Below are 55562 nucleotides of genomic sequence, written 5' to 3'. Positions count from 1 at the left end.
CGAAAGAAAGAGTCCGCCATGAGCACCGTCAACTACAGCGACAAGATCCCGAACAACGTCAACCTCAGCGAAGACCGCACGCTGCAGCGCGCGCTCGAAGGCTGGCAGCCCAACTTCGTGAACTGGTGGGACGACGTCGGCCCCGATGGTTCGACCGGCTACGACGTCTACCTGCGCACCGCGGTCAGCGTCGACCCGCAGGGCTGGGCCCAGTTCGGCCACGTGAAGATGCGCGACTACCGCTGGGGCATCTTCCTGAATCCGGGCGATGCCAACCGCGAGATCCACTTCGGCGACCACAAGGGCGAGAAGGCCTGGCAGGACGTGCCGGGCGAACACCGCGCCAACCTGCGCCGCATCATCGTGACGCAGGGCGACACCGAGCCCGCCTCGGTCGAGCAGCAGCGCCACCTGGGCCTGACCGCGCCCAGCATGTACGACCTGCGCAACCTCTACCAGATCAACGTGGAGGAAGGCCGCCACCTGTGGGCGATGGTGTACCTGCTGCACAAGCATTTCGGCCGCGACGGCCGCGAGGAAGCCGAGGCCCTGCTGCAGCGCACCTCGGGCGACGTGGACAACCCGCGCATCCTGGGCGCCTTCAATGAGAAGACGCCCGACTGGCTGGCCTTCTTCATGTTCACCTACTTCACCGACCGCGACGGCAAGTTCCAGCTGTCGGCGCTGGCCGAGAGCGCCTTCGATCCGCTGGCCCGCACGACCAAGTTCATGCTGACCGAGGAAGCGCACCACATGTTCGTGGGCGAGAGCGGCGTGTCGCGCGTGCTGGCGCGCACCGCGGCCGTGATGAACGAGCTCAAGACCGACGACCCGCAGAAGGTGCGCGCTGCGGGCTGCATCGACCTGGGCACGATCCAGCGCTACCTGAACTTCCACTACAGCGTGACCATCGACCTGTTCGGTGCCGACCAGTCGAGCAACGCCGCGATCTTCTACAGCTCGGGCCTCAAGGGCCGGTACGAAGAGGGCAAGCGCACCGACGACCACATTCTCAAGGGCCAGACCTACAAGGTGCTCGAGGTCAAGGAAGGCCAGCTGGTCGAGAAGGACGTGCCGATGCTCAACGCGCTCAACGAAGTGCTGCGCGACGACTTCATCAAGGACTCGGTGGCCGGCGTCGGCCGCTGGAACAAGGTGCTGGAGAAGGCGGGTATCCCGACCCGCCTCACCGTGCCGCACAAGGCCTTCAACCGCCAGATCGGCGCGCTGGCCGGCATCAAGATGTCGCCCGACGGCCGGGTGGTGGGCGACGTGGAGTGGGCCGCGCGCAAGAGCGAATGGCTGCCCACGCCCGAGGACTTCGCCTTCGTCGCCTCGCTGATGGGCCGCGTGATCGAACCCGGCAAGTTCGCCGGCTGGATCGCGCCGCCGGTGATGGGCATCAACCGCCAGCCGGTCGATTTCGAATACGTGCGCTTCGGTTGATCGCATGGGGTATGACCCCCTCTCCCCTGTGGGGAGAGGGCAGGGGTGAGGGTAAGCGGCGTCCCCATGACAAGCTGTCGCCCCCTCACCCTGACCCTCTCCCCATGGGGCGAGGGAAAGGAGAAAAACATGGAAATGGTCGTTGAAGCGGGCGTGATCAGGCAGCACCTGATCGACCCCGAGATCTGCATCCGCTGCAATACCTGCGAAGCCACCTGCCCGGTGAACGCGATCACGCACGACGACAACAACTACGTCGTGCGCGCCGATGTCTGCAATGGCTGCATGGCTTGCATCTCGCCGTGCCCCACGGGCTCGATCGACAACTGGCGCACCCTGCCCGTGGTGCGGGCCTACTCGATCGAGGAGCAGTTCGGGTGGGAAGAACTGCCGCCCGAGCTGAGCGCCGACGAACTCGCGGCGGCCGGGGTGGACGCAGGCGAGGCCTTGGCCGAGCCGGTGGTGGCCGAGGCGCCGGCCGCGTCGACCGGCGAGACGATCTTCAACTCCGCGAGCTACGGCGCTACCACGCCGCCTTGGTCGGCCGCGCATGCGTACACCAACCTGTATGCGCCAAAAAGGCCGGTCACTGCGATCGTGACTGGCAATTTCAACTGCACTGAGGCCGGCTACGAGAGCGAGACGCACCACATCGTGCTCGACTTCGGCGCGCTGCCTTTCCCGGTGCTCGAAGGCCAGTCGATCGGCATCGTGCCGCCGGGAACCGATGCGCTGGGCAAGGCGCACCATCCGCGCCAGTACTCGGTCGCCAGCCCGCGCAATGGCGAGCGGCCCGGCTACAACAACCTCTCGCTGACGGTAAAGCGCGTGGTCGAGGACCACCAAGGCAACGCCGTGCGTGGCATCGCCTCCAACTATGTGTGCGACCTCAAGGTGGGCGACACGGTGACGGTGGTCGGGCCTTTCGGCTCCACCTTCCTGATGCCCAACCATCCGAAGTCGCACATCGTGATGATCTGCACCGGCACCGGCAGTGCACCCATGCGCGCCATGACCGAATGGCGCCGCCGTCTGCGCAAGAGCGGCAGGTTCGAGAGCGGCAAGCTGATGCTTTTCTTCGGCGCCCGCACGCAGCAGGAGCTGCCTTACTTCGGGCCACTGCAGAGCCTGCCCAAGGACTTCATCGACATCAACCTTGCTTTCTCGCGCCTGCCCGAGCAGCCGCGCTGCTACGTGCAGGACCTGTTGCGCCAGCGCGCCGCCGACCTGGTGCCGCTGCTGCGCGACGGCCACACGCATTTCTATGTCTGCGGCCTCAAGAGCATGGAAGAGGGCGTGGTGATGGCCTTGCGCGACGTGGCCGAAGAAGCCGGCCTGCCCTGGGAGCCGCTGGCGGCCGCGCTGAAGAAAGAGGGGCGGCTGCACCTCGAGACCTATTGAGCGCCGATGACAAAAGAAGAAAGGATCTTCCCGTGACGGACTTTCGAACGATGAACGTGGACACCGACGACTTCCGCGTGCTGCTGGGCGACGACGGCGTGGCCGAGATCGTGCTCGGCGCGCCCGGCGTCATGCCGACCACCGGCGTGCGGGGCCATGCGGCACTCGGCACGGTCTGGCCGCGCCTGGCGGTCGAGCCCGGCGTGCGCAGCGTGCTGGTGCGCAGCGAGGGCAAGGGCTTCTGCGCCGGCGGCCACGTCGAGCTGGTCGCGCAGATGCTGGGCAGCGAAGCCGAACGCATGCGCGTGATGCGCGAGGCCCGGCAGATCGTGCAGGGCATGGTCGACTGCGACCTGCCCATCGTCTCGGCCATTCACGGCGCGGCGGTGGGGGCGGGTGCCGCGCTGGCGCTGCTGGCCGATGTCTCGGTGGCGGCGCGCAGCGCCAAGATCATCGACGGCCACACCAAGATCGGCGTCGCGGCCGGCGACCATGCGGCCATCGTCTGGCCCTTGCTGTGCGGCATGGCCAAGGCCAAGTACCACCTGCTGACCTGCGCGCCGCTGAGCGGCGAGGAGGCAGAGCGCATCGGGCTGGTCAGCCTTTCGGTGCCCGACGACGAACTGCAGGCGCGTGCGCGCCAGATCGCGCTGGAGCTCGCGGCCGGCAGCCCGTCGGCGCTGGCTTTCACCAAGCGCACGCTCAACCACTGGCTGCGCGCGGCCTGGCCGGCCTTCGAGCATTCGCTGGCACTCGAGATGATCGGCTTTGCCGGCAGCGATGCGCGCGAGGGCCTGGCGGCATTGAACGAGCGGCGTGCACCGCGCTTCGGCATTGCGCCGTGAAGTTCGCCGACTTCCATGTGGGGCAGGTCATCGAGGCCGGTCCCTACGCATTGAGCGAAGCCGAGCTGCTCCAGTTCGCGCGCGCCTACGACCCGCAGTGGTTCCACACCGACGCGGCGGCCGCGAACGGTGGGCCCTTCGGCGGACTGATCGCCAGCGGCTGGCACACCTGCGCCATCGCCATGCGGCTCGTCGCGGACGCCGCGCTGGCCGGATCCGAGTCCTTCGCCTCGCCCGGCCTGCAGTACGTCAAGTGGCCGCAGCCCGTGCGTCCCGGCGATGTGCTGCGCCTGCGGGCGGAGGTGATAGGCGTGCGCGTCTCCGAGCGGCGACCATCGCTGGGCATCCTCGACTGGCAATGGAAGCTGTTCAATCAGCGCGAACTCTGCGTGCTCGACCTGCAGGCGACCAGCCTGTTCCAGTTGCGCGAGAATCGATGAGATGCGATGGTCGTTCGGCCACGCGCTGACCGATGGCGACAGACCTATAACGGAGACAGGCCATGCGAATTTGGCAGAAGGACGTGACGCTGGCGCTGCTCAACGGCAGCCATGGACAGACCGCGGTCGAGCGGCTGGGCATCGAGTTCCTGGAGGTGGGCGACGACTTCATTCGCGCGCGGGCGCCCGTGGACGCGCGCACGATGTCCCAAGCGGGCACGTTGGATTCCGGCGTGGCGGTGGTGCTGGCCGAGACGCTGGGCTCCTGCGGCGCGCACTACGCGACACCGGACGACCGGCGCGCGGTCGGCTTGAGCATCAGCGCCCACCACTTCAAGCGCCCGTCGACGGGCTGGATCACCGGCGTGACACGCCCGCTGCAGAACGAGGACGGCGCCCAGGCCTGGACCATCGAGATCCGGGACGACGACGGCGAACTGGTCTGCACCTCGCAGATCGTGATGGCCGTGCTCGGCCCCCGTTAGGCGCGCTCTAGTTCGACTGCAGCAAGGCGATCTCGCGGCGCAGCGCCTCGTTCTCGCGCGTGAGTTCGGCCACGCGGGCGCGCAGCGTCGTGAGTTCGTCGTCGGCAGCGCTGTGGCGCTCGGCCGCTTCGCCCGCGTCCGCCGAGGCCGCGTCCTCGCGCGGCTTGCGCTTGTTGGCTTCGCGAACGCGCTTGGCGGCCTGCTTGAGCTCGTCCTTGCCGCCGATGGCGGCGGCGGTCTGCTCTTCGGCCGGCAGGCTGGCCACGGCGGCGGCGGCATTGAGCGTGATGGTGCCGGACTTGAGCGCGGCCACGACTTCGGGCGCGGCCTGTTTCTGGATCTTCTCGATCATCACCACTTGGCTGTTGCTCAGACGCGCGGCCTTGGCGATGGCCTCGCGGCTGTCCAGCGGCGCGGGCGGCGGGGTGTCGTCGACGTCGAAGGGCGGGCCTTCATCGACCTCGTTCCCGGTCGGCGCGCTCGGTGCGGCCGCGCGGGCGCGGCGTTCGGCCACGATCTCGCGCTTGCGCAGCGCGAGCACGCCGCGCTGGAAGTCCGAGACGCTGCGGCGGCCCAGGTGCTGGTCGATCATCCAGAGATGCACGTCCTCGATCGTGCGGAAGCGCGGGTTCTGCACCGTCTGGAAGGGCAGGTCGTGCTTCTGGCAGATGCCGTAGCGGTTGTGGCCGTCGACCAGCACGTTGCCCCACAGCACCAGCGCGTCGCGGCAGCCTTCGGCCAGCATGCTGCGTTCGAGCGATTCGTGTTCCTCCGGCGTCAGCGGGTCGATATAGGCTTTGAGTTCTTCGTTGACGACGATGTCCATGGGCGCGGGATCCGGGAAATGAGCAGAAGGGGCGGCATTGTAGAGAGCCTCGCCGCGCCCCGTCGTTTTCGGGAGACGCCTCAGCTCGACAACGGCATCGGTGTGAGCCGGCTGGCCTCGAGTCCCAGCGCGTCCATCACGCGCATCGCCGCGTAGGCGTCGTTGGCGGCATAGCAGACCTGGCCTTCGCTCAGATGCCGGGCGGCCCAGTTCGAGGTGGTTTGCTTGCGCGACTTGACGAAGCGCTGGCCGAACACCAGCGCCACCGCGGTCTTCACGCCCACCGAGTTGCGGTAGCCGCGACGCTTGAACACGGTGTCGAGGTCGACCACGGCCTGCGGATCGATGCCCAGCGTGTGGCGGATCTGGGTGCGGTCGCCGGCCAGGCCGAAGCCGACCTTGGTGAGCGCGCTCGAGGCCAGCAGGCTGGCCGCGGCCGCGCGGCAGACCGGGTCGTGCAGCTGGAACACCCAGGCCCGGTCGAGCGAGGCGAACTGCACCGTGTGCGGGCCGGTCGAGACCTCGTTCTTCAGAAAGGTCGGCTTGGATTCGGTGTCGAAGCCCACCACCCGCAGCGCGCCCAGCGCGGCCAGTGCCTGCTCGGCCTGCAGCGCGGTCGCGACCACGTCGATGTCACGCATCTCCAGGCCGGCGAAGGGTTCGAGCAGGGCGATCTCGTCGCGTGTGGGCAGGGGCGGCGGAGCGGTGTTCATGGTGCTTTCTTTGTTTTCTTCGCAGGGTGCTTGCGTGGCTTGGCAGGTTTGGGAGCGCCGGAGCGCAGCGCCGCTTCCCAGGCCCGTCGGCCCCACAGGGTGGCGAGCTCGGCGTCGTCGAACAGGTCGGCCGGGGCCTCGCGGTAAGACAGCCGGGTCGGCTGCCCTTGGCGCATGTAGCTGAAGTGTGGCAGCTGCAGCGCATCGAAATGCGCGGCGCTTTCGGCGTCGGCCTTGAGGTAGAGCACGTCGCCCGCGACCAGCCCGATCATTCGCCCGTCGTGGAACACGCCGTGGCCGCCGAACATGCGGCGCGTCTGGATGCGCCCCAGGCCCTGGAAGACCTCGTGCAGGCTGTCGATGAAGGCGGCGGAAGCCATCGGACGCTGCTCAACGTGCGAGTTGCGCGGCGTGATGCCGCAGGTGGTCGGCCATGAAGCTCTGGATGAAGTAGTAGCCGTGGTCGTAGCCCGCGTGGCGGCGCAGCGTGAGCGGCTGGCCGATGTGCGCGCAGGCGGCTTCGAACAGCTGCGGGTGCAGTTGCTCGGCCAGGAATTTGTCGGACAGGCCCTGATCGATCAGGATGCCCGCGGGGTAGGGCGCGACCGGCTGGTTGTCCATCAGCACGGTGGCATCGTGTTCGAGCCAGGCCGAGCGGTCGGCGCCGAGGTAGCCGCCGAAGGCCTTCTCGCCCCAGGGGCAGCGCGTGGGTGCGCAGATCGGAGCGAAGGCCGAGAGCGACTTGAACAGGCCCGGGTGCCGCAGCGCCAAGGTGAGCGCACCGTGCCCGCCCATCGAATGGCCGGACAGGCCCACGCGCTGCAGGTCGATGCCGCACTGCGCGCCCAGCAAGGGCAACAGCTCGCCGATCAGGTAGCTCTCCATGCGCCAGTGCGTGGCCCAAGGAGCCTGCGTCGCGTCGAGGTAGAAGCCGGCGCCGACACCGAAGTCCCAGGCCTCGGCCTCGCCCGGCACGTTGGCGCCGCGCGGGCTGGTGTCGGGCGCGACCAGGGCGATGCCGAGCTCGGCCGCGAGCCGCTGCGCGCCGGCCTTGGCCATGAAGGTCTCCTCGTTGCAGGTGAGGCCCGCGAGGTAGACCAGTGCCGGCACCGGACCGTCTGCGGCCTGCGGCGGCAGGAAGATCGAGAAGCGCATCGGCAGGCCGATCTCGCGCGAGGCATGTTCGTGGAAGCGCTGCGTGCCGCCAAAGCAGGCGTGCTCGGACAGGGTCTTCAGGGTGTCGGTCATCGCGGGCCGATCAGTAGTGGACCACCGAGCGGATCGACTTGCCCTCGTGCATCAGGTCGAAGGCCTCGTTGATGCCCGACAGCGGCATGGTGTGGGTGACGAAGGGCGCGAGCTGGATGTCGCCCTTCATCGCATCCTCGACCATGCCCGGCAATTGCGAGCGGCCCTTGACGCCGCCGAAGGCCGTGCCCAGCCAGCGCCGGCCGGTCACCAGCTGGAACGGCCGGGTGGAGATCTCCTGGCCCGCGCCGGCCACGCCGATGATCACCGACTGGCCCCAGCCGCGGTGCGCGCACTCGAGCGCGGCGCGCATCACGTTGACGTTGCCGATGCATTCGAAGGAATGGTCGACGCCCCAGGTCGTCATGTCGACGATCACCTGCTGAACCGGCTTCTCGTGGTCCTTGGGGTTCACGCAATCGGTGGCGCCGAAGGTGCGGGCCAGATCGAATTTCGAAGGATTGGTGTCGATGGCGATGATGCGCCCGGCCTTGGCCAGCTTGGCGCCCTGGATCACCGCCAGGCCGATGCCGCCGAGGCCGAACACCGCGACCGAGTCGCCTTCCTGCACCTTGGCGGTGTTCTTCACCGCGCCCAGGCCGGTGGTCACGCCGCAGCCCAGCAGGCAGACCTGCTCGGGGTTGGCGTCGGGGTTGATCTTGGCCAGCGAGACCTCGGCCACCACCGTGTATTCGCTGAAGGTGGAGCAGCCCATGTAGTGGTAGATCGGCTGGCCGTTGTAGCTGAAGCGCGTGGTGCCGTCGGGCATCACACCCTTGCCCTGCGTGGCGCGCACGGCCACGCAGAGGTTGGTCTTGCCGCTCTTGCAGAACAGGCACTCGCCGCATTCGGCGGTGTAGAGCGGGATCACGTGATCGCCGGGCTTGACGCTGGTCACGCCTTCGCCGACCTCGACCACGATGCCTGCGCCTTCATGGCCCAGCACCGCGGGGAACAGGCCTTCGGGGTCGTCGCCGCTGAGCGTGAAGGCGTCGGTGTGGCAGATGCCGGTGTGGGTGATCTTCACCAGCACCTCGCCCTTCTGCGGCGGAGCGACGTCAATCTCGACGATCTGGAGGGGCTGTCCGGCAGCGAAGGCGACGGCGGCACGGGATTTCATGGCAAGGACTCCTGAAGATGAAGGGATGTGGGGGGACGAGAGGGCGCTCAGCGGAGGTAGGTGCGCACCAGCGTGGTCATGTCGTGCACCCGCTGCGCATGGCGCGGGTCGGCGTCGGAGGGCGGACCGAACTCCTCGCGGATGTGCGATTCGAGCACCTCGGACATCAGCCCGTTGACGGCGCCCCGGATCGCCGCGAGCTGCTGCAGCACGCTGCCGCATTCGGCGCCGGCTTCCAGCGCCCGTTCGAGCGCGTCGGCCTGGCCGCGGATGCGACGCACGCGCAGCACGGCCTTTTTCTTCTCGTCGGGTGAATGGGGCATGGCCAGAGTTTATACCCCCCGGGAGTATCGTTCGTGACGATGCGCACCGCGTGTGGCCTAAGATGCCGGGCCGCAGCAGCCAGACCTTCCAGATGAAGACCATCCTCGTTCTCAACGGCCCCAACCTCAACCTGCTCGGCACGCGCGAACCCGCGCAGTACGGCCACGACACCCTGCCCGACGTCGAGCGCCTGTGCGCCGAGGCCGGCACCAGGCTCGGCGTGGCGATCGAATGCCGCCAGACCAACCACGAGGGCACGCTGGTCGATTGGCTGCACGAAGCCGGACGCGAAGTCGCCGCGGGGCGCATGCTCGGCGTGGTGCTCAACGCCGGTGCCTACACCCACACCTCGGTCGCGCTGCACGACGCCATCAAGGGCGCGAGCGTGCCGGTGATCGAGCTGCACATCTCCAACGTGCATGCGCGCGAGGCCTTCCGCCACCATTCCTTCATCTCGCCGGCGGCGCGCGGCATCATCGTCGGGCTGGGCGTCAAGGGCTATGCGCTGGCGATCGAGGCGCTGACCCAGTGATGAGCCTGCCCGAAGGGCTGTTCGCCGACGACGAGGGTGCGGTGCGCTGCCGCTGGTGCGAGGCCACGCCCGCCTACCGGCACTACCACGACCACGAATGGGGCTTCCCGGTCACCGACGACCGGCGGCTGTTCGAGAAGCTGTGCCTCGAGGGCTTCCAGGCCGGCCTGAGCTGGCTCACGATCCTCAACAAGCGCGAGAACTTCCGCAAGGCCTTCGCCAACTTCGAGGCCGAGCAATTGGTGCGCTTCGGCGAGGCCGACGTGGCGCGCCTGCTGACCGACGCTGGCATTGTGCGGCACCGCGGCAAGATCGAGTCGACACTGAACAACGCACGCCACGTGCTCGAACTGCGCGAGGAATTCGGCTCGCTGGCCGCCTATGCCTGGGGCTACGAACCGGCGCCGTCGACGCGGCCGAAGAAGATGACGTTGGCGGTATTGCGCACCTTCACCACCTCGGCCGAATCGATCGCGATGTCGAAGGACCTGAAGAAGCGCGGCTGGAGCTTCGTCGGGCCCACCACCGTCTACGCCTTCATGCAGGCGATGGGCCTGGTCAACGACCACATCGAAGGCTGCGGCGCGCGCGACAAGGCGCTGCAGGCACGGCGTGCGTTGAAGCCGCCGTGTCAGGCCTGACGCCGGCTGCGGTCCGCTGGCAGCAAGGGCGCAACGAAGGCCTGGGCCGCGGCGAGGTTCTTCGCCGCCAATTCCTTGAAGGCCGCAGAAACCGGCGCCTCCCGCCCGCCACGTCGCACGGCCAGCCAGAAACGACTGGCCGCATCGGCCGCAAGGGTCCATACCTCGGGCTTGGCGCCAATGGTGCCGAGCTTGGGCGTGATCGGCGTGAGGTCCGGGTCCACGCCGCCACCGATGGACGCATAGCGCATCGGCAGGATGTCGTAGGCCGGCGCGATGCCCTCGTATTCACCATCCTCGCGCAGGAGGAAGGAGATGTTCTCGAAGTGCCGGTCGCCATTGCCGATCAGCTCGCTGAAGGCGGCCATGACATCGATGCGTTGCGCGCCCTCGGCCGACAGGTAGCGGGCCTGCACGCAACGTGCGGCGAACTCCGACCAGGTGTCGCGCGCGCCGAAGAACTCGTCGTCGATGGAACTGCACGACAGCATGCCGATGCGTCCATGGCGCCCCGTCCGGTCGAAGCGCTGGACCTCCAGGAAAACGTAGCCGCCTGACGCCGACAACCGGGTAGGGGCCGCCGGCACGCCGACGTCCGCCAGCGAGCGAAGCGCGAGATGCTCGAGCGGAAGCAGTTCGGCCATGCGGCTTCCTCGCTTGGCGAACTTCACGATCACATGGCCCGCGTCTTCGGTGAGGCTGAGGAACTTCGGTTGCTCACCACCGGCGCTCGAGCCGTAGGCCGCATCCTTGAGTTGATTCGCCATGGCCACGTAGTGCGCCAGCTTGCCCGCAGACGGTGTCGGCGGGAGTTGGCGAAAGTCCATCTCCCTTTGCAGGCAAGCGTCGCCATAGACCAGGTTGCCCGCCAGATTCAGGCCACGGGTGAAGAGGTAGGCGATGCGGTGGTCGTCGCTCCAGTCCTTCAGGCTTTCGGGGAACTGCATCTCCGCAGCCGCCTCGCGTGCGACCTGGCGTCCGAGGAAGCCGGAGGGGGACGAAAAGGCCATGTAGGGCGGGAGCCCGCCGTACAAGGTCGTCTGGGTCGAACGCCGCTCCAGCGTCGCGCCGCCGCTGAGAAATTTGATCTTCGCAAAGGGCTCCATGGCCCCTGTGTCCGAAATCCGGTAAATGCTCTGCCGTGGGTTGAGGCCTCCCGGAAGCTTGCGTAAGAGGCCGTACTTGGGCGTCCGGTCGCCGGAAATCCGGAACGAGGTCAAGGAATCCGGGAACGCGCGAATAGTTCGCGACAAGGTTGGCTGGCTGATGGCCATGGCCGTCGCCAGTTCCTGCGCCGAGCGGGGTTCATGGCGCAGCAGCCGTTCCAGCGCCTGGAGACGCTGTGCGTTGTCTGTTGTGCCCGTGTCCGAAGTCATGGTTGGATCGAATCTACCGAATAGACCGTGAATAGTTCAATGAACTATACAGTGCATACTCGGCTGGAGATTTTCCAGGGCTGACTGCACGGTGAGGCCGCGACTGCATGCCGCGATGACGAACCTGATCAGTGGCTTGCCCGGTGAATCACCGGCTGCGCGCCGCCGCCGCCGTCTCGCGCAGCGTGACGCGTCCTTGCGCGTCCACGCTTTCCAGCCGCACGTCGAAGCCCCAGAGCCGCGCCACGTGCTTGAGCACCTCGGGCGTACCCTCGTGCAGCGGCAGGCCGTTGCGCTGCACATGGCGCAGCGTGAGCGAGCGGTCGCCGCGCAGGTCGACGTTCCAGACCTGGATGTCGGGTTCGCGGCTGCCGATGTCGTACTGCCGCGAGAGCGATTCGCGCAGCGCCTGGTAGCCGCTGTCGTCGTGGATCGCGGAGATCTCGAGTTCCGATTCGGCGGCATGGTCGCGCACCGCGAACAGCCGGAAGTCGCGCATGGTCTTGGGGCTCAGGAACTGGCCGACGAAGCTCTCGTCCTTGTAGTTGCGCATCGCATGGTCGAGCGTCGTGACCCAGTCGGTGCCGGCGTAGTCGGGGAACCAGCGCCGGTCTTCCTCGGTCGGCTTCTCGCAGATGCGGCGCAGCTCGGTGAACATCGCGAAGCCCAGCGCATAGGGGTTGAGGCCGCTGTAGGCGCGATGGCCCACGGGCGGCTGGTAGACCACGCTGGTGTGGGAGCGCAGCCACTCGATCATGAAACCGTCGGCGAGCCGGCCCTTGTCGTACATCGTGTTGAGCAGCGTGTAGTGCCAGAAGGTGGCCCAGCCCTCGTTCATCACCTGCGTCTGGCGCTGCGGATAGAAGTACTGCGCGACCTTTCGCACGATGCGCACCACCTCGCGCTGCCAGGGTTCGAGCAGCGCGGCGTTCTTCTCGATGAAGTACAGCAGGTTCTCCTGCGGCTCGGCCGGGAAGCGGCGCGCGGCGTCGACGTCGGTCGCGGCCTCGGCGCGGCGCGGCAGGGTGCGCCAGAGGTCGTTGACCTGCTGCTGCAGGTGGTGCTCGCGTTCGGCACGCTGGCTGATCTCCTGCGCGAGCGAGCGCTTCTGCGGCCGGCGGTAGCGGTCGACGCCGTAGTTCATCAGCGCGTGGCAGGAGTCGAGCAGTTCTTCCACCGCGTCGATGCCATGGCGCTCCTCGCACTCGGTGATGTAGTTCCGCGCATAGACCAGGTAGTCGATGATCGACGACGCATCGGTCCACATCCGGAACAGGTAGTTGCCCTTGAAGAAGCTGTTGTGGCCGTAGGCCGCATGCGCGATCACCAGCGCCTGCATCGCCATCGTGTTCTCTTCCATGAGGTACGCGATGCACGGATCGGAGTTGATCACGATCTCGTAGGCCAGCCCCATGTGGCCGCGGCGGTAGTTCTTCTCGGTCGCGATGAATTGCTTGCCGTAGGACCAGTGGCGGTAGATCACCGGCATGCCGACGCTGGCGTAGGCGTCCATCATCTGCTCGGCGGTGATGATCTCCAGCTGAATCGGGTAGGTGTCGAGCTTGAAGGATTCGGCGGTGCGCCGGATTTCCTGGTGGTAGGTTTCGATCAGCTCGAAGGTCCAGTCCGACGGGCTGGGCAATACGGCCTTGGCGCCCGGCGGGTGCAGAAGGTCGGTCATGCGGACACTCCTTCCTTCTTGAACAGGTCCCGGAACACGGGGTAGATGTCCTGCGCGCTCGCGACCTTGCGCATCGCGAAGTTGGGGCGGATGCCCACCAGCTGCGAATACTCCTGCCAGAGGTTCTGCTCGGCATCGGCCACCTGCACGTAGGCGTAGTAGCGCGACATCGGCAGGATCGATTCGTCGAGGAGCTGGCGGCAGCGCCCGCTGTCCTGGTGCCAGTTGTCGCCGTCGCTGGCCTGCGCGCCGTAGATGTTCCACTCGGCGCTGGAGTAGCGCGACTTGATGATCTCGTCCATCAGCACCAGCACGCTCGACACCACGGTGCCGCCGGTCTCGGTGGCGTGGAAGAACTCTTCCTCGCTCACTTCCTGCGCCTGCGTGTGGTGGCGCAGGAAGACCAGGTCGATCTTCTCGTAGTGCCGCGTGAGGAACAGGTAGAGCAGCATGAAGAAGCGCTTGGACATGTCTTTGCGCGCCTCGTCCATCGAGCCCGACACGTCCATCAGGCAGAACATCACGGCCTTGGCGCTGGGCACCGGCACGCGCACGCGGTTGCGGTAGCGCAGGTCGATGGGGTCGATGTAGGGCACGTGCCTGGCGGTGCGGCGCAGCTCGGCGATCGCTTCCTCGAGCGCACGGATGCGCTCGAGCGCCGACGGCAGTTCCGAGCCCGGCTCGAGCTTGAGCCGCAGCAGCTCGGCCTCCATGCGGTGCAGCTCGATCCGGCTCTCGCCGCCGAGCGCGATGCGCCGCGCCAGCGCGCCGCGCATCGAGCGCACCACGTGCAGGCTGCTCGGGTTGCCGTCGCTCTTGAAGCCGGCGCGGTGGCTCTTCCACTCGGGCACCTCGGTGAGCTGCGTGCGCACCAGGTGGGGCAGGGCGAGGTCCTCGAAGAAGACCTGCATGAACTCTTCCCGCGTCAGGCTGAAGACGAAATCGTCCTCGCCTTCGCCGCCGTCACCGGCCTCGCCGTTGCCCTGGCCGCCGCCCCCGCCGCCGGGCGGCCGGGCGATGCGGTCGCCCTTGAGGTATTCCTGGTTGCCCGGGTGCACGTGCTCGCGGTTGCCGCCGGCCCCGTGCCCGAACACCGGCTCGGACACGTCGCGCTTGGGCAGCGTGATGTCCTCGCCGCGCTCGAGGTCGCGGATGTTGCGGCCACTGATCGCGCGCCGCACCGCGTCGCGGATCTGGCCCCGGTAGCGCCGGAGAAAGCGCTCGCGATTGCCGATCGACTTGTTCTTGCCGGACAACCGCCGATCGATGATCTGTTGCAGCATGGCCAAGGTGTCAAACCTCCGCGCCGGAGCGCAGCGTGGGACGAGGAACTCAGGAACTCTTGCGGACGCGCAGGTACCACTCGCACAGCAGGCGAACCTGCTTGGACGTGTAGCCCTTCTCGACCATGCGAGCGACGAAGTCCTGGTGCTTCTTCTGTTCGTCGGCGCTGCTCTTGGCGTTGAAGCTGATGACCGGCAGCAGCTCCTCGGTGTTGGAGAACATCTTCTTCTCGATCACCGTGCGCAGCTTCTCGTAGCTGGTCCAGGCCGGGTTGCGACCCGCATTGCCGGCCCGCGCGCGCAGCACGAAGTTGACGATCTCGTTGCGGAAGTCCTTGGGGTTCGAGATGCCCGCGGGCTTCTCGATCTTCTCCAGTTCGCCGTTGAGCGAGACCCGGTCGAACACCTCGCCGGTGTCGACATCGCGGTACTCCTGGTCCTGGATCCAGTAGTCGGCGTAGGTCACGTAGCGGTCGAAAATGTTCTGGCCGTACTCGCTGTAGCTCTCGAGGTAGGCGGTCTGGATCTCCTTGCCGATGAACTCCGCATAGCGCGCCGCCAGATGCTCCTTGATGTACGCCAGGTACTTCTGTTCGGTCTCCGGCGGGAACTGCTCGCGCTCGATCTGCTGCTCGAGCACGTACATCAGGTGCACCGGGTTGGCCGCGACCTCGCTGCTGTCGAAGTTGAAGACCTTGGAGATGATCTTGAACGCGAAGCGCGTGGAGACGCCGCTCATGCCCTCGTCGACGCCCGCGTAGTCGCGGTACTCCTGCAGCGACTTGGCCTTTGGGTCGGTGTCCTTGAGGCTGTCGCCGTCGTAGACCAGCGACTTGCTGAAGATGCTCGAGTTCTCCGGCTCCTTGAGCCGCGTGAGCACCGAGAACTGCGCCATCATGCGCAAGGTGCCGGGCGCGCAGGGCGCGGCGGCCAGCGAGGAGGTGCGCACCAGCTTCTCGTAGATCTTGATCTCTTCCGAGACGCGCAGGCAGTAGGGCACCTTGACGATGTAGATGCGGTCGAGGAAGGCCTCGTTGTTCTTGTTGTTGCGGAAGGCCTTCCACTCGCTCTCGTTGCTGTGGGCCAGCACGATGCCGTCGAAGGGGATGGCGCCGAAGCCTTCGGTGCCCTTGAAGTTGCTTTCCTGCGTGGCGGTCAGCAGCGGATGCAGCACCTTGATCGGCGCCTTGAACATCTCGACGAACTCCAGCAGGCCCTGGTTCGCGAGGCACAGGCCGCCCGAGTACGAATACGCGTCGGGGTCGTCCTGCGCATAGGTCTCGAGCTTGCGGATGTCGATCTTGCCGACCAGCGAGGAGATGTCCTGGTTGTTCTCGTCGCCGGGTTCGGTCTTGGCCACGGCGATCTGGCGCAGGACCGACGGGTAGCGCTTGACCACCTGGAACTTGCGGATGTCGCCGCCGTATTCTTCGAGCCGCTTGACGGCCCAGGGCGAGAGAATGCGCTGCAGATAGCGGCGCGGAATGCCGAATTCCTTTTCGAGGATTTCACCGTCTTCGGCCAGATCGAACAGGCCCAGTGGCGATTCGTTCACCGGCGATCCCTTGATCGCATAGAAGGGCACCTGCTCCATCAATTGCTTGAGCCGCTCGGCGATGGAACTCTTGCCGCCACCGACCGGGCCCAGCAGGTAGAGGATCTGTTTCTTTTCTTCGAGGCCCTGCGCGGCGTGCCGGAAGTAGGACACCACCTGTTCGATGGCGTCCTCCATGCCGTAGAACTCCTTGAACGCCGGGTAGAGCTTGATCACCTTGTTGGCGAAGATGCGCGAGAGCCTGGGGTCGTTGCGTGTGTCGACGAGTTCGGGCGCGCCGATGGCTTGGAGCATGCGCTCGGCGGCGGTGGCGTAGGCCACCGGTTCGCGCTTGCAGAGGTCGAGGTACTCCTGCAGCGAGAGGACCTCTTCTCGCGTGCGGTCGTAGCGGGCGGCAAAGTTGCTGATCACATCCATGGACACACCTCCATCGAGTCAAAGAGGCCGAAGCCCCGGATCTGCAGCAGCCCACGCATCGCAACACTCGCCTTCAGGTGCTTGGCGCTGGGCTGCATGCCCTGCAAAAAACTCCCTATTCCAACTGCTGATTCAGCATAAAGCAAAGAACGCTTCTGCGAGTGCCTATTCGTTCTGAACAACAGCGCATCTTTTAAGTTCCTACTGATGCATGAACGATTCAACACGCCCACGCGTGGACATACGCGTCAACCTTTGTTTTGGATCTATCGAAAGCGCACCAAAAAAAAGCGGCCCGCAGGCCGCTTTGTCGTCAGCAGATCCGCCGAGCGCGATCAGCTGAAGAATTCCTTGGCCTTGTCGAACCAGCCCTTGTCGGTCGGGCTGTGCTTGTTGCCGCCCTTCTTGAGCGACTCGTCGAGCTCCTTGACCAGCTTGCGCTGGTGCTCGGTGAGCTTGACCGGCGTCTCGACGCGCACGTGGCAGTACAGGTCGCCCGGGTAGCTGCCGCGCACGCCCTTGATGCCCTTGCCGCGCAGCCGGAACTGCTTGCCGCTCTGCGTGCCTTCGGGGATGTCGATCGCCGCCGCGCCCTTGAGCGTCGGCACGTTGATCTCGCCGCCCAATGCGGCCGTCGTCATGGCCACGGGCACCACGCAGTGCAGGTCGTCGCCGTCGCGTTCGAACAGTTCGTGCTTCTTGAGCCGGATCTCGATGTAGAGATCGCCCGGCGGGCCGCCGTTGGTGCCGGGCTCGCCGTTGCCGGTGCTGCGGATGCGCATGCCGTCGTCGATGCCGGCCGGGATCTTCACTTCCAGCGTCTTGTTGTTCTTGATCTTGCCCTGGCCGTGGCAGGTCGTGCACGGCTCGGGGATGATCTTGCCCGTGCCGTGGCACTGCGGGCAGGTCTGCTGTACGCTGAAGAAGCCTTGGCGCATCTGCACCGCGCCCGCGCCGTGGCAGGTGGTGCAGGTGATGGGCTTGGTGCCGGGCTTCGCGCCCGTGCCGCTGCAGGTCGCGCAATCATCCCAGCTGGGGATGCGGATCTGCGCGTCCTTGCCGTCGGCCGCTTCTTCCAGCGTGATCTCCATCGCATAGCTCAGGTCGCCACCGCGGAAGACCTGCCGGCCGCTCGCCTGGCGACCGCCGCGCGCGCCGCCGAACACGTCGCCGAAGATGTCGCCGAAGGCCTCCGCGAAACCGCCGAAGCCTTCCGCACCCGGGCCGCCGCGCATGTTCGGGTCGACACCCGCATGGCCGTACTGGTCGTAGGCGGCCCGCTTCTGCGGGTCCGACAGCATTTCGTACGCTTCCTTGGCGTCCTTGAACTTGGCTTCCGCATCCTTGGATGAATCGCCCTGGTTGCGGTCGGGATGGTGCTTCATCGCCTGCTTGCGATAAGCCTTCTTGATCTCTTCCTCGCTGGCGTTCTTGGGAACGCCGAGGGTTTCGTAGTAGTCGCGTTTGGTGGCCATGGTGCGGATCGTCGGGGGCGGTAGCTGAAAACGGAAAAGGCTGGATCACCTGTTCGGGGGTAATCCAGCCTCGGGAAGCGCTGCGGGATCAGCCCTTCTTGACTTCCTTGACCTCGGCGTCGACCACGTTGTCGTCCGCCGGGGCGCTGGCTGCCGCTTCAGGGCCGCCTGCTGCGCCGCCGGCCGCACCGGCTGCTGCCTGCGCGTCGGCGTACATCTTCTCGCCGAGCTTCTGGCTCGCGCTCATCAGCGTGTTGGTCTTGTCCTCGATGGCCGACTTGTCGTCGGTCTTCAGGGCTTCCTCGACGTCCTTGATGGCCGCCTCGATCTTTTCCTTCTCGCCGGCGTCCAGCGTCTCGCCGTGCTCGCCCAGCGACTTCTTCACGCTGTGCACCATGGCTTCGCCCTGGTTGCGGGCCTGCGCCAGCTCGACCTTCTTCTTGTCGTCGGCCGCGTTGAGTTCGGCGTCCTTCACCATGTTCTGGATCTCGTCCTCCGACAGGCCCGAGTTCGCCTTGATGGTGATCTTGTTTTCCTTGCCGGTGCCCTTGTCCTTGGCGCCGACGTGCAGGATGCCGTTGGCGTCGATGTCGAAGCTCACTTCGATCTGCGGCGTGCCGCGCGATGCCGGCGGGATGCCTTCGAGGTTGAACTCGCCCAGCGCCTTGTTGCCCGAGGCGATCTCGCGTTCGCCCTGGAACACCTTGATGGTCACGGCCGGCTGGTTGTCCTCGGCGGTCGAGAAGGTCTGCGCGAACTTGGTCGGGATGGTCGTGTTCTTCACGATCATCTTGGTCATCACGCCGCCCATGGTCTCGATGCCCAGCGACAGCGGGGTCACGTCGAGCAGCAGCACGTCCTTGCGGTCGCCCGAGAGCACCTGGCCCTGGATCGCGGCGCCGACGGCCACGGCCTCGTCGGGGTTCACGTCCTTGCGCGGTTCCTTGCCGAAGAACTCCTTGACCTTCTCCTGCACCTTGGGCATGCGGGTCATGCCACCGACCAGGATCACGTCGTTGATGTCCGACACGCTCACGCCCGCATCCTTGATGGCGGTGCGGCAGGGCGCGATGGTGCGCTCGACCAGCTCTTCGACCAGGCTTTCGAGCTTGGCGCGGCTGAGCTTGATGTTCAGGTGCTTCGGACCCGAGGCATCGGCCGTCACGTAGGGCAGGTTGATGTCGGTGGCGGCGCCGTTCGACAGTTCGATCTTGGCCTTCTCGGCGGCTTCCTTCAGGCGCTGCAGGGCGAGCACGTCCTTGCCCAGGTCGACGCCCTGTTCCTTCTTGAACTCGGAAATGATGTAGTCGATGATGCGCTGGTCGAAGTCTTCGCCGCCCAGGAAGGTGTCGCCGTTGGTCGACAGCACTTCGAACTGCTTCTCGCCGTCGACGTCCGCGATCTCGATGATCGACACGTCGAAGGTGCCGCCGCCCAGGTCGTACACGGCGATCTTGCGATCGGCCTTGTCGTGCTTGTCCAGGCCGAAGGCCAGGGCCGCCGCGGTGGGTTCGTTGATGATGCGCTTGACGTCCAGGCCCGCGATGCGGCCGGCGTCCTTGGTGGCCTGGCGCTGGCTGTCGTTGAAGTACGCGGGCACCGTGATCACGGCCTCGGTCACCGGCTCGCCCAGGTAGTCCTCGGCGGTCTTCTTCATCTTGCGCAGGATCTCGGCGCTGACCTGCTGGGGTGCGAGCTTCTTGCCGCGCACTTCGACCCAGGCGTCGCCGTTGTCGGCCTTGGAGATGGTGTAGGGCATCAGGTCGATGTCCTTCTGCACTTCCTTCTCTTCGAACTTGCGGCCGATCAGGCGCTTGACGGCGTAGATCGTGTTGCGCGGGTTCGTCACCGCCTGGCGCTTGGCCGCGGCGCCGACCAGGACCTCACCGTCTTCCTGGTAGGCGACGATCGATGGCGTGGTGCGTGCACCTTCCGAGTTCTCGATCACGCGGGTCGTGTTGCCCTCCATGATCGAAACGCACGAGTTGGTGGTGCCAAGGTCGATACCGATGATTCTGCCCATGATGTGAATGCTCCTGAATGCTGAAATTGAGTTGTTGTGAACGTGTGGATAACCCGGCGCGATTCAAGGGATGAAGCGGGGATTTCCTGTGGGTTTCCTGGGGGCGGTCAGCCTGCCGAGCTGACGGTGACCAGCGCGGGGCGCAGCACGCGCTCGGCGATGGTGTAGCCCTTCTGCAGCACGCCCACGATGGTGTTGGGTTCCTGGCCGGGTGTCGGCACGACGGAGATGGCCTGGTGCTGGTGCGGATCGAACTTGCTGCCTGCGGCCGGCGCGATCTCGATGACCTTGTGGCGCTCGAGCGCGCTCTTGAGCTGGCGCAGCGTGGCTTCGGCGCCTTCGCGGATCTGCTCGGGCGTCACGTCCTGGATCGCCAGGCCGGCTTCGAGGCTGTCGCTGACCGGCAGCAGGCTCTCGGCGAAGGCCTCGACCGCGAACTTGCGGGCCTTGGTGATTTCTTCATCGGCGCGGCGGCGTGCGTTCTGCACATCGGCCTGCGCGCGCAGGTACTGGTCGGCCAGCTCCGCATTCTTCGCCTGCAGCGTCGCCAGCTCGGCCTGGGCCGCGACCAGCGCGTCCTGCGCATCGGCCTCGTTGGCGAATTGCGCCGCTTCGAGTTCTTCGGGGCTGGGTTCGCCTTGCAGCGTCTGCGGGTTCATTTCGGAGTTTTGTGGATTCGACATGCTCAAAAACCGTTGGAACGGTCGTGAAAGAAACGATTCCGAGCCAATTGGGGCCGCCGGAAGGGTTTTTCAAGACAAAAAAATGCGGCTTCATCAAGCCGCTGGCAGGAAACACTGAATTCCCCTGCTCACCCCAGTCCGCAGGCGAGGCGCACGCAGTGCGCGAGCCCGCAGAACCCCAGGGCCACCGCGGAACCGGCTACGCCGGGCCGCCGGTGGCGCCCCCGGAGGGGGAAGGGCGAAGCGACACGAAGTGCGCGAGCCCCTCGGGGGAGAACCGATCAGTGCGCGTCGAGCAACTCGACGTCGAACTTCAGCGTCGCGTTCGGCGGGATCACGCCGCCGGCGCCACGGGCACCGTAGCCCAGGGCGGCGGGGATGATCAGCGTGCGCTGGCCGCCGATCTTCATGCCGGCGACGCCTTCGTCCCAGCCCTTGATGACCTGGCCAGCGCCCAGCGAGAACGCGAACGGATCGCCACGGTCGCGGCTCGAGTCGAACTTGGCGCCCTGCACGCCGTCGTTGTACAGCCAGCCGGTGTAGTGCACGTGCACGTGCTGGCCGGCCTTGGCTTCGTTGCCGTCGCCGACGACGGTGTCTTCGTATTGCAGGCCGGAGGGAGTGGTGGGCATGGGCGTTCCTTGATGAGGATGAAAACAGGGTGGAAGAAAGGCGGGGAGTTTAACGATCGGACGTGCCCTTGCCCGCAGGACGTGATGCCGTCGCCACGCGACGACGCTCAGAGAGAGGGAAAGGGCGGGGCGGGCGGCGTCTGCGGCGTCGGTGGCGTCGACACGACCGCCGAGGCGGCCTTCTTCGCCTGGCCGGCCTGCCATTTGGCGGCAAAGGCCTGCAGGTCCGACAGCCGCCGGAGCAGGTCCTGGCCGCTGAGCGTCAGGCTGTAGCCGTCGCCGCCGTGGATCACCACGCCGGCCTCGCGCAATTCCTTGATGCGGGTGTTGAGCGTGTTGGGCGTGATGCCGCCCACGCTGTCCTGCAGCAGCCGGAAGGTCTGCGGATGGCCGTCCCGCAACGCCCAGAGCACGCGCAAGGCATAGCGGGCCTCCAGCAGCGCGAGCAACTGGTTGACGGCTGCGTTTTCCTTGGAGCTCATCGGTGTCGTGGAGGGAAGTGCGGCAAGGCGCGAAGGGGCCGGCGACTATAGCGCAGAAGCGGTCTTGCTACTGCTTTGGTAGCTGAGCGCCGCCGCGTGGCGCGGGTTGGCGCGGGGCAGGCTCATGGCCGGTACTGCTGCGCCATGACCTCGCCCAGCCGCACCGACCCACCCGGCGCCCAGCCCGGGTTGAAGGCCAGGTCGCGCGAGGGGAACAGCATCACGACCGTCGAGCCGAGCAGGAAGCGGCCCATTTCCTCGCCCTGACCGAGCACGATCTGCTGATCGTCGTAGCGCCATTCGCGCACCTCGCCACCGCGCGGCGGGTTGATCACGCCGTGCCAGACGGTCGCCATGCTGCCGACGATGGTCGCGCCCACCAGCACCAGCACGAAGGGGCCGTGCGGACCGTCGAACACGCACACCGTGCGCTCGTTGCGTGCGAACAGCCCCGGCACGCCGCGCGCGGTGGTCGGGTTGACCGAGAACAGATCGCCCGGCACGTAGATCATGCGGCGCAGCCGGCCCTCGCAAGGCATGTGGATGCGGTGGTAGTCGCGCGGGCTCAGATAGAGCGTGGCGAAACTGCCGTGCGCGAACTGCGCGGCCAGCGCCGCGTCGCCGCCGACCAGCGCGGTGGCGGTGCAGTGGTGGCCCTTGGCCTGGAACAGCTGGCCGTCGGCGACCGGGCCGAACTGGCTGATCGCGCCGTCCACCGGCGACACCAGGTCGGCCGGGGCGATGGGCCGCGCGCCCGGTTTGAGGGCGCGTGTGAAGAAGTCGTTGAAGCTCGCGTAGCTGGCGATGTCGCTGTCGAGCGCCTCGGCCATGTTCACGCCGTACTTGGCGACGAAGCGCCGAATGATCCAGGTCGTGACGGCACCGCGCTCCTTGCCGGCGACCCAGCCGGCGAAGGAAGTCAGGGCCTGCTTGGGCAGGACGTATTGGGGGAGGACGGAGAGGCGATCGGACACGTGGGGCAGGCAGAAGCAGAAGCGGCAGGACCGGGCATTCTAGGAAGCTTGCGGGTCGGCGCGCCTATCGATTGCCCGGGGCCCGTGTCGCGACGGACGTTCTCAGGGCGCCAGCCGTTCGCGCAGCCAGCCCTGGCCGGTTGCGTCGGCGCGGTAGCGCAGCCGGTCGTGCAGCCGGCTCTTGCGGCCCTGCCAGAACTCCCAGCGCTCGGGCACCAGCCGGTAGCCGCCCCAGTGCGGCGGGCGCGGCGGCGAAAGCAGGTGCCTGGCGGCGGCCAGGGCCGCGTTCTTCACCAGCACGTCACGGCCGCTGATGACCTCGCTCTGCGGGCTGGCCCAGGCGCCGAGGCGCGAATCGAGCGGGCGGCTGGCGTAGTAGGCGTCGCTCTCGGCGGCGTCGACCTTTTCCACGCGGCCCTCGATGCGCACCACGCGTTCGAGTTCGACCCAATGGAACTGCAGCGCGGCATAGGGGTTGCCGCCGAGCTCCTGGCCCTTGCGGCTCTGGTAATTGGTGAACCAGACGATGCCGCGTGCGTCGTAGCCCTTGATCAGCACGATGCGGGTCGACGGCCGCAGGTCGCTGCCGACCGTGGCCAGCGTCATGGCGTTGGGCTCGGGCACCTGGGCCTCGATGGCTTCGCCGAGCCAGCGTTCGAATTGCTGCAGCGGGTCGGCCGCGCTGCGGACTTCGTCGAGTTCGGCGCGCTCGTAGCTCTTGCGCAGCGCGGCGAGGGAATCGTTGGGGGAGGTCATGCCGAGATTGTCGACGCGCGGGATACTTCACGCATGAACGCCATCGCCTTGCCCACCGTGATCGTGCTGGCCTCCGGCCGCGGCGACCGCTTTCGTGCCTCGGGCGGCACGGTGCACAAGCTGGCCGCGCTGCTCGGCGGGCGCCCGCTGCTGGAGCACACGCTGGCCGCGGTGCGCGCGAGCGGGCTGCCCTGGCATCTGGAAGACGCCGGGCATCCGGGGATGGGCGATTCGATCGCGGCGGCCGTGCGCGCGACGGTCGACGCCGACGGCTGGCTGATCCTGCCGGCCGACCTGCCGCTGGTGCAGCCCGCCACGCTGCGGCGCGTGGCGGCCGCACTGGCCGAGGGCGCATTGGCCGTGCAACCCAGCCATGCCGGTCGGCGCGGACACCCCGTGGCCTTCGGTGCCGCGTCGCGCGACGCGCTGCTGCAACGGACGGGGGAAGTGGGCGCGGCGCCGGTGCTGCAGGCGCTGCGCGCGCGCGGCGAGGTGCGCGAACTGGCGCTCGACGACATCGGCATCGTCACCGACGTCGACACGCTGGCCGACCTCGCGGCGGCCGAAGCGCTCTGGCGGGAACTCAACCCTTCGAGATGATCGCGCAGGCGATGCGCGGGCCGGAGTTGCCGGCCGGCTGCGTCGTGTAGTCGTCGCGGTCGCGGTGCACCACCAGCGCACGGCCCAGCACGTTGTTGGCGGCGCCGTCGGTCAGCGAGATCGCATGGTCGTCGACACGGAAGCGCGCCACGCCGCTGGCGTCGGCCATCAGGCTCGGCAGTTCGCCCGCATGGCTGCCGGGCGCGGCGAACTTGCCGTGGATGCCGCCGGCCGGGTTGAAGTGGCCGCCCGAGGCGTTGCCGTTGTCGCCGCAGTCGCCCTTTTCGTGGATGTGGAAGCCGTGCTCGGTGTTCGGCGCCAGGCCGCGCACCTCGCCGGCCACGCGCAGGCCGTGGTCGAGCGGGGTGAAGGTCACCTTGCCGAGGGTCGGGTTGGGCGAAATGGCCGCGGTGGGCGCGAGCTCGGCGACGGCGCCGGGGTTGCCCATGCTGGCGCAGCCGGCCAGGCCGGCGAGGGCCAGGGCGGCGAAGGCTGCGGTAGGAAGACGGAAGCTCATGATTTCTCCTGGGAAGTTTGAGGGGGGCCGGCGGGCGCGCTGTCGAGGGCGTCGTCTGGCGCTGATGCCGTCTTGTATAGCGGAGTCGGCGGGTTACCGCCATCGGCCCGTGCCGACAGTTCGGCCTCCGCCAGCAGCAACAAGCGGGCCAGGGCGCGGTCATGGATCGCATGGCGCCGAAGTTCCTGCAGCGTCTGGCGAGCGTAGTCGAGCGAGGTGCCGTAGCGGCCCGTGGCGCTGCGAAAAATCTGCCGGTAGCGTTCCTCGCTGAGCTCGCCGGTGAAGTTCGGGCTCTGGCGCGACAGCGTGAAGGCCAGCGCGCGCACCGGCCCCTCGGGCGTGCTGCAGTCGAGCCAGCGCGGGTCGTACACACCGGTGGGCATCTCGCGCAGCCAGAGCTGGCCCAGCGTTTCCAGTCCGACGGCGGCCGGTACCCGGAACACCATGCCGCGGCAACTTCCGCCCGACAACAGGCCGAACACCAGCCCGGGGTTCTGCAGCGAGCCGCGGTTGACCCGGCTCCACATCTTGAGCGCCCGGTGCCAGCCATGCACGCGCGCCGGGCGGCGCTCGGTGAAGTCGAAGTCGGGGCGCCAGATCAGCGAGCCGTAGCCGAACAGCCAGAGGTCGTCCTGGCCGCCCCATTCCGCGATGGTCCGCTCGAGCATCGGCCGCGGGTCGCGCACCGGTTTCAACGCCGGGTCGAGGCCCGGCAGGCCCGTGTCGCCGCCGGTCGGAGAGGGCGGTGGCGTCGGGGCACCTACAATTTCAGGGTCATGGATCACGAACCCATTATTTACCGGCCCCTTTCCTTCGGAGAACATCGCATGTCATCCAGCAGCGACGACGACAGCCAGCAGCGCTTCGCCCTCGGTTTCCTTTTTGCCTTGATTGCGCTGGTGGTCTTCACCGTCGTGGGGGTGTCGGTCTTCAACTACGGCATGGGGGGCGCCACGCCGCCCACCGCGCGGGACAGCGGCTTGCCCGTCACCCAGGTCGAGCCGTCCGAAGCCCCGGCACCGGTGCCGGCCCCCGGCAGCACCGTGTTGACCGAAACCGTGAGCGTCGTCGTGCCCGAAGGCGCGAGCATCCAGGTGGTGGGCGGCGTGGTGAACTTCTACTTCGCCACCGGCAGCGCCGACCTCGCCCCGGGCGCGGCCGAAGCACTGGCCGTGGTGATCAAGGGTGTCGAGGGCGGCCGCAAGGCCGTGATCTCGGGCTTCCACGACACCACCGGCGATGCCAAGATCAACGAAGAACTGGCCAAGCTGCGGGCCCAGACCGTGCGCGACGTGCTGCTGGGCCTGGGCGTTCCTGCCGACAAGGTCGACCTGCAGAAGCCCGTGGTCGGCACCGGCTCGGGCAACAACGCCGAGGCGCGCCGCGTCGAGGTCAAGCTGCTGGACTGATCCCCCGCAGCCTCGATGAAGAAGCCCGGCTCGTCCGGGCTTTTTCATGGGCGCTCGTCCCTCAGGTGCTGCCGCGCACCACCAGCTCGTAGTCCAACTCGACGCAGCCGGGTTGGGCCAGCGTGCCGCGCATCAGGCCCAGCAGCATCTCGGCGCCGGCCCGGCCGACCTCGCTGCGCGGCGTGCGCATGGTGGTCAGCGGCGGCACCATCTGGTCGCTGCCGGCCAGGTCGTTGAAGCCGGCCATGGCGATGCGCCCGGGCACCGGCACCTGCAGGCGGTTGGCGGCCAGCAGACCGCCCTGCGCGATGTCGTCGTTGCAGAAGAAGATCGCATCGATGTCCGGCATGCGCTGCAGCATCTCCTCGAACAGCCGCGCACCCAGCGCGATCGACGAGCGCTCCGGGCTCAGCATTTCCAGCCGCGCGTCGTAGAGGCCGGCTTCGCGCAGGCAACGGCGGTAGCCTTCGGCGCGCTGCATCACGCGCGGGTCGAGCTGGGCGCCGCAGAAGGCGATGCGGCGGTGCCCGCGCGCCAGCAGGTGGCGCGTGACGGCTGCGCCCGCATCCACCTGCGAGAAGCCCACGCAGGCCACGCCGGGCGCGGTGCTGGTCTCCATCAGGTGCACGCAGGGCACGCCGCTGTGCGCGATCAGCTGGCGCGCCGTCTCGCTGCGGTCGAAGCCGGTCACCAGCAGGCCTGCCGGGCGGTGGGGCAGGTAGGTGCGCAGCAGCAGCTCTTCCTCGGCGCTGTCGTAGTGCGTGACGCCGATGAAGGGCTGATAGCCCTCGGGAAAGAGCGTGCGGTGCACGGCTTCCAGCAGGTCCACGAACAGCGTGTTGGACAGCATCGGCACCAGCACCAGCACCTGGCTGCTGCGCTGCGACGCCAGCGCACGGGCGGCGGGGTCGGGCACATAGCCCAGACGCTCGGCCGCTTCGCGCACGCGCAGGGTCAGCGCCGGGTCGACGCTGCGCTCGCCGCGCAGCGCGCGCGAGACGGTGATCGGGCTGACGGCTGCGGCGCGTGCCACGTCGTCGAGGGTGATGCGGCCACTGGAGCGGCGAGGGCGGCGGGTCGCGTCGGTCAAGGGTTAATCCGGAGAAAAGTGTCGCCCATTGTTCTATAGGATAGCGCTATCCCTCAGAGGGTTAACAAGTAGTCGCGCCCGCCGAACGGGTGTGCGCCAGTTGCGTTCCTCTGAGCACAGGTTTGAAGAAGACAATGGCTGCCATGGCCCGGACCTTCGTCCGGGCTTTTTTTGACTCCCGATGGATAGCGCTATCTCACAATTTCAACCGCAGGCCCTGGTGGTCATGGGTGTGTCCGGATGCGGCAAGTCGAGCGTCGGCGAGGCCTGTGCGCAGGCCTTGGGCTGGACGCTGCACGAGGGCGACGCCTACCACGCGCCCGAGAGCGTCGCCAAGATGCGCGCCGGCACGCCGCTGACCGACGCCGACCGTGCGGGCTGGCTCGACCGCCTGGCCGCGCTGCTCGCGTCGCCGCCTGAAGGCGCCGGCCGGGTGTTGACCTGCTCCGCGCTGCGTCGCCGCTACCGCGACCGGCTGCGCGAAGCCGCACCGCGCCTGGGCTTCGTGTTCCTCGCGCTCGACTACGACGCGGCGCTGGCCCGCGTGCAGTCGCGCGCCGGCCATTTCTTCTCGCCCGCGCTGGTGTCGAACCAGTTCGCCACGCTCGAATCGCCCGAAGGCGAGCCGGGCGTGCTGGTACTGGACGCCACGCAACCCATGGCCGAACTGGTCGCCGCCGTCGTGGCCTGGGCCGCGCCTTCTTTCGCTTCAACCACAGGGCGCGAGACGCCGCCCGGAGACATCGCATGAGCCATTCCTCCTCCGCGCCGCCGGCGCGTCCCAAGCCGGCGCTTCAGCGCCTGGCCGAACTCTTCATGGTCGTGGCACTGGCCGGCATGGTCGTCGCGGTGTTCGTGAACGTCGTGCTGCGCTACGTCTTCGCCACCAGCATCGTGTCGTACGAGGAAATCTCGCGCCTGCTCTTCGTCTGGCTGGTGGCCGTCGGCACCATCGTCGCGGCCTTCGAGGGCAAGCACCTGGGCTTCGACATGCTGACCTCGCGCCTCAAGGGCGGGTCGCGCAAGGGTCTGTTCTGGGTGAGCCAGCTGCTGGTCGCCCTCTGCATGGTGCTGCTGCTCAAGGGCGCGTGGGCGCAGGTGATCGCCGGCATGGAGAGCTACAGCACCGTGCTGGGCTATCCGCTGGCGCTCGGGGCCGCGGCCACGCTGGTGCTGGCTGTCGGCCTGCTGGTGGCGCTGGTGTTCGACCTCGTGCGCGGCGAGCCGCCGGCGGCGTCGGGCGCGGGCGAGATCGAGTGAGGACCGCGCCATGATCGTCACCGCCATCTTCCTGATCGTGCTCATCGGCGGCATGGTGATCGGCATGCCGATCGCCCACTCGCTGGTGCTGACCGGTGTCGCCCTCATGTGGCACCTGGACTTCTTCGATGCGCAGCTGCTCGCGCAGAACCTGCAGGCCGGCTTCGACAACTTCCCGTTGCTGGCCGTGCCCTTCTTCATCCTGGCCGGCGAACTCATGAACGCGGGCGGCCTGTCGCGCCGCATCATCGATCTGGCGCGCGCCTTCGTCGGCCACATCCCCGGCGGCCTGGGCTTCGTCGCCATCGGCGCCGCGGTGCTGCTGGCGTCGATGAGCGGCTCGGCCATCGCCGATACGGCCGCGCTCGCGACCATCCTGCTGCCGATGATGCGCGAGCAGAAGTACCCGGCCGGCTACAGCGCGGGCCTGCTCGCGTCGGGCGGCATCATCGCGCCGATCATTCCGCCGTCGATGCCCTTCGTGATCTATGGCGTGACGACCAACACGTCGATCAGCAAGCTGTTCCTGGCCGGCGTGTTCCCCGGGCTGATGATGGGCGTGTTCCTGATCGCCGCCTGGTGGTGGATCGCCCGCAAGCACAAGCTGCCGGCCATGGCGCGCGTGGCGTGGGGCGCGCGCATGAAGGCGCTGCTGCACAGCTTCTGGGCCATGATGATGCCGGTCATCATCCTGGGCGGCCTCAAGGGTGGCATCTTCACGCCGACCGAGGCCGCGGTGGTGGCGGCGGTCTATGCGCTCGTCGTCTCGATGTTCGTGTACCGCGAGCTGAGCTGGGCCGCGCTCTACGAGGTCTTCCTCAACGCGGGCAAGACCACCGCCGTGGTGATGTTCCTGTGCGGCGCCGCGACCGTGACGGCCTACATGATCACGCTCGCCGACCTGCCCAATCTGCTGGCCGACAGCTTCTCCGGCGTGATGGGCAACCCCATCGTCTTCATGGCGCTGATGATGCTGTTCCTGCTGGTGGTCGGCACGGCGATGGACCTGACGCCCACCATCCTGATCTTCGGCCCCGTGTGTGCGCCGCTGGCCGTGAAGGCCGGCATCGATCCGGTGTATTTCGGCTTCATGTTCATCTTCGTGGGCTGCATCGGCCTCATCACGCCGCCCGTGGGCACGGTGCAGAACGTGGTGGCCGGCGTCGGCAAGCTGCGCATGGAAACCGTGATCAAGGGCACCACGCCCTTCCTCTTGATGTACGTGCTGCTGGCCGTGCTGTTCGTGCTGTTCCCGTCGCTCATCACCGCGCCGCTGGCGTGGATGCACTGACGGTACCGCGCCCTTCCTTTCCCTTTCCCCTTTCGACACTCAGGAGACTTCCCATGCGCATCCGTTTCGCTCTCGTCGGCCTCGTGGCCGCACTCGCCGCCGCCGGCGCGGCCCAGGCCCAGGACTTCAAGCCGCGCATCGTGCGCTTCGGCTACGGCCTGGTGGACAACTCGAACCAGGGCCGTGCGGTGCGCCTGTTCGCCCAGGAGGTCGAGAAGGCCACCGGCGGCAAGATGAAGGTCCGCGGCATCGGCAACGCGGCGCTCGGTTCCGACACCCAGATGCAGCAGGCGCTGATCGGCGGCGCGCAGGAGATGATGGTCGGCTCGACCGCCACGCTCGTGGGCATCGTGCCCGAGATGGCCGTGTGGGACACGCCCTTCCTCTTCAGCAACGTGAAGGAGGCCGATGCCGTGCTCGACGGACCGGTGGGCGAGAAGGTCAAGGCCAGGCTGGAGCCCAAGGGCATGGTCGGCCTGGTCTATTGGGAGAACGGTTTCCGCAACCTCACCAACAGCAAGCGCCCGATCAACAAGCTCGAGGACATGGGTGACATCAAGCTGCGCGTGATGCAGAACAACGTCTTCCTCGACAGCTTCAAGGCCCTGGGCGCGAACGCCGTGCCGCTGCCGTTCTCGGAACTCTTCACCGCGCTCGAGACGCGCGCGGTCGACGGCCAGGAGAACCCGTTCAACACCGTGGTGTCGAGCAAGTTCTACGAGGTGCAGAAGTACCTGACGGTCACCAACCACGTCTACAGCCCCTGGATCGTCACGGTCAGCAAGAAATGGTGGGACACGCTGAGCCCGGCCGAGAAGAAGGTGCTGCAGGACGCCGCGCTGAAGAGCCGCGACTTCGAACGCAAGGACACCCGCGACGAAGCCGTCAAGGCCCTGGCCGATCTCAAGTCCAAGGGCATGCAGGTGAACGAATTGCCCGCCGCCGAAGCCAACCGCATGCGCGAGAAGCTGGTCAGCGTGAACGGCGGCATCGCCAAGTCCGTGGGCCAGGAGACCTGGGACGCGGTCAACGCCGCCGTCGCGCAGGTGCGCGGCAAGTAAGCGCCATCCCCTTGGGCGAAGGAGGTCTCGCGGCCCCTTCGCCTGCATCGCGCCACTTGCGGGGTTTACCATCAGGGCCCTAGCCAGCCGGCGCATCCACAGCCCCAGCATGCCACTCCACGACACCGTCCAAGCCGTCACCCGACGCATCCGCGAACGCAGCGCGCCCACCCGCGCCGCGTACCTCGAACAGATCGAAGCCTACGGGCAGCGCGACCGCGGCTCCGACCGCATGGGCTGCGCCAACGTGGCGCATGCCGTGGCCGGCGTGCCCGCCAACGACAAGCTGCGCATCGTGGCCGAGCGCCGACCCAACATCGGCATCGTCACGGCCTACAACGACATGCTCTCGGCCCACGCGCCGTACCAGGGCTACCCCGACATCATCAAGCACGAGGCGCGCCGCCTCGGTGCCACCGCGCAGGTCGCGGGCGGCGTGCCGGCCATGTGCGACGGCGTGACCCAGGGCACGCCGGGCATGGAGCTCAGCCTGTTCAGCCGCGACACCATCGCAATGGGCACGGCGATCGCGCTCACGCACGACATGTTCGACGCCGCGCTGATGCTCGGCGTGTGCGACAAGATCGTGCCCGGCCTCTTGATCGGCGCGCTGCATTTCGGCCACCTGCCCACCGTGTTCGTGCCGGCCGGCCCGATGCCCTCGGGCCTGTCGAACAACGACAAGGCCAAGGTGCGCGAGCAGGCCGCGCAGGGCCTGGTCGGCCGCCAGGGCCTGATGGACGCCGAGATGGCGGCCTACCACGCACCCGGCACCTGCACCTTCTACGGCACGGCCAACAGCAACCAGATGCTGCTCGAGGCCATGGGCCTGCACGTGCCCGGCACGGCCTTCATCCAGCCCGGCAACGCGATGCGCGAGGCGCTCACGCGCGAGGCGGTGCGCACCGTGCTGGGCAAGGCCTCGGCGGAAGCCTTCCAGTGCCCGCCGATCGGCCGCCTGGTCGACGAGCGCGCCATCGTCAACGCGATGGTGGCACTGCTGGCCACCGGCGGCTCGACCAACCACCTGATCCACTGGGTCGCGGTGGCACGCTCGGCCGGCATCCTGATCGACTGGAACGACTTCTCCGAACTCTCCGACGTGGTGCCGCTGCTCACGCGGGTCTATCCCAACGGCAGCGCCGACGTCAACGCGTTCCAGGACGCGGGCGGCCCGGGCTACGTGATCGGCGAGCTCGTCGGCGCGGGCCTGATGCACGCCGACGTGCTGACCGTGCGCGCGGGCGGCATCGCCGAATTCGCCAACATCCCGACCATGACGGGCGAGCCCTCGGCCGAAGGCGTGCTGCACTGGCATGCGGCCGCGCCGTCGAAGAACGATGCGGTGGCGCGGCCGGTGTCGGCACCGTTCAGCCCCACCGGCGGGCTCAAGCTGCTCAAGGGCAACCTCGGGCGCAGCGTGATCAAGGTGTCCTCGGTGCCCGACGACCGCCATGTGATCGAGGCGCCGGCGCGCGTGTTCGATTCGCAGGCCGCGCTGCAGAAGGCGTTCACCGCCGGCGAGCTCGACCGCGACGTGGTCTGCGTGGTGCGCTGGCAGGGGCCGCAGGCCAACGGCATGCCCGAGCTCCACAAGCTCACGCCGCCGCTGTCGGTGCTGCAGGGCAAGGGCTTCCGCGTGGCGCTGGTCACCGACGGCCGCATGAGCGGCGCGTCGGGCAAGGTGCCTGCCGCCATCCACGTCTCGCCCGAAGCCGCAGCCGGCGGCCCGCTGGCCAAGGTGCGCGACGGCGATGTGATCCGCCTCGACGGCGTGGCAGGCACGCTGGCCGTGCGGGTGCCCGATGAGGAATGGGCGCAACGGGAAACCGTCAAGATGCCCGAAGCCCAGCGTCTGGCCGACGGCCGCGGGCTGGGCCGCGAACTGTTTGCGGGCATGCGCCGCAACGCGCTCACCGCCGAAGAAGGCGCCTGCTCATGGCTTTGAGCGGCGCCCAAAGAATCCAGAACGCAGCAACACAGTGGAACCCTGACATGAACGAAAAACTCACCGCCCTCGACGTGATGCGCGACGCTCCGGTGATCCCGGTGATCGTGCTGCATGACGTGGCCCATGCGGTGCCGCTGGCGCGCGCGCTGGTGGCCGGTGGCATCCGCATGCTGGAAGTCACGCTGCGTACGCCGCAGGCGCTGCAGTGCATCGAAGCCATTGCGAAGGAAGTGCCGGAAGCCGTGGCCGGCGCCGGCACCATCCGCAGCGCGGCCGATGCGCAGGCCTCGGCGCTGGCCGGGGCGAAGTTCGGCGTGAGCCCGGGCTACACCCGCGCGGTGGGCAAGGCCTGCCACGACCTCGGCCTGCCGCTGCTGCCCGGCGTGGCGACCGGCAGCGAGATCATGACGGCGCAGGAAGACGGCTACCAGCAGCTCAAGTTCTTCCCCGCGATGCAGGCCGGCGGCCTGCCGATGCTCAAGGCCTGGCAAGGTCCGTTCGGTGACGTGACTTTCTGCCCGACCGGCGGCATCCACCTCGGCAACGCAGCCGAGTTCCTGGCGCTGTCGAACGTGGCCTGCGTGGGCGGTTCGTGGATCGTGCCGAACGACGCCATTCAAGCCGGCGACTGGGCGCGCATCGAACAGCTGGCGCGCGAAGCCTCGCAACTCCGGCGCTGAGTGCTGGTGATGCTTCAGAAGCCCGAAGCGGCCGAGCTCAAGGTCGTCGCCTTCGATGTCTTCGGCACGGTGGTCGACTGGCATGGCGGTATCGCGGCCGAGGCCGAGCGCATGGTCCCGGGCGTCGACGGCAGCGCCTTCGCGTTGGCCTGGCGCGCGGGCTACCAGCCCGCGATGCGCAGCGTGATGCAGCGCATCGCCGAAGGCGAGGGCGGCTTCACGTTGCTGGACGAACTGCACCGCAGCATCCTCGAGAGCGTGCTGCGCGACTTCGGCATCACGCACCTCGACACGGCGCAGAAGCGCGAACTCAACTGCGCCTGGCACCGGCTGCCGGCCTGGCCCGACGCCGTGGCCGGCCTGACCCGGCTCAAGTCCAGGTACATCGTCTGCAGCCTGTCCAACGGCAACATCGGCCTGCTCACCGAGATGGCGAAGCACGCCGGATTGCCCTGGGACTGCGTGCTGTCGGCCGAGGTCTTCAAGGCCTACAAGCCCGACCCGCGCACCTACCTCGGCGTGGCCGCGGTGTTCGACACCACGCCCGGCCAGGTCATGCTCGCGGCCGCGCACCATGACGACCTGGCGGCCGCGCGCGCTTGCGGCCTGCGCACCGGCTACATCGAGCGCCCGCACGAGTTCGGTCCGGGCCAGCCCAAGGACGTCTCGCCGCAGCCAGACAACACGCTGCACGCGCGCGACATCGGCGCACTGGCCGACCTGCTCGGCTGCTGAGCGTCGCCCCGCCGCATGGCTATACCTCGGTATAGCCAGGCGATACATCGGGCGCGCAATCACATCCCCCAAGCTTCTGGTTTTTCCTTGTCACGGCAGGCAGAATTCCCTTCGTCATCGAGGCCCCGGATGGATCTCGAAGACCTCAGAGGATCTTTCAACCATGCCCAGCGACAGTCGTCGAAGCGGGCAACCCCACCTCAAGAGGCCGCCATGGATCCCGACCCTGATGGGCGCCGCTGCGCGCCGACGGCCCTCCCTTCCCACCCCATGAACTTTGCACATCCGGCTTCGGCCCGGAGGCCCGCGCACACCTGAACGTGTGAGGACGCCTCCGCGGCCGCGTGGCCCAAGGAGATCCTCATGCTGTTTCGCACCCCTCGTTTTCACGACGCACTGCAGCGCGCGCTGCGTGCCGCCATCGCCTCGCACCGCAGCGCGGTGCTGCGCGCACTGCCGGCCGTCCATGGCCGGCGCGACGCGCGGGCCCGTTTCGCGATGGCTGTGGTCATCGTCTGCGCCGGCAGCACGCTGCTCACGGCATGCGACGTCAAAAAACTGCTGCCCGGTGCCGCCGCCGCCGAAAGCCATGCGGCACCGGCGCACGGCCTGCAGCATGAAGGCACCCTGCTGATCGTCCCCGAGGCTTCGCCGCTGCGCCACAGCCTGCAGGTCGGCGCCGTCCTGCAGCAGGCGCTGGCGCAGGGCATCGACGCGCCGGGCGTGATCGAGGCCTTGCCCGAGAAGCTGGTGAAGGTGACGCCGCCCCTGGCCGGCCGTATCGTCAAGCTGCACCGCACGCTGGGCGATGCGGTCAAGGCCGGCGACGCGCTGTTCACGCTCGATTCGTCGGATCTCGGAACGGTCTACAACGAGCATGCCAAGGCCCAGTCGGCCCTGCTGCAGGCGCGGCGCGAGTTCGAGCGGCAGAAGGCGCTGTTCGACGGCGACATCTCGGCCCGCAAGGACTACGAGGCCGCGCAGCTCGCGCTGGCCGCGGCCGAGAACGATGCGCGCGCCAGCGCCGGCCGGCTGGCGCAACTGGGCGTGGTCGCCGATGCGGCCTCGCACCGCGAATACGTGCTGCGCTCGCCCATCGCGGGCCGCGTGGTCGACATGGCGGGCGCGCAGGGCGGCTACTGGAACGACATCACGGCACCGATCATGACGGTGGCCGACCTGTCGACGGTCTGGCTCTCGGCCAGCGTGCCGGAGAAGGAGATGGCGCAGGTGTTCCCGGGCCAGAAGGCGCGCATCACGCTCAACGCCTATGCCGACCAGCCGTTCGAGGGCCAGGTGAAGTACGTGGGCGACCTGCTCGACACCGAGACGCGCACGGTCAAGGTCCGCGTGGCCATCGACAACCGCGACGGCCGCATCAAGCCCGGCATGTTCGCGCGCGTGCGCTTCTCGGGCGCGAGCCGCCCGACCCTGGTGGTGCCGGCGTCGGCCGTGCTGCAGAGCGGCCTCTACACGCGGGTGTTCGTCGAGAAGACGCCGTTCCATTTCGAGTCGCGCGTGGTCAGCGTCGGCGCGAGCGTGCCGGGCAACGGCGTCGAAGTGCTGGCGGGCCTCGCGGCCGGCGAGCGTGTGGTGGTCAAGGACGGAGTGCTGCTGAATGATTGAGCGCATCGTCAACACCTGCTTCCAGCGCCGCGGCATCGTCTGGCTGCTGTTCGTCTTTGTGGCGCTCTACGGCGTCTGGAGCTGGAAGCAGCTGCCGGTCGAGGCCTTCCCCGACATCGCCGACGTCACCTCGCAGATCGTGACGCAGGTGCCGGGCCTGGGCGCCGAGGAGGTCGAGCAGCAGATCACCATCCCGCTGGAACGCGCGCTGCTGGGCACGCCGGGCATGCACGTGCTGCGCTCGCGCAGCCTGTTCGCGCTGTCGCTGATCACCGTTGTGTTCGAGGACGGCACCGACGGCTACTTCGCCCGGCAGCGGCTGCAGGAGCGCATGAACAGCGTCACGCTGCCCTACGGCGCCACGCCGGGGCTGGACGCCTACACCTCGCCCACGGGCGAGATCTACCGCTACACGCTGGAGTCGAAGACGCGCAGCCTGCGCGAGCTGTCCGAGCTGCAGTTCTGGACCGTGATCCCGCGCCTGAAGAAGGTGCGCGGCGTGGTCGACGTCGCCAATTTCGGCGGCCTCACGACGCAGTTCACGCTAGAGCTCGAACCCGAGCGGCTGACCGAATACGGGCTCACGCTGCAGCAGGTCAAGGATGCGCTGACCGCCAACAACGCCAACGGCGGCGGCAGCGTGGTCGACCGCGGCGAGCAGAGCTACGTGGTGCGCGGCGTGGGTCTGCTGCGTTCGCTCGAGGACATGGGCAACGTGGTGGTCAAGTCGAAGAACGGTGTGCCGGTGCTGGTCAAGGACCTCGGCAAGCTGGTCTACGGCAACGTCGAGCGCCGGGGCATCCTGGGCAAGGACGACAACCCCGACACCATCGAAGGCATCACGCTGCTGCTCAAGGACTTCAATCCTTCCGAGGCCCTGCGCGGCGTGCATGAGGCGGTGCGTGAACTCAACGAGAGCCTGCTGCCCAAGGACGTCAAGGTCGTGGCCTACCTGGACCGCACCTCGCTGATCGAGGCCACGCTGCACACGGTGGGCGGCACGCTGACCGAGGGCATGCTGCTGGTGAGCGTGGTGCTGCTGCTGTTCCTGGGCAGCCCGCGTGCGGCGGTGATCGTGGCGCTGACCATCCCGCTGTCGCTGCTGATGGCCTTCATCTTCATGCACCACTTCAAGGTGCCGGCCAACCTGCTGTCGCTGGGCGCGATCGACTTCGGCATCCTGGTCGACGGCGCGGTGGTGCTGGTCGAGGGCATCCTGCGCCGGCGCGAGGAAGAGGAGGGCCGCATGCTCACGGCACGCGATGCCATCACCGCCACGCTCAAGGTGGCGCGTCCGCTGTTCTTCGGCATGGGCGTGATCATCGCGGCCTACCTGCCGCTGTTCGCCTTCCAGCGCATCGAATACAAACTGTTCTCGCCCATGGCCTATGCGGTCGGTGCGGCACTGTGCGGTGCCTTGGTCGTCTCGCTGACGCTGATCCCGGGCCTGGCCTGGCTGGCCTTCCGCAAGCCGCGGCGCATCTTCCACAACCGGCCGCTCGAGGCGCTGGGCCGGGCCTACCGCCGCTTCCTCGACCGCGCGGTCGGCAAGACGCGTTGGGTGCTGGTCGTGTGCCTGGCGGCCTTGGCGGGGCTGTGTGTGCTGGGCGGCACGATCGGGCGCGACTTCCTGCCCTACCTCGACGAAGGCTCGCTGTGGCTGCAGGTGACGCTGCCGCCGGGCATCACGCTGGACAAGGCTTCGGAGATGGCCAGCGAACTGCGCCGCGCCACGCTGGCGTTTCCCGAGGTCAGCTACATGGTGACCCAGACCGGGCGCAACGACGACGGCACCGACTACTTCACGCCCTCGCACATCGAGTCCAGCGTCGGCCTGCATCCCTACAAGGAGTGGAAGTCGGGCATGACCAAGCAGGCGCTGATCGCCAAGCTCGGCGAGCGCTATGCACAGATGCCCGGCGTGACCGTCGGCTTCATGCAGCCCATGATCGACGGCGTGCAGGACAAGCTGTCGGGCGCGCACAGCGACCTCACGGTCAAGGTGTTCGGCAACGACCTGGCCGAAGTGCGCGGCGTCGCGCAGCAGGTGGCCAGCACGCTCCAGGGCGTGCCCGGCGCGGCCGACGTGGCGCTCGACGTGGAGCCGCCGCTGCCCAACCTCAAGATCGAACTCGACCGGGCCGCGGCCGCGCGCTATGGCCTCAACGCCGCCGACGTGGCCGACCTGATCTCCACCGGCATCGGCGGCTCGCCCGTCGGCCGTCTCTACGTCGGCGAGAAGAGCTACGACATGACGGTGCGCTTCCCGACGGCCGCGCGTTCGAGCCCCGATGCGATCGGCAACCTGATGCTCACCACGCCCAACGGCGCGAAGGTGCCGCTGTCCGAGGTGGCGCACATCGACACGGTCTCGGGCGAAAGTGTGATCGTGCGCGAGATGGCGCGGCGCCACATCGTGGTGAAGCTCAACGTGCGCGGCCGCGACCTGTCGAGCTTCCTCGCCGAGGCGCAGCCGCTGGTCGACCACCAGGTGCACTTCGACGCCCAGCGCATCCAGCTGGCGTGGGGTGGTCAGTTCGAGAACCTGCAGCGCGCCGAGGCGCGGCTGCTGGTCATCCTGCCGATGACGCTGGGCCTGATGTTCATGCTGCTGTTCGGCGAGTTCCGCAACCTGCGTCAGCCGCTGCTGGTGCTGGCCGCGGTGCCGCTGGCGATGCTCGGCGGGCTGGCCGCGTTGCACTTGCGCGGCATGACGCTCAGCGTCTCCAGTGCCGTCGGCTTCATCGCGCTGTTCGGCGTGGCGGTGCTCAACGGCGTGCTGATGATCGCGCAGATCAACCGGCTGCGCAGCGAGGAAGGCAAGCCGCTGCGCGAGGCGGTGCTCGAAGGCGCGGCCAGCCGCATGCGCCCGGTGCTGATGACCGCCACCGTGGCCGCCGTCGGCCTCACGCCGGCCATGCTGGCCACGGGCCTGGGCAGCGACGTGCAGCGTCCGCTGGCCACGGTGGTGGTCGGCGGCCTGATCACGGCCACGGCCTTGACGCTGCTGTTGCTGCCGGCGCTGTACTACCTGATCGAAGCGCGCGCGGCGCGCCGGCAGACCACCGACAAACGTGCGGACGACATGCCCGAATTGGCACAGGGAGAAGCCTGATGACGATGAAGAAGCGAATCACCGGCACCACCGCCATCGCGCTGCTGCTGGCCGTCGGCGGCTGCGCCGTCGGGCCGGACTTCCACCCGCCCGAGGCCCCCGCGACCCGCGGCTACACCGCCGCGCCGCTGCCGGCGCAGACCGCGTCCGCGTCCGGCATCGCAGGCGAGGCCCAGCGCTTCGTCGAAGGCCAGGACGTGCCCGCGCAATGGTGGCGCGTGTTCGGCTCGGACGCCCTCGACGAACTGGTGGCCTCGGCCTTGCGCGCCAACCCGGACCTGCAGGCCGCGCAAGCGGCCCTGCGTGCGGCGCAGGAGGGCGTGGCCGCGCAGCGCGGTGCGGCGCTGCCCAAGCTCGACCTGCAGTTCACGCCGACGCGCCAGCGCGTGGCCGATCCGGTGGCCAGCGCCGCCGAGTCGGGCGCATCGCTCTACACGCTGCACAGCGCACAGCTGAGCATCGGCTATGTGCCCGACGTGTTCGGCGCCAACCGGCGCCAGGTCGAGGCCCTGACGGCGCAGGTCGACGTGCAGCGCTTCCAGCGCGAAGCCGTCTACATCACGCTGTCGACGAACATCGTCAACGCCGCGATCCAGGAGGCCTCGCTGCGCGCGCAGTGCCAGGCCACGCGCGACCTGATCGCGCTGTCGACGCAGTTGCTCGACATCACGCGCCGCCAGCATGCGGCCGGCCAGCTCGGCGGCATCGAGGTGGCGGCGCAGGAGTCGGCGCTGGCGCAGGCCCAGGCGGTGCTGCCGGGGCTGGAGAAGCAGCTGGCGCAGCAGCGGCATCTGCTGGCCGTGCTGGGCGGACGGCTGCCGAGCGAGGACGTGGCGCCGCGCTTCGAGCTGGCCTCGCTGGTGCTGCCGCAGGAACTGCCGTTGAGCCTGCCCTCGAGGCTGGTCGAGCAGCGCCCGGACATCCGCGCCGCGCAGGCGCAACTGCATGCGGCCAGCGCGCAGGTCGGCGTGGCGACGGCGGCGCGGCTGCCCAGCCTCACGCTCACGGCCAATGTGGGCAGTTCGGCGCTGGCCTTGTCGCAGCTGCTGGGCAGCGGCACCGGGTTCTGGTTCGTCGGCGCCGAGCTGGCCCAGCCGATCTTCCGCGGCGGCACGCTGCTGCACCAGCAGCGCGCCGCCGAGGCGAGCTATGAACAAGCCGCGGCGCAATACCGCAGCACCGTGCTGACGGCGTTCCAGAACACCGCCGACACGCTGCAGGCCATCGTCAGCGATGCGCAGACCCTGCGCGCCGCTGCGGCTGCGGAGGCCGCTTCGCGCAAGAGCCTGGGCTATGCACGCCGGCAGCGCGCGCTCGGCGCCGGCGGCGCCGCCGACCTGATCCTGGCGCAGCAGGCCCATCAGCAGGCGGTGAGCACGCTGATCCAGGCCCAGGCCAGCCGCTTCGCCGACGCGGTGGCGCTGTTCCAGTCGCTCGGCGGCGGCTGGTGGAACGTGGCCGCGGCGGACACGCCGCACTGAAGCAAGCGCGGCGCGGGGCCGATCGCCCTCGCGCCGACCACCGCCTCGCCGGCCGACGAGGCCGAGCTGCCTGGACCCCCTCAAAGCCAGGGCGTGCATCAGGCGTTCTGGAATGCAGGCGCCGGGAACTGAAGGCCCCTTGACTTGCTTGTGGCAGGATGCGGCGGAGAAAAAACCGACATCCGTGCCCGCTGTGGACGAGGAGGCAGCGGGCATTCCCGGACACCGATCAGGAGATGCCTATGTGGAGCAGATCGCGCAGCGCGTTGGCCGCCGTTGCCGCCTTTCTCGTGATGGCGACGGAGATTGCCGCTGCACAAGCGGCCGATGCGTCGGCCGCCACCGTGCTCACCCGGGCACGCGTCGCGTCCTTCCTCGAGGAGGCGGGCGGCAAGTCCTATGTCCGGCTGAAGCTGATGCCCAGGACGAAGCTGCCCTTCACGACGCAGACCTTCAGGGTCACCGACCGTTCGCTGCTGGCCGGCATTGCCGAAGGTGCGACCGTCAAGTTCAGCTCGAAGCACATCGACGGCGAGAACGTCGTGACGGCGATTCACGTGGTGGCCGAATGCGTGCGCTTCCAGCCATGCGATTGATGAAGCCGATCGCCATGCAGGCCAGGCGCCTGGCGGCACTCTGTCTGTTCGCGCCGGGAGGCCATCGTTTCGCGCTATCCTGTGCCGCCGAATTTCCAGAGCGCCTCGACCATCATGCGAATGCCGCTGCAATACCGTCGCATGCTGGGCCTGACCGGCATGGTGCTCGTCATGGCCGCGATCTTCGTGGCCGACACGCTCACCGAGTACGCCGTGGCGGTGGCGTTCTTCTATTCGGTGGTCGTGCTCGCGGCCGTGAACCTGCTGACCGCGCGCGCGGCGATCGTGATCGCCTGCGCCAGCATCGCGCTCACGGTGTGGAGCTTCTACCTGACGCCGATCGGCCTGTACCGGGTCGGACTGGTCAACTCCGGCATCAGCATCGTCGCGATCTCGATCACGACCTACCTCGCACTCAAGACCCGGTCGGCGCAGGCCGCGGCCCACGACGCACAGGCGCGGCTGCTGCGCATCGCGCGCGTCAACAGCCTCGGCGGCCTGACGACCTCGATCGCCCACGAGGTCAACCAGCCGCTGGCCGCGATCGTCACGAGCGGCAATGCCTGCCAGCGCTGGCTGGCGCAGGACCCGCCCAACGTGGAGAAGGCGCTGCAGGCGCTCGACCGGATTCTGGGCGACGCCCGCCGCGCGAGCGAGGTGATCGACCGCGTGCGCAGTCTCACCAAGGGCGAGAACCCGCGCAAGACCGCGTTCGACCTGCCGCAGGCGATGCTCGAGATCGTCTCGCTGTCGCGCGCGGAGATCGATCGCCACGGCATTGCGCTGAGCACCGACATCGACGATGCGCTGCCCGCCGTGCTGGCCGACCGCGTGCAGATCCAGCAGGTCGTCGGCAACATGCTGTTGAACGCAATGGAAGCCATGGGCCGGAGCGCGCGCAAGGAACTCCGGATATCGGCGCACCGCAAGGACGCGGTGCTGGCCTGCACCATCGAGGACTCGGGCCGCGGACTGGCGCCCGATGCGCTGGACCGTCTGTTCGACGCCTTCTGGACCACCAAGCCCGGCGGCATCGGGCTGGGCCTGAGCATCAGCCGGACGATCGTCGAGGCCAACGGCGGCAGGATCTGGGCCGAGCCGAACGCACGCGGCGGCGCGACCTTCGGCTTCAGCGTGCCCATCGCAAAGGGGAAGGCCGGATGAACGAGAAAGCAGCGGCAACGGCCGCGCCCATCGTCTACGTCGTCGACGACGACCACTCGGTGCGTGCGGCGCTCGACGATCTGTTCGCCTCCGTCGGCCTGCAGGTTCGCTCCTTCGGCTCAGCCAGGGAGTTCCTCGCGCATCCGCCGGACGATGCACCCGGCTGCCTGGTGCTCGACATCCGCATGCCGGGCCAGAGCGGGCTGGACTTCCATCGCCAGATGGCCGATCTGGGCGTGCGGCTGCCGACCGTCTTCATCACCGGCCATGGCGACATCGCGATGAGCGTGGAGGCCATGAAGAACGGCGCCATCGAGTTCCTGACCAAGCCCTTTCGCGACCAGGACCTGCTCGACGCGATCCAGCAGGGCATCGAGAAGGACCGCGCACGGCGCGCAAGCGAGGCGATCGTGTCCGAGCTCAAGCTGCGCTGGGCTTCGCTCAGCACGGGCGAACAGGATGTCACGCGCGGGGTCGTCCAGGGGCTGCTCAACAAGCAGATCGCGGCGAGCCTCAACGTCAGCGAGATCACGGTGAAGGTGCGGCGCGGGCAGGCGATGCGGAAGATGCAGGCCGCTTCGCTGATCGAGCTGGTGCGGCTGATCGAGAAGGCCGGGGTGTAGGGCCCTGGCTCAGCCAACGCGATCCCCGGAAACAGTGTGAACAGGCCCTGGCCCGGTCCTCCGTATCGACCCGTGTTCAGCGCAGCCCGCCGCCCTCGGCGCCTTCAGCGCGCTGGATTAATTCGATCTTGTACCCGTCAGGATCCGTCACGAACGCGATCACGGTGCTGCCGCCCTTGACCGGACCGGCCTCGCGCGTGACGTTGCCGCCGGAGGCCTTGATCTTTTCGCAGGCCGCGTAGGCATCGGGCACACCCAGCGCGATGTGGCCGTAGGCCGTGCCCAGTTCGTAGGTTTCGGTGCCCCAGTTGTAGGTCAGCTCGATCTCGGCCTGGGCCGGATTGCCTTCGTAGCCGACGAAAGCCAGGCTGTACTTGTACTCCGGGTTCTCCGAGGTGCGCAGCAGTTGCATGCCCAGCACCTGGGTGTAGAAATCGATCGAGCGTTGCAGGTTGCCGACGCGCAGCATGGTGTGGAGAAGTCGCATCTCGTGGTTCGCCGTTTTTTGGGAAGCGCCGATTGTGCGACGCCTTCGGTGTCAATGCGCGTCGAAGGCTTCTCCGGGCGTGAGCGGCGCATGGCGGTAGGTGGCGGGCGTGCGGCCCAGTTTCACCGGCGCGCCGATGCCGCGGTAGCCGCCGGGCATCTCGACCACCATGCCGCGGTGCGCGGTGTGCGGATGTGCGAGCGCCGCATCCACCGGCAGCACCGGCGCGGCGGGCACGCCCGCGGCCATCAGCGTGTCGACCAGCGCATCGCCGTCGAAGGCCTGCATCGCGGCCTCGAGCGTGGGCTTGAGCGATGCGCGGTTCACCGAGCGCGCGCCCGCGGTGGCGTAGCGCGGGTCGGCAATGAGTTCGGGCAGGCCGATGCAGCGGCAGAAGTTGGCGAACTGACCGTCGTTGCCCACCGCCACGAACACCGGCTCGGTGCCGGTCGCGAGCGCATCGTAGGGATAGATGTTGGGGTGTGCGTTGCCGGTGCGCCGCGGCGGCTTGCCGTCGACGAACCAGTTGGCCGCGTGCGGGTGCAGCAGCGACAGGCCGCTGTCGTAGAGCGCGGCCTCGACGAACTGGCCGCGGCCGCTGCGTGTGCGTTCCTGCAGCGCCAGCAGCACGCCGATCACCGCGTTGAGGCCGGTCACCATGTCGACCACCGGCAGGCCCACGCGCAGCGGGCCGCCGTCGGCCTCGCCGTTGATGCTCATGATGCCGGTCATGGCCTGCACCGCGGCGTCGTAGCCGGGCAGCGCGCCCAGCGGGCCGTCGGCGCCGAAGCCCGAGACGCGGCACCACACGAGCCGTGGAAAACGCTCCGACAGCGTCTCGTAGCCGATGCCCCAGCGCTCCATGGTGCCGGTCTTGAAGTTCTCGATCAGCACGTCGGCCTCGGCCACCAGCGCGAGCAGCGCCTCGCGGCCCTCGGCACTGCCCAGGTCGAGGTGCATGGTGCGCTTGTTGCGGTTGAGCCCGTGGTAATACGAGGCCACGCCGTCCTTGAAGGGCGGGCCCCAGGTGCGCGTGTCGTCGCCCTGCGGCGGCTCGACCTTGAGCACGTCGGCGCCGTGGTCGCCCAGAATCTGGCCGCAGTAGGGTCCGCCGAGGATGCGCGAGATGTCGAGCACGCGCACGCCCGCAAGGGCGCCGGGAGTGGGGGCAGGGGCGGTCATCGGGGTCCTTGTGGAAAGAAGAGGGCGCATCGGCCTTCGCCGCCAGGCCGAAGGCGTCGTCGGACAGCAGGATCTCAGACGGGAAGCTTCGGGCCTGATCGAAGGGTGCCTTGTCGACCAAGGGTTCACGGTCGATGCCGGGCAGCGCGTCAGTCCAGTTGCGCGCCGGACTTCTTCACGATGTCCTTCCACTTGTCGCGCTCCGACACGATGAAGCGGCCGAGCTGGGCGGGCGAGGTGTCGCGCGTGGCCTCCAGGCCCTGCGAGGCGAAGAGCTGCTTGACCTTGGGCGTGTCGAGCACCTCGACGAAGGCATGGTTGAGCTTGGCGATGCGATCGGGCGGCGTGCCCGCGGGGGCGACGATGCCGAAGAACACGCTCACGTCGTAGCCGGCCACGCCTTGCTCGGCGACCGTCGGCAGTTCGGGCAAGGCCTGCGAACGCGCGGCCGTGGTGATGCCCAGCGCGCGCAGCTTGTCGGTCTTGACGTAGGGCAGGGCGGTGAGCACGTCGGTGAAGCTCATGCTCACCTGGCCGCCCAGCAGGTCGTTCAGCGCCGGGCCGGTGCCCTTGTATGGAATGTGCTGGAGGTCGATGCCCGCCGTCGCGTTGAACAGCACGCCGGCCAGGTGCGACGAGGCGCCGTTGCCCGACGAGGCATAGCTGAGCTTGCCCGGGTTGGCCTTGGCGTAGGCGATCAGTTCCTTCACGTTCTTCACCGGAACCGAGGGGTTGACCACCAGGATGTTCGGCAGGTAGCCGACCTGGACCACGGGGGCGAAGCTCTTCACCGGGTCGTAGCCCGGCTTGCGGTAGAGGCTGACGTTGATCGCGAGCGGGCCCGAGGTGCCGAACAGCAGCGTCTGGCCGTCGGGCGTGGCGCGCGCTACGTAGTCGGCACCGATGTTGCCGCCCGCGCCGGCGCGGTTCTCCACGATCATCGGCTGGCCGAGCCGGTCCTTCATCTCGGCCGCGAGCGTGCGCGCCATCGCATCGGTCGGGCCGCCCGGCGGGAACGGGATCACCAGCGTGATCGGCTTGTCGGGAAAGGTGTCGGCATGGGCCGCGGGCAGCAGGGGCAGGGCCGCCGCGGATGCGGCGGCGAATACGAGGGTGGCGAGAAGTCGCATGGGGGTTGTCTCCGTTGTCTGTCTTGAATGAAAAGGCTCAGGCCGCGTTCCAATCGGCCGGCACCTGCGGCGCGGCCAGCGGATCGCGCGGCAGCACGCGGTGCAGCAGCACCGACTGCGCCCAGGCCACGCGCTGCGCCGAGCCGCCGCGCGCGCCTTCCCAGGCCATCGCGATCGCGCTGACCACGTGGTAGAGCGCCGAGGCGGCCTGGCGTGCGAGGCGGTCGCCGCCGTCCTCGGCCGCGATCCGCGTGAGCTGGCCGGCACGGTCGAGCGCATCGCGCAGCGCCGCGGCGAAGGCGGGCGCCAGCGGCGCGTCGTCGACCAGCGCCGCGAAGTGCGCCTGCAGCACCGGCAGCGAGCCCTCGCGCTTGACCGCGCGGATCACGTCGAGCGCGACGATGTTGCTTGTGCCTTCCCAGATCGAGCCCAGGTGCGCATCGCGCAGCAGCCGCGGGTCGCTCCATTCCTCGATGTAGCCGCAGCCGCCGCGCACTTCCATCGCGTCGCCGGTGACCTTGCGCGCGTCGCGGCAGGCGCGGAACTTGATGAGCGGCGTGAGGATGCGCAGCAGCGGGTAGGCGCCGGTGTCGCCGCCGTCGGAGCGTGCCAGCGCCTGCGCGGTCTGGAACACCATGCTGCGCGCCTGCTCGGCGGGCAGCCGCAGCTTCTCCAACTGGCGCTGCATCAGCGGCATGTCCTCGAGCCGTTGGCCGAAGGCGCGGCGCTCGTGCGCGATGTACTCGGCCTCGGCCACCGCGCGGCGCATCAGGCCGGCCGCGCGCACGCCGTTCGACAGCCGCGAGTTGTTCACCATGTCGGCCATCTGCACGAAGCCGCGGCCCTGTTCGCCCACCAGATAGGCCAGCGCGCCTTCGAGCCGGATCTCGCCGCTGGCCATCGAGCGCGTGCCCAGCTTGTCCTTGAGCCGCAGGATGCGGTAGCGGTTGGCGCTGCCGTCGTCGAGCCGGCGCGGCAGCAGGAACAGCGACACGCCCTTGAGGCCGGGCGCGCCGCCGTCGACGCGCGCCAGCACCATCGCGAAATCGGCGTCGGGGTTGGAGCAGAACCACTTGTCGCCCGTCAGCCGCCATTGGCCTTCGTCGTCCTGGTGCGCACGCGTCTCGGTGGCCGCGATGTCGGAGCCGGCCGCCTGCTCGGTCATGAACATCGCGCCCTGCGCCAGCGTGTCGAAGCCCAGCGACTGGAAGCGCGGCATGAAGCGTTCGACCAGTTCGGGGCTGCCGAACTTCTTCAGCGTGCGCGCCAGCGAATCGGTCATCGAGACCGGGCAGCACAGGCCGAACTCGGCCTGCACGAAGAGGTAGGTCAGCACGTACTTGACCAGCGGCGGCATGCGGCCTCGCCAGCCCAGCGTTTCGTCGCGGTGCGACATGGCGGCCAGGCCGAACTCGCTGAGCGCGAGCCGTTCCATCTCGACGTAGGCGGGGTGCTTGTGCACCTGCGGGTCGTCGATGCCGGTGCGGGTGCGCAGCGTGAGCGTGGGCGGGTTTTGGTCGGCGGTGTGCGCCAACTCGTCGAGCCGGCCGCCGGCCAGCGCGCCCAGCCGCTCGAAGTGCGGGCGCATGTGCGCCAGCAGGTCGGCCGGCAGGTAGAGCGCGAGCAGACCATGCAGTTCGGTGTCGTGGTCGAACAGGCTCCGGCCATGGCGGTCGGGCACGGGATGGGCGGCAATCTCGCCGACGGATGCGGCAGCGGTGCTGGGCATGGGCTTGTCTCCTGGTTCGCCCGCATTCTTCGGTGGCTGACGATTCTTGTCTAATATCGAATTGGTCTTGATCCATTCGATCTGCCTATCATTGAAAGGACGCCCCATGGAGCTGCGCCATCTGCGCTATTTCGTCGTGCTGGCCGAGGAGCTGCACTTCGGCCGCGCCGCGCGGCGGCTCGCGATTTCGCAGCCGCCGCTGAGCGTGGCCATCCGCCAGCTCGAGGAATCGGTCGGCGCCCAGCTGTTCGAGCGCAACAGCAAGGCGGTGCGCCTGACCGCCGCCGGCCAGACGCTGCAGGCCTCGGCGCGCACGCTGCTGCGCGACGCCGAGGAGGCGGCGACCGAGGCGCGGCATGTGGCGCAGGGCTCGGCCGGGCGGCTGCGCATCGGCTTCGTCGGCGCGATGCTCTACCGCGGCCTGCCGCAGGCGCTGACGCGGTTCCAGGCCGCGCATCCGGCGGTGCGCGTGAGCCTGGTCGAACTCAATTCCGGCGAGCAGATGACCGAGCTGCTGCAGGACCGCATGGACGTGGGCTTCGTCCACACCGGTCGCGTGCCGGCCGAGCTGCAGGCCCGCCTGCTGGTGTCCGAGCCCTTCGTCGCCTGCCTGCCGGCCGCACACCGGCTGGCCCGCAAGCGCGCGGTGGCGCTGGCCGACCTGCGCGACGAATCCTTGGTGCTGTTCTCGCGCCATGCCTCGCCCGACTACCACGCGCGCATCCTGGCGATCTGTGCCGAGGCCGGCTTCCGGCCCGAGGTGCGGCAGGAAGTGCGGCACTGGCTGGCCGTGGTGTCGATGGTGTCGCAGGGCCTGGGCGTGGCGCTGGTGCCCGACGCGATGCGCCATTCGGCATTGAAGGGCGCGGTGTTCCGGCCACTCGAGGAACTCACGCCGCCGTCGGAAGCCTATGGCGTCTGGCCGGTGGCCTCGCCCAACGTGCTGGTGCCGCGGCTGCTCGATGCGGTGGTGCGCAGCCTGGGACCGCGCGCCGCGGCGGGATGATTGCAATCGGCCACGCTGCCCCTAGATGGAAAGACACCGAGGAAAAACATGACCGACACCCTGCACATCGTCTGCCCGCATTGCCACACCACCAACCGCGTGCGTGCCGACCAACTGGTCAGCGCGCCGGATTGCGGCAGTTGCCATCAAACGCTGTTCGCGGGCCGTTCGGTGGCCCTGAACGAATCCGCCTTCGACCGCCACATCGCGCGCAACGAGATCCCGGTGCTGGTCGACTTCTGGGCGCCCTGGTGTGGCCCCTGCCGCCAGATGGCACCGGGCTTCGAAGCCGCGGCCGCGAAGCTCGAGCCGCGCGTGCGCCTGGCCAAGGTCGACACCGAAGCCGTGCCTGCGCTGGGCGCGCGCTTCAACATCCGCAGCATCCCGACGCTCGCGCTGTTCAAGGGCGGCCGCGAGATCGCGCGGCAGGCCGGCGCGATGGGCAGCGCCGACATCGTGCGCTGGGCCGAAGCGCACTTGCGCTGATCAGCCGCCGATCTTCTCCAGCACGCGGCTCAGCTTGTTGGCGATGCGCTGGGGCAGCGTCCAGCCGTTGAGCTGCGCCATCCTTGGCGAGCGCCAGCGGGCGACTTCCTCGGCCGCCGAGCCGCCCGTACCGTTGCCGCGAATGAGCCCCAGCAGGGCATCGGCGTAGTACGGGACGATCCGGTCGGGGCGGAAATGCGCCTGCCAGGCCCGGTGCGCGGCCTCGCCCATGGCGATGTAGTCGACGGCACGGGCCTCGAGCCTCTGCTGCAGCAACGGCAGCTCGGCTTCGGGCACCTTCACCGACAGGCTGCGCCAGTCCGGCCCCGACGGCTCGACGAACTCGTCGGCCAGGATCACCGGCGCCACGCCCAGCGCCATGCTTTCGAAGACGCGCATCGAAGCGGGTGCCCAGCCCCCCGGGCACAGCGAAAACTTGCCCGAGCGCAGCAGCGCGACGTAGCGCTGTTTTTCGTCCGTGCCGTGGTCGAGCCAGCTTTCGGTGGACTCGGCCTTGAACACCGGGGAGCGGCTGCAGACGTCGAGCAGGCCCTGGCGCAGCTTTCGATGGGACTTCGGGTTGCCGCGCCAGGTGGCCAGCAGGCTGGCCGGTGGGCGGGGCGTTCCGGCCTGGGCCGTCACTTCCTCGTTGGGTTGGGCGAGGAACGGGATTGCCGCATGCAGCTTCGGATCGAAACGACTGCGCCGCAGACAGGTGTAGAGGCCGCGCAGCAAGCCGGCGGCAGCGTCGTCCTCGTTGAGCGTGTAGACCTTGTGCGGGAAGCGTCCCACGATCGGGTCGGCCGCCAGCATGTCGATGTAGCGCCACTCGCGGAAGGCCCAGGGCTCGTTCAGGATCAGCGCGTCGGCTTCTTCGATGTCCTGTGCTTCGACGACGCCGGGCCGGGTCAGCAGTTCCGCGCGCAGCACATCGAGGCGGTAGGGGTCGGCGCTGGCCAGCGGCGTGTCAGCGGGTGTGAGAAAGCGGAGCTTCATGCGGCAAACCCTGAAACGAGAACGCACCGAGGTCGGTGCTGAATCTCAATATAAGGGCAGGGGTCGCCGGCCCTGGTCGTCGGCCGGAAATTTGAGCTTTTGACCTACATCCAGCGGCTCAGGCGGCCGTTGTGCATGGTGCCGATCCGATCGGCCATCACGCGCGCCTCGTGTTCGTTGTGCGTCACCAGCACCGCCGTCTGCCCGGCCTGGCGCAGGATGTCGCGCACCTCGGCCGTGAGCCGTTCACGCGTGGCGCCGTCGAGGTTGGAAAAAGGCTCGTCGAGCAGCAGCAGCGCGGGCGCGGGCGCGAGCGCACGGGCCAGTGCGATGCGCTGCTGCTGGCCGCCCGAGAGCTGGTGCGGAAAGCGCGCGCCGGCTTCGGCCAGGCCGACCAGCGCGAGCATCTGCTGCACGCGTGCCGCGCGTTCCGACGCCGCCGTTCGCCGCAGGCCGAAGCCCACGTTCTGCGCGGCCGTCAGGTGCGGGAACAGCGCGTACTCCTGGAACATCATGCCGACGCGGCGCTTCTCGGGCGGCAGGTGGATGTCGGCCGTCGACAGCAGCACCTCGCCCAATTCGATGCGCCCGCCGCGCACCGGCTCGAAGCCGGCGATGGCGCGCAGCACCGTGGTCTTGCCGCAGCCCGAGGGGCCGAGCAGGCAGCCGATCCGGCCGGCCTCGAGCGCCAGCGAAAAGCCGTCGACGACCGTGTGCAGGCCACGCGGACCTTCATAGCCGAGTCGCAGATCGTGGATGTTCAGGGCGGCGGTCATGGGGGGGGATTCTCGAAGGGCAGGGCGGTGGCATCGGGCGCGCTGCGGAATTGCGTGCGCGCCAGCAGCACCACCGGCAACAGGCCGGCCAGCACGATGGCCAGCGCCGCGATGGCACCTTCCTCGTAGGTGCCGCGGGCCGCTTCGGCATAGAGCCAGGTCGCGAGGGTGTCGAAGTTGGCGGGCCGCAGCAGCAGCGTGGCGGGCAGCTCCTTCATCGCATCGACGAAGACCAGCAGCGCGCTGGCCGCGATGGCCGGCTGCAGCAGCGGCAGGTGCACGCGGCGCAGCGTGCCGGCGGCGTTCTCGCCGAGCAGGCGCGAGGCCTGCTCGAGCGCGGGCGGGATGCGTGCCAGACCCGACTCGATGCCGCCCACGGGCATGGCCAGGAAGCGGATCACGCAGGCGATCACCAGCACCACGCCCAGCCCCATCAGCGGCAGGCCGGGCAGGCGCAGCCAGTCGGCCAATTGCGCATCGAAGGCCAGCGCGGGCGTGAGCAGGCCGATGGCCAGCACCGTGCCCGGCAGCGCGTAGCCCAGCGTGGCGACACGGGCCTGCCAGCGCGCGCGGTTGGGCATCGCGCCGTGGCTGCGCGCGGTCCAGGCGACCACCAGGCCGGCCACCACGGCGATCACGGTCACGCCCATCGCCAGCGCCAGCGTGTTGCCCAGGCTGTGCACCAGCCCCTGCGACACGCCCTGGCCCAGCCGCAGGCGCTTCACGCTCTCCCACACCAGGTAGGCCGCGGGCGCGACGAAGCCGATCAGCACCGGCAGTGCCGCGGCCGCGGTTGCGGCCCAGGCGGCGGCACCGCGCAGCGCGCGCGGCTGCATCGCGCGCATGCGCTGCGCCGAACCGAAGCGCTGGTGGCGCCGTCCGTGGCGTTCGAGCAGCACCAGCAGCACCACCACGAGCAGCATCGCGCAGGCGATCTGCGCCGCGCCCGCGAGGTCGGAGCGCGTGATCCAGGTGGTGTAGACCGAGACCGTCAGGGTGTTGATGCCCAGAAATTCCGAGGCGCCGATGTCGTTGAGCGTCTCCAGCAGCGCGAGGCTCAGGCCCACGGCCAGTGCCGGGCGCGCGAGCGGCAGCGCCACGCGCCGGAAGGCGCCGAAGCGGCCTTCGCCCAGGGTGCGCGCGGCCTCCATGAGATGGGCCGGCTGCGTCATGAACATCGCGCGTGCGGTCATGTAGACATAGGGATAGAGCACGAAGCCGAGCACGAAGATCGCGCCGCCCATCGAGCGCAGGTCGGGCAGGCGGAACTGGCGCGGGCTGTCGTAGCCCAGCAGCCAGCGGATCGCGCCCTGCACCGGGCCGATCGGGTGCAGCAGGTCGAGGTAGGCGAAGGCCACGATGTAGGTCGGCATCGCCAGCGGCAGCAGCAGCGCCCAGTGCAGCACGCGCCGGCCGGGGAAGTCGCAGCTGCTCACCAGCCAGGCGCAGCCCGTGCCGATCACGAGCACCACCGTGCCCACGCCCACCAGCAGCACGGCGGTGTTGAGCGCGGCCTGCGGCAGCACGTAGCGCATCAGATGTGCCCAATGCGAGAGATCGGCGCCCAGCGCCAGCCAGGCGAGCGTCGCCACCGGCGCGAGCACGCCCAGCGCCACGAGCAGGGTGGCCATGCGCCACAGCGGACCGGCCGCCCGAAGACCAGCAGGACGACGGCCGAAACTCAAACCCAACACATACCGCCCATGAGATGACTTACTGACTTATTCCAGGAACACCGTGGAACCGGCTTTGCCGGGCCACTGGTGTTGCCCCCGGAGGGGGGAGGGGCGAAGCGACACGAAGTGCGCGAGCCCTTCGGGGGAGAGCCAAGCCTATTGATCGAAACCGACCTTGTCGACCAACGCGCTCGCCTGCTTGCGGTACTTCGCGATCTCGGTCAGCGGCAGCGGATCGACCTTCAGCTCGCCGATGGCCTGGCCGATGATCGGGTCGAGCGCCACGCCCTTGCGCACCGGGTACTCGTAGTTGGCCTGTGCGTAGAGCGACTGGGCCGATTCCGACACCAGGAACTCGAGCAGCTTGACCGCGTTGGCGCGCTGCGGCGCGTTCTTCGCGACAGCGGCGCCGCTGATGTTGACGTGCGTGCCGCCGCTCTTGGCGTTGGCGAAGGTCGGGCGGATCACCCGGATCGCGTCGCCCCACTTGCGCGCGTCGCTGCCTTCCTTGGAGGCCTTCATCTGGCCCACGTAATAGGAGTTGGCCAGCCCGATGTCGCAGATGCCGCCCAGGATGTCGCGCGCCACGTCGCGGTCGCCGCCGGTGGCCTTGCGCGCCAGGTTGGCCTTCACGCCGCGCAGCCACTGCTCGGTCTTGGCTTCGCCGTCGTGCGCGATCAGCGAGGCGATCAGCGCGGTGTTGTAGGGATGCTGGCCCGCGCGGATGCAGACCTTGCCCTTCCACTTCGGATCGGCCAGGTCTTCGTAGCGGAAGCTGTTGATCTTCATGGCCTTGTCGGCGTACAGCACGCGGGCGCGCATCGACAGGCCGAACCACTGGCCGTCGGCGCCGCGCAGGTTGGCCGGGATCGCGGATTCGAGGGCCGCCGACTTCACCGGCTGCGTCACGCCGCCCTCGACCAGGTCGAGCAGGTTGCCGGCGTCCACCGTCATCAACACGTCGGCCGGCGAGCGTGCGCCCTCCGCCTTGACGCGCTCGAGCAGACCGTCCTTCACGAACACCGTGTTGACCTGGATCTTCGTGGTCGCGGTGAACGCCGACAGCAGCGGCTGGATCAGGCCCGGCTCGCGCGTGGTGTAGAGCGTGAGCGACTCGGCGGCGTGGGCCGGCAGCGCGGCTGCCGCCAGGCAGGCGATGGAAACGAGGGAGCTCAGGGCGCGCAAGGGGCTGCGGCCGGTCGCGCACAGGCGGTCGGTCATGAAGGGGTTCTCCTGGATGGACGTCGAAGCGGCCACCGGATGGCGGCCGCGATCTCATCGGGCAGTGCCGATGCGAATCATTATCAAGTCCACGGCCCGTGGACCCAAGCGATTGGACCTACAAGGCTGCGGTTTATTCCCCCAGGGGGCTCAAGGAAAAGGGTTTCCCCTTGATCGTGGTTCTGCAATGCAGTCTTGATTTGCCATAGCTGGCGAACTCTGAGGACCATGAAACTGCTAAGCGGAATAAGATTCCGCAAAAACGCAGTACCTGAAGTGCGCAACCCCGACGGAGACACCCATGCCTGCCCTTGCGAATTCAGCCGACGCGCCGACGCGCCTGCACCAACTGATCGACCCCTGGGTCGCCGCCCGGCCCGACGCGCTGGCCGTGGCCGATGCGCACGTGTCGCTCGACTACGCGCAGCTGCACGCGGTCACGGTGGCTGCAGCGGCGCAGCTCCAGGCGCTGGGCGTGCGCGCCGGCGACCGGGTGCTGATCGTGGGCGAGAACTGCGCGGCCGTCGGTGTCTTCGTGCTCGCGCTGAGCCGGCTCAATGCCTGGGCCAGCGTGGTCAACGCCCGGCTGTCGGCACGCGAGGTGGACGACTTCGTCGCGCATTCGGGCGCGCGCCGGGTGCTCTACACGCCGCATGTCTCGCCCGATGCGAACAAGCACGCGCAGCGCCACGGCGCGCAGGCCGTCGACTGGCCGGGCCTGGGCCCGCTGCCGGTCGGTCCGCTGGCCGAAGGCGTCGAGCCCGAGCCCTGCCATGCGGCGGCCGAGGACCAGGTCGCGGCCATGATCTACACCTCCGGCACCTCGGGCGCGCCCAAGGGCGTGATGCTCACCCATGCCAACCTGATGTTCGCGGCCATGGCCTCGGTCCACATCCGGCGCTTCGGTCCCGGCGACCTGATCTACAGCGCGTTGCCCATGGCGCACGTGGTCGGCCTGTCGACCCAGTTCCTGGGCTGCATGGCCAGCGGTTCGGCCGTGCTGCTCGAGCCCCGCTTCTCGCCCGCGGCGATGGCGCACGCCCTGGCCGAGAAGGGCGTGACCGCCTTCACCGGCGTGCCGGCCATGTTCGTCAAGCTGCTCGAGTGGTCGCGCGACCAGGGCGTGCCGCTGGTCGCGCCCAAGCTGCGTTTTCTCTGCGTGGCCGGCTCGCCGCTCACGCCCGCGCTCAAGGCCGACGTGGAGCAGGTCTTCGGCCTGCAGCTCAACAACGGCTACGGCCTGACCGAGACCGCGCCCACCGTGGCGCAGACCCGCATCGACGTGCGGCGCGACGATTGCGCGGTCGGCGTGCCGCTGCCCGGCGTCGAGACACGCATCGTCGACGCGGCCGGCGCCGAAGTGCCCGACGCACAGATCGGCGAACTCTGGGTGCGCGGCCCCAACCTCATGAAGGGCTACTACCGCAACGAGGCGCAGACGCGCGTCGCGATCAATGCCGAGGGCTGGTTCAACACCGGCGACATGGCGCGGCGCACGCCCGACGGCGCGCTGCTGATCGTGGGGCGCAGCAAGGAACTGATCATCCGTTCGGGCTTCAACGTCTACCCGGTCGAGGTCGAGCAGGTGCTCAACAGCCATCCCGACGTGGTGCAGTCGGCCGTGGTCGGCCGCACCGTCGACCACAACGAGGAGGTGATCGCCTTCATCGAGACGGTGTCGGGCGCGGCCTTCGACGAGCCGGCGCTGCGCCTCTACCTGCGCGAGCGGCTCTCCCCCTACAAGCTGCCCGCCGAGATCCATTGCCTGGCGCAGCTGCCGACCACGCCCTCGGGAAAGATTCTCAAGACCGCGCTGGAAGCCATCGCCCGGCAGACCGCCGCCTGAATTCGGCGCACGCCCGTTTTTCGCAACTTCACCCGGAGCCTCGCATGGCCCTTCCCGACATTCTCAAAGACCAGCTCGCGCTGCCGCTGATCGGTTCGCCGCTGTTCATCATCTCGAACCCCGAGCTCGTGCTGGCGCAGTGCCTGGCCGGCGTGGTCGGCTCCTTCCCCGCGCTCAACGCACGACCCAAGGAACTGCTCGACGAATGGCTCACGCAGATCACGACCACGCTGGCGGCTGCCCGCGCGGCCGAGCCTGAGCGCCGCATCGCGCCCTTCGCGGTCAACCAGATCATCCATGCGTCGAACGACCGGCTCGACCACGACATGGCGCTGTGCGTGAAGCACCGCGTGCCGATCGTCATCACCAGCCTCTCGGCGCCGACCGACTACGTGGCGCCGATCCATGCCTACGGCGGCCTGGTGTTCCACGACGTGACCAACGTGCGGCATGCGAAGAAGGCGCTCGAG

The 55562-nt window shown here is 68.5% G+C and carries 54 protein-coding genes (1 of these 54 only partly in view); 26 read left to right on the top strand and 28 right to left on the bottom strand.

Translation table 11 applies throughout. The features are described from left to right. Positions 1 to 18 precede the first annotated feature (18 nt). From boxB to ACSFBC_RS04955, 5 genes are all read left to right on the top strand, one after another. The gene (gene boxB / locus ACSFBC_RS04975) at positions 19 to 1446 is read left to right on the top strand and encodes a benzoyl-CoA 2,3-epoxidase subunit BoxB (protein ID WP_435509188.1); all 1428 of its coding nucleotides are present in this window, start codon (positions 19 to 21) and stop codon (positions 1444 to 1446) included. Positions 1447 to 1575: 129 nt separating this feature from the next. Next, positions 1576 to 2847: a benzoyl-CoA 2,3-epoxidase subunit BoxA gene (gene boxA, locus ACSFBC_RS04970; RefSeq protein WP_435509187.1), complete on the top strand. Its 1272-nt coding sequence runs from the start codon at positions 1576 to 1578 to the stop codon at positions 2845 to 2847. A gap of 50 nt (positions 2848 to 2897) precedes the next feature. Further along, on the top strand, positions 2898 to 3692 hold the full coding sequence (locus ACSFBC_RS04965; protein WP_435509186.1) for an enoyl-CoA hydratase/isomerase family protein: 795 nt from the start codon (positions 2898 to 2900) through the stop codon (positions 3690 to 3692). Further along, positions 3689 to 4132, top strand: a complete 444-nt coding sequence (locus tag ACSFBC_RS04960) for a MaoC family dehydratase (protein WP_435509185.1) — start codon at positions 3689 to 3691, stop codon at positions 4130 to 4132. The genes ACSFBC_RS04965 and ACSFBC_RS04960 overlap by 4 nt, the downstream gene beginning before the upstream one ends. A 62-nt stretch (positions 4133 to 4194) precedes the next feature. Then, positions 4195 to 4617, top strand: coding sequence for a hotdog fold thioesterase (locus tag ACSFBC_RS04955; RefSeq protein WP_435509184.1), 423 nt, complete (start codon positions 4195 to 4197; stop codon positions 4615 to 4617). A gap of 7 nt (positions 4618 to 4624) precedes the next feature. Here the strand turns inward: ACSFBC_RS04955 and ACSFBC_RS04950 are convergent, their stop codons facing one another. From ACSFBC_RS04950 to frmR, 6 genes are all read right to left on the bottom strand, one after another. After that, a complete protein-coding gene (locus ACSFBC_RS04950) occupies positions 4625 to 5443 on the bottom strand; it encodes a ParB N-terminal domain-containing protein (RefSeq protein WP_435509183.1) in 819 nt (272 codons plus the stop codon). Between the two features lie 80 nt (positions 5444 to 5523). Continuing rightward, positions 5524 to 6156, bottom strand: a complete 633-nt coding sequence (locus ACSFBC_RS04945) for a 3'-5' exonuclease (RefSeq protein WP_435509182.1) — start codon at positions 6154 to 6156, stop codon at positions 5524 to 5526. Further along, positions 6153 to 6536, bottom strand: a complete 384-nt coding sequence (locus ACSFBC_RS04940; protein WP_435509181.1) for a TfoX/Sxy family protein — start codon at positions 6534 to 6536, stop codon at positions 6153 to 6155. The genes ACSFBC_RS04945 and ACSFBC_RS04940 overlap by 4 nt, the downstream gene beginning before the upstream one ends. Before the next feature lie 10 nt (positions 6537 to 6546). Then, positions 6547 to 7404: an S-formylglutathione hydrolase gene (gene fghA, locus ACSFBC_RS04935; RefSeq protein ID WP_435509180.1), complete on the bottom strand. Its 858-nt coding sequence runs from the start codon at positions 7402 to 7404 to the stop codon at positions 6547 to 6549. A gap of 10 nt (positions 7405 to 7414) precedes the next feature. Continuing rightward, positions 7415 to 8524 (bottom strand): S-(hydroxymethyl)glutathione dehydrogenase/class III alcohol dehydrogenase, encoded by a 1110-nt coding sequence (locus ACSFBC_RS04930; RefSeq protein ID WP_435509179.1) that lies wholly within the window; start codon positions 8522 to 8524, stop codon positions 7415 to 7417. Positions 8525 to 8571: 47 nt separating this feature from the next. Then, positions 8572 to 8847: a formaldehyde-responsive transcriptional repressor FrmR gene (gene frmR, locus ACSFBC_RS04925; RefSeq protein WP_435509178.1), complete on the bottom strand. Its 276-nt coding sequence runs from the start codon at positions 8845 to 8847 to the stop codon at positions 8572 to 8574. 92 nt (positions 8848 to 8939) lie between these two features. On the opposite strand from frmR, the gene aroQ reads away from it, so the two are divergent. Next, the gene (gene aroQ / locus ACSFBC_RS04920; protein ID WP_435509268.1) at positions 8940 to 9380 is read left to right on the top strand and encodes a type II 3-dehydroquinate dehydratase; all 441 of its coding nucleotides are present in this window, start codon (positions 8940 to 8942) and stop codon (positions 9378 to 9380) included. Next, a complete protein-coding gene (locus ACSFBC_RS04915; RefSeq protein WP_435509177.1) occupies positions 9380 to 10021 on the top strand; it encodes a DNA-3-methyladenine glycosylase I in 642 nt (213 codons plus the stop codon). Before aroQ ends, ACSFBC_RS04915 begins: the two co-directional genes overlap by 1 nt. On the opposite strand, the gene ACSFBC_RS04910 is transcribed toward ACSFBC_RS04915, so the two are convergent. From ACSFBC_RS04910 to pdxH, 11 genes are all read right to left on the bottom strand, one after another. Next, positions 10012 to 11397, bottom strand: coding sequence for a HipA domain-containing protein (locus ACSFBC_RS04910; protein WP_435509176.1), 1386 nt, complete (start codon positions 11395 to 11397; stop codon positions 10012 to 10014). The two genes, ACSFBC_RS04915 and ACSFBC_RS04910, sit on opposite strands and share 10 nt — an antisense overlap. Positions 11398 to 11545: 148 nt before the next feature. Further along, the gene (locus ACSFBC_RS04905) at positions 11546 to 13078 is read right to left on the bottom strand and encodes a SpoVR family protein (RefSeq protein ID WP_435509175.1); all 1533 of its coding nucleotides are present in this window, start codon (positions 13076 to 13078) and stop codon (positions 11546 to 11548) included. Next, on the bottom strand, positions 13075 to 14367 hold the full coding sequence (locus ACSFBC_RS04900; RefSeq protein ID WP_435509174.1) for a YeaH/YhbH family protein: 1293 nt from the start codon (positions 14365 to 14367) through the stop codon (positions 13075 to 13077). Before ACSFBC_RS04900 ends, ACSFBC_RS04905 begins: the two co-directional genes overlap by 4 nt. Before the next feature lie 43 nt (positions 14368 to 14410). Then, positions 14411 to 16333 carry a PrkA family serine protein kinase gene (locus tag ACSFBC_RS04895; protein WP_435509173.1) on the bottom strand — a complete coding sequence of 641 codons (1923 nt, stop codon included), beginning with the start codon at positions 16331 to 16333 and terminating at the stop codon, positions 14411 to 14413. A 335-nt stretch (positions 16334 to 16668) separates the two neighbouring features. After that, a complete protein-coding gene (gene dnaJ, locus ACSFBC_RS04890) occupies positions 16669 to 17808 on the bottom strand; it encodes a molecular chaperone DnaJ (protein WP_435509172.1) in 1140 nt (379 codons plus the stop codon). An 88-nt stretch (positions 17809 to 17896) separates the two neighbouring features. Further along, positions 17897 to 19831, bottom strand: coding sequence for a molecular chaperone DnaK (dnaK, locus tag ACSFBC_RS04885; RefSeq protein ID WP_435509171.1), 1935 nt, complete (start codon positions 19829 to 19831; stop codon positions 17897 to 17899). Positions 19832 to 19938: 107 nt separating this feature from the next. Beyond that, positions 19939 to 20514, bottom strand: coding sequence for a nucleotide exchange factor GrpE (gene grpE / locus ACSFBC_RS04880; RefSeq protein WP_435509170.1), 576 nt, complete (start codon positions 20512 to 20514; stop codon positions 19939 to 19941). 281 nt (positions 20515 to 20795) lie between these two features. Next, on the bottom strand, positions 20796 to 21146 hold the full coding sequence (locus tag ACSFBC_RS04875) for an FKBP-type peptidyl-prolyl cis-trans isomerase (protein WP_435509169.1): 351 nt from the start codon (positions 21144 to 21146) through the stop codon (positions 20796 to 20798). A 107-nt stretch (positions 21147 to 21253) separates the two neighbouring features. Continuing rightward, positions 21254 to 21628: a winged helix-turn-helix transcriptional regulator gene (locus ACSFBC_RS04870; protein ID WP_435509168.1), complete on the bottom strand. Its 375-nt coding sequence runs from the start codon at positions 21626 to 21628 to the stop codon at positions 21254 to 21256. 122 nt (positions 21629 to 21750) lie between these two features. Further along, positions 21751 to 22602 carry an archaetidylserine decarboxylase gene (asd, locus tag ACSFBC_RS04865; protein ID WP_435509167.1) on the bottom strand — a complete coding sequence of 284 codons (852 nt, stop codon included), beginning with the start codon at positions 22600 to 22602 and terminating at the stop codon, positions 21751 to 21753. Positions 22603 to 22704: 102 nt separating this feature from the next. After that, complete coding sequence (gene pdxH, locus ACSFBC_RS04860; protein WP_435509166.1) at positions 22705 to 23358, bottom strand: pyridoxamine 5'-phosphate oxidase; 654 nt, start codon at positions 23356 to 23358, stop codon at positions 22705 to 22707. Between the two features lie 33 nt (positions 23359 to 23391). Here pdxH and ACSFBC_RS04855 point away from each other — a divergent pair, with 33 nt between their 5' ends. Next, on the top strand, positions 23392 to 23958 hold the full coding sequence (locus ACSFBC_RS04855; protein WP_435509165.1) for a nucleotidyltransferase family protein: 567 nt from the start codon (positions 23392 to 23394) through the stop codon (positions 23956 to 23958). Here ACSFBC_RS04855 and ACSFBC_RS04850 read toward each other — a convergent pair. Both ACSFBC_RS04850 and ACSFBC_RS04845 read right to left on the bottom strand, forming a co-directional pair. Beyond that, entirely contained in the window at positions 23942 to 24475 is a 534-nt protein-coding gene (locus tag ACSFBC_RS04850; protein ID WP_435509164.1) for a superoxide dismutase family protein, read from the bottom strand. The two genes, ACSFBC_RS04855 and ACSFBC_RS04850, sit on opposite strands and share 17 nt — an antisense overlap. Then, on the bottom strand, positions 24472 to 25260 hold the full coding sequence (locus tag ACSFBC_RS04845; protein ID WP_435509163.1) for a gamma-glutamylcyclotransferase: 789 nt from the start codon (positions 25258 to 25260) through the stop codon (positions 24472 to 24474). Before ACSFBC_RS04845 ends, ACSFBC_RS04850 begins: the two co-directional genes overlap by 4 nt. Before the next feature lie 42 nt (positions 25261 to 25302). On the opposite strand from ACSFBC_RS04845, the gene ACSFBC_RS04840 reads away from it, so the two are divergent. Further along, positions 25303 to 25884, top strand: coding sequence for an OmpA family protein (locus tag ACSFBC_RS04840; protein ID WP_435509162.1), 582 nt, complete (start codon positions 25303 to 25305; stop codon positions 25882 to 25884). Between the two features lie 61 nt (positions 25885 to 25945). Here the strand turns inward: ACSFBC_RS04840 and gntR are convergent, their stop codons facing one another. Then, positions 25946 to 26974: an HTH-type transcriptional regulator GntR gene (gntR, locus tag ACSFBC_RS04835; protein ID WP_435509161.1), complete on the bottom strand. Its 1029-nt coding sequence runs from the start codon at positions 26972 to 26974 to the stop codon at positions 25946 to 25948. Between the two features lie 226 nt (positions 26975 to 27200). Between gntR and ACSFBC_RS04830 the strand changes: the two genes are divergently transcribed. From ACSFBC_RS04830 to ACSFBC_RS04770, 13 genes are all read left to right on the top strand, one after another. Continuing rightward, entirely contained in the window at positions 27201 to 27725 is a 525-nt protein-coding gene (locus ACSFBC_RS04830) for a gluconokinase (protein ID WP_435509160.1), read from the top strand. Beyond that, positions 27722 to 28234 carry a TRAP transporter small permease gene (locus ACSFBC_RS04825; RefSeq protein ID WP_435509159.1) on the top strand — a complete coding sequence of 171 codons (513 nt, stop codon included), beginning with the start codon at positions 27722 to 27724 and terminating at the stop codon, positions 28232 to 28234. Before ACSFBC_RS04830 ends, ACSFBC_RS04825 begins: the two co-directional genes overlap by 4 nt. Before the next feature lie 10 nt (positions 28235 to 28244). Further along, entirely contained in the window at positions 28245 to 29525 is a 1281-nt protein-coding gene (locus tag ACSFBC_RS04820; protein ID WP_435509158.1) for a TRAP transporter large permease, read from the top strand. Positions 29526 to 29578: 53 nt separating this feature from the next. Next, positions 29579 to 30586 (top strand): TRAP transporter substrate-binding protein, encoded by a 1008-nt coding sequence (locus ACSFBC_RS04815; RefSeq protein WP_435509157.1) that lies wholly within the window; start codon positions 29579 to 29581, stop codon positions 30584 to 30586. A gap of 109 nt (positions 30587 to 30695) precedes the next feature. Next, complete coding sequence (gene edd, locus ACSFBC_RS04810; RefSeq protein WP_435509156.1) at positions 30696 to 32534, top strand: phosphogluconate dehydratase; 1839 nt, start codon at positions 30696 to 30698, stop codon at positions 32532 to 32534. Positions 32535 to 32581: 47 nt separating this feature from the next. Then, the gene (eda, locus tag ACSFBC_RS04805) at positions 32582 to 33217 is read left to right on the top strand and encodes a bifunctional 4-hydroxy-2-oxoglutarate aldolase/2-dehydro-3-deoxy-phosphogluconate aldolase (RefSeq protein WP_435509155.1); all 636 of its coding nucleotides are present in this window, start codon (positions 32582 to 32584) and stop codon (positions 33215 to 33217) included. A gap of 9 nt (positions 33218 to 33226) precedes the next feature. Further along, complete coding sequence (locus ACSFBC_RS04800; protein WP_435509154.1) at positions 33227 to 33952, top strand: haloacid dehalogenase type II; 726 nt, start codon at positions 33227 to 33229, stop codon at positions 33950 to 33952. A gap of 363 nt (positions 33953 to 34315) precedes the next feature. Next, a complete protein-coding gene (locus ACSFBC_RS04795) occupies positions 34316 to 35578 on the top strand; it encodes an efflux RND transporter periplasmic adaptor subunit (protein ID WP_435509153.1) in 1263 nt (420 codons plus the stop codon). Beyond that, positions 35571 to 38693 (top strand): efflux RND transporter permease subunit, encoded by a 3123-nt coding sequence (locus ACSFBC_RS04790; protein ID WP_435509152.1) that lies wholly within the window; start codon positions 35571 to 35573, stop codon positions 38691 to 38693. The genes ACSFBC_RS04795 and ACSFBC_RS04790 overlap by 8 nt, the downstream gene beginning before the upstream one ends. A gap of 5 nt (positions 38694 to 38698) precedes the next feature. Then, positions 38699 to 40174, top strand: coding sequence for an efflux transporter outer membrane subunit (locus ACSFBC_RS04785; protein WP_435509267.1), 1476 nt, complete (start codon positions 38699 to 38701; stop codon positions 40172 to 40174). A gap of 266 nt (positions 40175 to 40440) precedes the next feature. Beyond that, entirely contained in the window at positions 40441 to 40770 is a 330-nt protein-coding gene (locus ACSFBC_RS04780; RefSeq protein ID WP_435509151.1) for a hypothetical protein, read from the top strand. Between the two features lie 114 nt (positions 40771 to 40884). After that, the gene (locus ACSFBC_RS04775; protein ID WP_435509150.1) at positions 40885 to 41934 is read left to right on the top strand and encodes a sensor histidine kinase; all 1050 of its coding nucleotides are present in this window, start codon (positions 40885 to 40887) and stop codon (positions 41932 to 41934) included. Next, the gene (locus ACSFBC_RS04770) at positions 41931 to 42557 is read left to right on the top strand and encodes a response regulator transcription factor (RefSeq protein ID WP_435509149.1); all 627 of its coding nucleotides are present in this window, start codon (positions 41931 to 41933) and stop codon (positions 42555 to 42557) included. The genes ACSFBC_RS04775 and ACSFBC_RS04770 overlap by 4 nt, the downstream gene beginning before the upstream one ends. Positions 42558 to 42633: 76 nt before the next feature. Here the strand turns inward: ACSFBC_RS04770 and gloA are convergent, their stop codons facing one another. The 4 genes from gloA to ACSFBC_RS04750 all read right to left on the bottom strand — a co-directional run bounded on the left by gloA (position 42634) and on the right by ACSFBC_RS04750 (position 47085). Next, positions 42634 to 43044 carry a lactoylglutathione lyase gene (gene gloA / locus ACSFBC_RS04765; protein ID WP_435509148.1) on the bottom strand — a complete coding sequence of 137 codons (411 nt, stop codon included), beginning with the start codon at positions 43042 to 43044 and terminating at the stop codon, positions 42634 to 42636. A 51-nt stretch (positions 43045 to 43095) separates the two neighbouring features. Further along, positions 43096 to 44226, bottom strand: coding sequence for a CaiB/BaiF CoA transferase family protein (locus ACSFBC_RS04760; RefSeq protein WP_435509147.1), 1131 nt, complete (start codon positions 44224 to 44226; stop codon positions 43096 to 43098). A 149-nt stretch (positions 44227 to 44375) separates the two neighbouring features. Then, positions 44376 to 45356 (bottom strand): Bug family tripartite tricarboxylate transporter substrate binding protein, encoded by a 981-nt coding sequence (locus ACSFBC_RS04755; protein WP_435509146.1) that lies wholly within the window; start codon positions 45354 to 45356, stop codon positions 44376 to 44378. A gap of 37 nt (positions 45357 to 45393) precedes the next feature. Further along, the gene (locus ACSFBC_RS04750; protein ID WP_435509145.1) at positions 45394 to 47085 is read right to left on the bottom strand and encodes an acyl-CoA dehydrogenase family protein; all 1692 of its coding nucleotides are present in this window, start codon (positions 47083 to 47085) and stop codon (positions 45394 to 45396) included. Between the two features lie 106 nt (positions 47086 to 47191). On the opposite strand from ACSFBC_RS04750, the gene ACSFBC_RS04745 reads away from it, so the two are divergent. Together ACSFBC_RS04745 and trxC are read left to right on the top strand one after the other, a co-directional pair. Further along, entirely contained in the window at positions 47192 to 48091 is a 900-nt protein-coding gene (locus ACSFBC_RS04745) for a LysR family transcriptional regulator (protein ID WP_435509144.1), read from the top strand. Positions 48092 to 48139: 48 nt separating this feature from the next. Further along, a complete protein-coding gene (trxC, locus tag ACSFBC_RS04740) occupies positions 48140 to 48577 on the top strand; it encodes a thioredoxin TrxC (protein WP_435509143.1) in 438 nt (145 codons plus the stop codon). Here the strand turns inward: trxC and ACSFBC_RS04735 are convergent, their stop codons facing one another. From ACSFBC_RS04735 to ACSFBC_RS04720, 4 genes are all read right to left on the bottom strand, one after another. Beyond that, on the bottom strand, positions 48578 to 49573 hold the full coding sequence (locus tag ACSFBC_RS04735; RefSeq protein WP_435509142.1) for an exostosin domain-containing protein: 996 nt from the start codon (positions 49571 to 49573) through the stop codon (positions 48578 to 48580). Positions 49574 to 49677: 104 nt separating this feature from the next. Continuing rightward, on the bottom strand, positions 49678 to 50349 hold the full coding sequence (locus ACSFBC_RS04730) for an ABC transporter ATP-binding protein (protein WP_435509141.1): 672 nt from the start codon (positions 50347 to 50349) through the stop codon (positions 49678 to 49680). After that, a complete protein-coding gene (locus ACSFBC_RS04725; RefSeq protein ID WP_435509140.1) occupies positions 50346 to 51980 on the bottom strand; it encodes an ABC transporter permease in 1635 nt (544 codons plus the stop codon). The genes ACSFBC_RS04730 and ACSFBC_RS04725 overlap by 4 nt, the downstream gene beginning before the upstream one ends. A 201-nt stretch (positions 51981 to 52181) precedes the next feature. Then, on the bottom strand, positions 52182 to 53246 hold the full coding sequence (locus ACSFBC_RS04720; protein ID WP_435509139.1) for a Fe(3+) ABC transporter substrate-binding protein: 1065 nt from the start codon (positions 53244 to 53246) through the stop codon (positions 52182 to 52184). Between the two features lie 301 nt (positions 53247 to 53547). Between ACSFBC_RS04720 and ACSFBC_RS04715 the strand changes: the two genes are divergently transcribed. Continuing rightward, a complete protein-coding gene (locus tag ACSFBC_RS04715) occupies positions 53548 to 55092 on the top strand; it encodes a class I adenylate-forming enzyme family protein (RefSeq protein WP_435509138.1) in 1545 nt (514 codons plus the stop codon). A gap of 44 nt (positions 55093 to 55136) precedes the next feature. Continuing rightward, positions 55137 to 55562, top strand: partial view of an NAD(P)H-dependent flavin oxidoreductase gene (locus ACSFBC_RS04710; protein WP_435509137.1) — the 5' end (the start) only. The gene runs 528 nt beyond the window's last position; 426 of the gene's 954 nt are visible here — the first part of the coding sequence; the start codon lies at positions 55137 to 55139; its stop codon lies off the right edge, out of view.

The sequence above is a fragment of the Variovorax frigidus genome (assembly GCF_051216515.1).
Lineage (GTDB): Bacteria > Pseudomonadota > Gammaproteobacteria > Burkholderiales > Burkholderiaceae_C > Variovorax.
This window is presented reverse-complemented; position numbering and strand designations above follow the sequence as displayed.

Coding starts and splice junctions, on each gene's coding strand:
- eda (WP_435509155.1), top strand. CDS start 32,582: ATGAACGAAAAACTCACCGCCCTCGACGTGATGCGCGACGCTCCGGTG.
- ACSFBC_RS04910 (WP_435509176.1), bottom strand. CDS start 11,397: ATGACTTCGGACACGGGCACAACAGACAACGCACAGCGTCTCCAGGCG.
- pdxH (WP_435509166.1), bottom strand. CDS start 23,358: ATGACCTCCCCCAACGATTCCCTCGCCGCGCTGCGCAAGAGCTACGAG.
- ACSFBC_RS04800 (WP_435509154.1), top strand. CDS start 33,227: ATGCTTCAGAAGCCCGAAGCGGCCGAGCTCAAGGTCGTCGCCTTCGAT.
- ACSFBC_RS04940 (WP_435509181.1), bottom strand. CDS start 6,536: ATGGCTTCCGCCGCCTTCATCGACAGCCTGCACGAGGTCTTCCAGGGC.
- ACSFBC_RS04930 (WP_435509179.1), bottom strand. CDS start 8,524: ATGAAATCCCGTGCCGCCGTCGCCTTCGCTGCCGGACAGCCCCTCCAG.
- ACSFBC_RS04915 (WP_435509177.1), top strand. CDS start 9,380: ATGAGCCTGCCCGAAGGGCTGTTCGCCGACGACGAGGGTGCGGTGCGC.
- ACSFBC_RS04950 (WP_435509183.1), bottom strand. CDS start 5,443: ATGGACATCGTCGTCAACGAAGAACTCAAAGCCTATATCGACCCGCTG.
- ACSFBC_RS04965 (WP_435509186.1), top strand. CDS start 2,898: ATGAACGTGGACACCGACGACTTCCGCGTGCTGCTGGGCGACGACGGC.
- ACSFBC_RS04720 (WP_435509139.1), bottom strand. CDS start 53,246: ATGACCGACCGCCTGTGCGCGACCGGCCGCAGCCCCTTGCGCGCCCTG.
- ACSFBC_RS04905 (WP_435509175.1), bottom strand. CDS start 13,078: ATGACCGACCTTCTGCACCCGCCGGGCGCCAAGGCCGTATTGCCCAGC.
- dnaK (WP_435509171.1), bottom strand. CDS start 19,831: ATGGGCAGAATCATCGGTATCGACCTTGGCACCACCAACTCGTGCGTT.
- ACSFBC_RS04850 (WP_435509164.1), bottom strand. CDS start 24,475: ATGAGCTTCCGTCTTCCTACCGCAGCCTTCGCCGCCCTGGCCCTCGCC.
- grpE (WP_435509170.1), bottom strand. CDS start 20,514: ATGTCGAATCCACAAAACTCCGAAATGAACCCGCAGACGCTGCAAGGC.
- ACSFBC_RS04820 (WP_435509158.1), top strand. CDS start 28,245: ATGATCGTCACCGCCATCTTCCTGATCGTGCTCATCGGCGGCATGGTG.
- ACSFBC_RS04715 (WP_435509138.1), top strand. CDS start 53,548: ATGCCTGCCCTTGCGAATTCAGCCGACGCGCCGACGCGCCTGCACCAA.
- ACSFBC_RS04840 (WP_435509162.1), top strand. CDS start 25,303: ATGTCATCCAGCAGCGACGACGACAGCCAGCAGCGCTTCGCCCTCGGT.
- edd (WP_435509156.1), top strand. CDS start 30,696: ATGCCACTCCACGACACCGTCCAAGCCGTCACCCGACGCATCCGCGAA.
- ACSFBC_RS04895 (WP_435509173.1), bottom strand. CDS start 16,333: ATGGATGTGATCAGCAACTTTGCCGCCCGCTACGACCGCACGCGAGAA.
- gloA (WP_435509148.1), bottom strand. CDS start 43,044: ATGCGACTTCTCCACACCATGCTGCGCGTCGGCAACCTGCAACGCTCG.
- boxB (WP_435509188.1), top strand. CDS start 19: ATGAGCACCGTCAACTACAGCGACAAGATCCCGAACAACGTCAACCTC.
- ACSFBC_RS04875 (WP_435509169.1), bottom strand. CDS start 21,146: ATGCCCACCACTCCCTCCGGCCTGCAATACGAAGACACCGTCGTCGGC.
- ACSFBC_RS04750 (WP_435509145.1), bottom strand. CDS start 47,085: ATGCCCAGCACCGCTGCCGCATCCGTCGGCGAGATTGCCGCCCATCCC.
- ACSFBC_RS04730 (WP_435509141.1), bottom strand. CDS start 50,349: ATGACCGCCGCCCTGAACATCCACGATCTGCGACTCGGCTATGAAGGT.
- trxC (WP_435509143.1), top strand. CDS start 48,140: ATGACCGACACCCTGCACATCGTCTGCCCGCATTGCCACACCACCAAC.
- ACSFBC_RS04770 (WP_435509149.1), top strand. CDS start 41,931: ATGAACGAGAAAGCAGCGGCAACGGCCGCGCCCATCGTCTACGTCGTC.
- ACSFBC_RS04755 (WP_435509146.1), bottom strand. CDS start 45,356: ATGCGACTTCTCGCCACCCTCGTATTCGCCGCCGCATCCGCGGCGGCC.
- ACSFBC_RS04775 (WP_435509150.1), top strand. CDS start 40,885: ATGCGAATGCCGCTGCAATACCGTCGCATGCTGGGCCTGACCGGCATG.
- ACSFBC_RS04795 (WP_435509153.1), top strand. CDS start 34,316: ATGCTGTTTCGCACCCCTCGTTTTCACGACGCACTGCAGCGCGCGCTG.
- ACSFBC_RS04855 (WP_435509165.1), top strand. CDS start 23,392: ATGAACGCCATCGCCTTGCCCACCGTGATCGTGCTGGCCTCCGGCCGC.
- ACSFBC_RS04955 (WP_435509184.1), top strand. CDS start 4,195: ATGCGAATTTGGCAGAAGGACGTGACGCTGGCGCTGCTCAACGGCAGC.
- ACSFBC_RS04725 (WP_435509140.1), bottom strand. CDS start 51,980: ATGGCCACCCTGCTCGTGGCGCTGGGCGTGCTCGCGCCGGTGGCGACG.
- ACSFBC_RS04735 (WP_435509142.1), bottom strand. CDS start 49,573: ATGAAGCTCCGCTTTCTCACACCCGCTGACACGCCGCTGGCCAGCGCC.
- ACSFBC_RS04945 (WP_435509182.1), bottom strand. CDS start 6,156: ATGAACACCGCTCCGCCGCCCCTGCCCACACGCGACGAGATCGCCCTG.
- ACSFBC_RS04790 (WP_435509152.1), top strand. CDS start 35,571: ATGATTGAGCGCATCGTCAACACCTGCTTCCAGCGCCGCGGCATCGTC.
- dnaJ (WP_435509172.1), bottom strand. CDS start 17,808: ATGGCCACCAAACGCGACTACTACGAAACCCTCGGCGTTCCCAAGAAC.
- aroQ (WP_435509268.1), top strand. CDS start 8,940: ATGAAGACCATCCTCGTTCTCAACGGCCCCAACCTCAACCTGCTCGGC.
- boxA (WP_435509187.1), top strand. CDS start 1,576: ATGGAAATGGTCGTTGAAGCGGGCGTGATCAGGCAGCACCTGATCGAC.
- frmR (WP_435509178.1), bottom strand. CDS start 8,847: ATGCCCCATTCACCCGACGAGAAGAAAAAGGCCGTGCTGCGCGTGCGT.
- ACSFBC_RS04870 (WP_435509168.1), bottom strand. CDS start 21,628: ATGAGCTCCAAGGAAAACGCAGCCGTCAACCAGTTGCTCGCGCTGCTG.
- ACSFBC_RS04745 (WP_435509144.1), top strand. CDS start 47,192: ATGGAGCTGCGCCATCTGCGCTATTTCGTCGTGCTGGCCGAGGAGCTG.
- ACSFBC_RS04785 (WP_435509267.1), top strand. CDS start 38,699: ATGAAGAAGCGAATCACCGGCACCACCGCCATCGCGCTGCTGCTGGCC.
- fghA (WP_435509180.1), bottom strand. CDS start 7,404: ATGACCGACACCCTGAAGACCCTGTCCGAGCACGCCTGCTTTGGCGGC.
- ACSFBC_RS04830 (WP_435509160.1), top strand. CDS start 27,201: ATGGGTGTGTCCGGATGCGGCAAGTCGAGCGTCGGCGAGGCCTGTGCG.
- ACSFBC_RS04760 (WP_435509147.1), bottom strand. CDS start 44,226: ATGACCGCCCCTGCCCCCACTCCCGGCGCCCTTGCGGGCGTGCGCGTG.
- ACSFBC_RS04815 (WP_435509157.1), top strand. CDS start 29,579: ATGCGCATCCGTTTCGCTCTCGTCGGCCTCGTGGCCGCACTCGCCGCC.
- ACSFBC_RS04825 (WP_435509159.1), top strand. CDS start 27,722: ATGAGCCATTCCTCCTCCGCGCCGCCGGCGCGTCCCAAGCCGGCGCTT.